Source organism: Prevotella sp. C0209C1, assembly GCF_056583855.1.
Genome location: NZ_JBWPJP010000009.1, coordinates 1 through 57,671, shown reverse-complemented (window position 1 = coordinate 57,671; position 57,671 = coordinate 1). Strand labels below are relative to the sequence as shown.

Below are 57,671 nucleotides of genomic sequence, written 5' to 3'. Positions count from 1 at the left end.
CCATCTTTTATACGGACATTATCAGCATGAAAATCGCCTTCTTCACGACTATACTCATAAACCCTTACCCCCTCTTGTACATTAGGCTTCATCTCAAGATCTTTATGAATTATAAGGGCACCACCTGCTTTTATTAATTCTGTATAATGACGAAAACTCTCTAAATAAGCCTCTTTTGTTCCATATATATCAAGATGATCAGGATCGGTAGAAGTTATTACTGTTATCCAAGGGCGTAACCAATGAAAGGAACGATCAAACTCATCAGCCTCTATTACAACATAATCGCTCTTATTAGACAAAATATAGTTAGTACCATAGTTCTTTGAAATACCTCCTAAAAAAGCTGTACAACCCACAGAACTCTGATGCATTATGTGAGCACACATACTAGATGTTGTAGTCTTACCATGTGTTCCAGCAAAACATAACCCTCTATGTGTTCTTGTTAACGTACCAAGAACCTGAGCACGCTTTTGAATTTCAAAACCATTCTCTTTAAAAAAAACAAGCTCTTTATGTGAAACAGGTATTGCAGGTGTGTAAATAATTAAAGTGTTTGCTTTATTGCGACAAGCATTAGGTATTAAGTCTATATTCTCTTCATAGTGAATATTCATACCTTCTTTCTGAAGTTGCTTTGTAAGATCTGAAGAAGTCTTATCGTAGCCAGCTACTACACACCCTATATGAAGAAAATAACGAGCTATAGCACTCATACCTATACCACCAGCACCAATAAAATAAACAGCTTTTATATCTTTCAATTCCATATTTTCTATCAATTAATCCAAAAAAAAAGATTATCATTTACATAGCTTTAACACCTCTTCTGCTATTATATCAGAAGCATTATGTAATCCCATCTTTTTAATATTTTTGCTAAGAGTTGCTAACTGGTCGCTATTATTTATAGTGTTAAGTGCTAACTGCAAAAGAGTAGCAGGAGCATCAGCATCACTTACAAACATAGCTGCTCCTTTATTTACTAAAGCCATAGCGTTCTTTGTCTGATGATCCTCTGCTACATTAGGACTTGGCACTAAGATTACAGGCTTTCCTATAAGCTGGAACTCGCTAATAGAACTTGCTCCTGCGCGGCTAATTACTAAATCAGCAGCTTTATATGCTGCTCCCATATCACTAATAAAATCCATCACATGAAGATTATCCAGCCCCTTTTTATCTAAAACACTATTAATATTATCAAAATAACGCTTACCTGTCTGCCAAACTATCTGCACATCGCTATTATGAATAAGATCAAGATGCTCTATAATAGAGCTATTTATAGTCTGGGCACCCAAGCTACCTCCAACTATAAGAATAGTTTTCTTTGATGGATTAAGACCAAAACTCATACGAGCTTCCTCTTTGGTTATAGTTGTTTCCAAGATGTTTTGACGCACAGGGTTACCCGTCATTATAATCTTATCAGCAGGGAAAAAACGTTCCATACCCTCATACGCTACACATATCTTACTCACTTTTTTAGCTAATAGCTTATTAGTAACACCTGCATATGAATTTTGTTCTTGTATCAAACATGGTATACCCATATTAGCAGCCTTATAAAGCGTAGCTCCACTTGCATAGCCACCCACACCAATAACTACATCAGGACGAAAATCTTTAATTATCTTCTTTGCTATACGAAGACTCTTCCATAGCTTTAAAAGAACCTTAATATTATTTAATTTATTAACTCTATCAAACCCTAATATAGGTAATCCTTTTATAGAATATCCTGCAGCAGGAACACGTTGCATCTCCATACGCCCCTCTGCACCTACAAAAAGAATCTTTGCTTTAGGATTTTTTGCTTTTAAAGCATTGGCTATTGACACTGCAGGAAATATATGACCACCAGTACCACCACCGCTAATTATAAATCGTAAATCGTCTTTCATTTATACGTCTATTTTACAATTACAAAGATAAGAAATATTTTTCTATTCTTATTAGTTACTATCAATTTTATACATCTGCAACATTTAATAAAGAAGAAGCATTATCCTCTTCTTTTTTTACATTTGATCTACGCTTCGCAGAACGACTTATACTAAGAATAGCACCAATATAGATACAATTAATAATAGACGAAGTACCTCCTTTACTAATAAGAGGTAAAGGCTGCCCTGTTACAGGTGCTAATCCCACAGCTACAGCCATATTAAACATTGCTTGTGAAACCAACAAGAAAGCTAAACCCATAGCCAAGAAAGTTGGAAAAGAATTTTCACATTTTCGAGCAATAATACCAACACGAATAAAAAGAATCACATAAAGAGCTAATACCACAAACGCTCCTAATATACCTGTCTCTTCTATTATGATAGCATATATAAAATCAGAAAAAGCTTGCGATAAAAAGTCACGCTCATTAGAATTGCCAGGCCCTTTCCCGACTATATTAGACGAAGCTATAGCTATATTAGCATGCGCAACCTGTGCATCTTTATCAAGATCAAAATCTTTTGGAGCAATATATTTATTACTAAAAAACTTATCTATACGAGCTTTCCATGTATCAGCACGATGAAACATTTTCTGAATAAAGCCTGTTTCTTTTTTTTGTTCCTGCGCTGTCGCTGTTTGCTCTGTAAAATTCTGCTTTTTATTTTCAACTTCCACATTCTTACTATTACCTGCAAACATAACAAAAGCTAAACCCAAAAACACTATAAAAAAGATTACCCCTATCAGTTTACCTATCTGCTTAAAAGGTACTCTGCCTATAAACATCATAAAGATAACGGTTAAGAAAAGCAATGCTGCAGTAGAGAGATTCTCTAAAAAGATAGGAAAGATAACAACAGTTGATACTATCAAAATATATCTTATTGCTTTACGATCTGCACCATGATCCGTTTGCATAGCACTAAGAAGCTGCGCTATCGTCATTATAAGTGCTCCTTTTCCCAATTCTGATGGCTGAAACTGTATTCCTCCTATGCTTATCCAACGACTTGCACCATTAGTAACACCGCCTATTAACATAACAATATATAGTAAGAATATAGAACCTATTAGAAATATTGGTGTAGCTAACTTAAAATATCTACACTCTATATTCAACACAAATATCATGGATACCCAACCTAAAACTAACATCATAGTATGATATATTATAGGTCCCCAGAAGTTTCCTCCCTTATATGATAAAGAACTAGAGGCTGAATACACCTCTATAATACTAATTATACAAAGAAAGAAAAATATCATCCATACTACTTTATCTCCCTTAAATATATTCTTCAACGACTTAACGTTCATTTTTTTATTGGTCTTTTTAAGTTCTATTTAAAAATAAGCTGATTTCATTTTTTTATCTGCATAAACGTAAAAGGTTATCCAAAAACACACTTTTATAGCTCTATACTAAAAGAAAACGTCCACTAATAGCTTTATTTTTAACCGCATACTAATTACTTTTTTATAACGAACGAACCAAAGTCTTAAACTGATTGCCACGATCTTCCATATTCTTAAACAAATCAAAGCTAGCGCAACAAGGACTCAATAACACCGTATCTCCAGACTTTGCTAACTCTCTACAAGCTGCTACGCAATCTTTCATAGAATGAGTATCACGCGTAATTATACCAAGATTATCAAAATTATCGTGTAATTTTTTATTATCAGCACCTAAATAAACTATAGCCCTACACTTCTGTTTAACAAGATCCTTTATAGCATCGTAGTTATTTCCTTTGTCTCTACCACCAAGAATAAGCACCGTAGGTGTAACCATACTTTCAAGAGCATACCAACAAGCATCTACATTGGTAGCTTTAGAATCATTAATATACTGTACTCCTGAAACTTTGCACACCTTTTCCAAACGATGTTCTACACCTTTGAAATCACTTAAACTTTTACGAATATTTTCTTTTTTTATACCACCTATATTAGCAGCTATACCTGCAGCAAGAGAATTGTATATATTATGCTTACCTGTAAGCGATAAATCTTCTTGCTCCATATTAAATGGAATAGGCTTCTCTATAGTGTACATTCCTTCTTCAATATATCCTATGCTGCCAGTTTCTTTTAATTCAGAAAAAGGATATTGCACAGCCTTTACATCAAACTTTTCTAACTCTTTCTTTATAACGGGATCATCTTTCCAATAAATAAAACTATCTTCTTTTGTTTGGTTCTGAATAATACGCATCTTAGCATTAGCATAATTCTCAAATTTATACTCATAACGATCAAGATGATCAGGAGTAATATTAAGAAGAATAGCTATATTTGCACGAAATTTATACATATTATCTAATTGAAAACTACTTAACTCGATAACATAATATGCATGTGGCGATTCAGCTACTTGAAGAGCAAGACTTTTACCTATATTACCTGCAAGTCCTACATCATAACCAGCATCTTTAAAAATATGAAAGATCAAACTTGTAGTGGTTGTTTTGCCATTACTACCAGTAATACATATCATCTTAGACGTTGTATATCTTCCAGCAAACTCTATCTCGCTGATAATAGGTATACCACGTTTTATAAGTTTCTGCACCATAGGTGCTTCCTTTGGAATACCCGGACTTTTTATAACTTCATCAGAATCAATAATCTTAGCTTCAGTATGCACACCTTCTTCCCAATCTATATTATGGTCATTAAGCATTTTTTTATACTTATCCTTAATAACCGACATATCCGAAACAAATACTTCAAAGCCTTGCTTTTTAGCAAGTATGGCAGCTCCAGTACCACTTTCACCTGCCCCTAATATTACCATCTTTTTCATATTATATATGCCCTTTCTTATCTTAACTTCAGCGTAATAATTGTAAATGCTGCTAAAATAATAGAAATTATTACAAAACGTATCACTATCTTACTCTCATGCACAGCGCTATGAGGCTTTGTAAAAACATACTTACAATCAGGATCAAGCTGTGAATCAAGAGTTCGAAAAGCATCATGAATAGGTGTACGCTTAAATATGCGTTGTTTTATACCCTTATGCTTACCTGTCCTATAATACCATACCTGTATAATTACGCTTAAACTTTCTACAAAAAATATTCCACAAAGAATAGGTAAGAGCAACTCTTTATGAATAATTATAGCACCAACAGCAATAATTCCACCTATTGTCAAACTACCTGTATCTCCCATAAACACCTGAGCAGGATAAGCATTATACCATAAAAAGCCTATTAAAGCACCTATAAAAGCAGAAAAGAATATCACCAACTCTTCTGAGCCTGGTATAAACATTATGTTCAGATAAGCAGCATATTGATAATGGCTACTTACATAAGCCAATATTCCTAAGACTACACCTATTACAGCAGAATTACCTGCACACATACCGTCCATACCATCATTAAGATTAGCACCATTAGAAACCGCAGTTACCACGATAATAGTCATAATAACAAATAAGATCCAACCTGCAGCAGTCTTATATTGTCCCATAAAACCCATTATTTCAGAATAATCGAGATTATGGTTCTTAACAAATGGTATTGTGGTCTTTAATGTCTTTATAGCTGTCTGATGATGATGAATAATAGTTTCTGTGTTATTTTTATTAGGGATTTCTTCATTTAGATTTGCCTTTACATCAGGAGAAGCCCAAAGAGTTAAACCTACTATAAGTCCGATACTTATCTGTCCTACTATCTTATATTTACCTTTTAAGCCTTCCTTACTATGGCGAAATATTTTAATAAAATCGTCCATTCCTCCTAAAAATCCAAGCCATATAGTAGTAATTATCATCAATAAAAGATATATATTACGAAGTCTACCGAACAGGATAACAGGAACTAACAGTGCTACTATGATTATAATACCACCCATAGATGGAACTCCTATCTTATTAATTCCAAACGGATCTATACTTGCATCACGCTGCGTTTCAGTTATCTGTCTACGCTTTAAATACTTAATAAACCGTTCTCCGAACCAAGCTGAGATGATTAAAGCAAGAATCATCGCAAGAATAGCACGAAAACTAATATAACTCCAAAGGTGAGTGCCACTAATGCCATATTCACCTAACCATCTAAAAATATAGTACAACATCTTGTTATATTGATATGTTTGGTTATGATTATTGCTTATTTAATATTAAAAATATCTCGAAGTACTTCATGATCATCGAAATGATGCTTAACTCCTTTTATTTCCTGATAATCTTCATGTCCTTTTCCTGCAACAAGAATTACATCTCCTTTTTTAGCTAACTTTGCTGCAGTGCGCATAGCTTCACGCCGATCGACAATAGTTAATACCTTATTAAGTTGAGTTTCATCAAGTCCTGCCACCATATCATTTATAATAGCTTGCGGATCTTCAAACCTCGGATTATCACTAGTTAATATAACTACATCACTATGTTTTACAGCTTCCTGTGCCATAAGCGGACGTTTACCTTTATCTCTATTTCCCCCAGCTCCACATACTGTGATAATCTGTCCCGTTTTACCTTCCATAACGTCATGAATAGCACTTAAAACATTAGATAACGCGTCTGGTGTGTGTGCATAATCGACTATGGCTGTAAAACCTTCTGGAGAACGAATAGGCTCAAGACGCCCATTAACACTCTTCAAAGTGCTAAGCACTAACAGTATGTCATCTTTAGATTTTCCTAACATTACTGCTGCACCATAAACAGCCAACAAATTACTTACATTAAATTTTCCGATAAATTGCACTCCTACTTCCTTTCCATCTATATCAAGATACATACCTTCAAAATGGCATTCTATTATCCTTGCTCGAAAATCTGCCATGCGCTGTATAGAATATGTCTTAATATTTGCCTTACAATTTTGTACCATTATCATACCATTCTTATCATCGGCATTAGTAATAGCAAAGGCTTTCTTTGGAAGACTATCAAAAAACATTTTCTTTGCATTACGATAATTTTCGAAAGTCTTATGATAATCAAGATGATCACGTGTAAGATTAGTAAAAATACCTCCAGTAAAATAAAGTCCACCGATACGATGCTGGTGAATAGCATGGCTGGAACATTCCATGAAAGCATATTCACACCCTGCTTCAACCATCTTACTAAGTAGCTGATTTAGCTCTATAGGATCAGGGGTAGTATGCTCTGTATGATGTGCTTCTGCATCAATATAGTTACAAACGGTTGATAAAAGCCCTACTTTATAACCAAAGGCTCTAAACATATTATATAATAATGTGGCTATAGTAGTTTTTCCATTAGTACCAGTAACACCTACTAACTTTAATTTTTTTGAAGGATTTCCATAAAACATTGTGGCTATTTTCCCCACTTCTTTCTCTGTAGATTCTACCTGAATGTATGTAATTCCGTCTTTTAATTCGCTTGGTACATCTTCTAATAGTATTGCTTTCGCACCAGATTCTATTGCTTTATTTATAAAACAATGACCATCTACTTGTGTACCCTTTATAGCTACAAAGATATGTCCTACATCTATCTTTCTGCTATCAATATTAACACCAGTTATATCAATATCAGTATCACCTGTGATACTTAAAGTTTTCACTTCACTTAATAAGTCAGTTAACTTCATAATCTATTAACTTTTAATATTTTTATTCATTATTTTTACCACGTTATATCCTAATTCAATGTTATAAAACAGGTTTCTCCTCGTTTTATCTTTTCGCCAGGTACTAAGCTTTGCTTAGTTACCTTACCACAGCCCATTATTCTTACCTTTAAGCCTCGTTGCTCTAAAAGATAAACAGCATCACGAGCACCCATGTTATACACATTGGGTACTACCTTCTTATTATTATAATTTTGTCTTTGAAAGGCTATTGAATAATGTGTACTATTTACAATTCCCCATATAGGATTGCCAAAAGGATAAGTACCTCCCCAGCCATTTTTTGGAGAATAACCTAATGTACTTAAAACATAATCAGCAGCAAGAATATTTCCTGTTTTAACTGGTGGGATAAGAATAGATGAAGGCTCTCGAGCATCTGTTACACTAAGTTTTAAGTCGCGTGCCATAATACCTTCTGCTATATGATGGAAAACTACTCCACTCATGCCTCCACCAGAAGCTGGTAAGCCCGTCTTTTGTATACACACTATACAGCTATACTTAGGCTTATCGGCTGGAAAAAAACCTGCAAAACTTAATAAATAGTTAGTCCCACCTGCTTTATACCCAAGAGCACCCTTTGAAATTTGGGCTGTTCCTGTCTTACCTGCTACGGCAAACTTATCTGAACCAGCTTTCTTTCCAAGACCTTCAGAGACTACTTCTGTTAATATTCTGCGTATCTTCGTGATAGTACTTTCTTTTGCTATTTGATTTTTTATTACTTCTGGAGGATATTCTGCTATTACTTGCCCATTCTTTATTATCTGTTTTACAAAACGCGGACGCATCATCTTCCCATTATTTGCTATAGCATTATAAAAAGTTAGTGTAGATATTGGAGGTATCTGGCTTTCATAACCTATACTCATCCATGGTAATGCGGTAGCACTCCAGTTGTAATATTGTCCACGTTTGTTTTTTCGTGGCATACGTATTTTTGCAGGTGAATAGCCTACAATGGGTAAATGTAAATCGGTTGCTAATCCAAGATCATATATACCTTGTACAAATTTCTCTGGATTCTTATGGTAATAAATGTCAATAATACGACTTACACCTATATTTGAGCTATATTTCAGTGTCCACGGTAGCATAAGATTACCATATCCTCCCTTTCGCCAATTGTGGTCTTTCATCTCTCTACCGTACATATTCCAAACACCCGTACCTGTTGCTATGGTGTAAGTGGTATCAACTAATCCATCGTCGAGTATGGTCATTATAGAAGCTGTCTTAAATACCGACCCTGGCTCTAACAAATCGCTCACTGCATGGTTTTTTATCTCACGATATTCACCATCTTCACATTTATCCATATTGACAATAGCTTTCACATCTCCTGTTGCTACCTCCATAACAATAGCTACACCTACATTACCATTTATCTCCTTTAGCTCATTTATCAAAGCACGCTCTGCTAAATCTTGCATACTAACATCTATTGTTGTGATAATATCTGCACCATCTACAGGTGCTGTATCAGTAATGTTAAGAAATTTATTCCTTACCTTTCTACGATGAATAATACCATTAGTACCACGTAAAATAGAATCAAAGGACAATTCTAAACCGCACCGAGCAGTATCTTTTGCACCAAACATATCGCCTATAGTACGCTGTGCTAATGAGCCAAACGGACGCCTACGTGCATTAAACTCTTCCCAATGAAAACCACTTTTAAACTTTGAAAGATGAAATATTGGCAAACTTTGCACATCTTTAAACGTATTATAAGCTATGCGCCCGTCCCATATTGCCCAATGACGACTTTTCTTATGATATCCCTCTAATAAATGTTGCTTAAAAGATTGAGCAGATTTCTCTGGAAATATCTCATTAAGACCTTTACTAATATAATCGACACTATCCACAAAAGCTGTATCATTACCTGCTTCGGATAAAGCCTTAAAATCCATATATACCTTAAATTCTGGCAAAGAGCTCGCCATCAGCTCTCCATCTCCACTCAATATATTACCTCTTATAGGTTTTATCTTAACACTATCTTTTTTTTGCAAAGCAGCCACTTGCATCCAATAATCCTTCTTTACGGTCATTGTATTAGCTGCCTTCATCATTATTAGAAAAGCAAATATAACTATACCTACCGTAGTAAAAAAATACCACTTTATGCTTTCTTTATTATTAAACCTATTCATGCTATTCTTTTATTCTGGAACATTTATTATATAGGGAGGCCTATCTGATATTTTAAGCACACTGTCTTTATTGTTTTTAAGCAACTCGAGTATATGGCTTTCACGCGTCTTCTCTGTTAGCTGACTACTACTTGAGAGAGCTCTATACTTAGCATCTTCCAGCTCTGTATTCAGCTTATCTATCTCTATCAAATACTTCTGAGCATTATATCTATTAGTAATATAAATAATAATAAATAACACTATTAACAGGATCAAACCTATATTATTGCGAAGCACTTGAGCTGAAAGAATATCTCCACCTATAATCTTGGTAAAAGTAAAACTAGACGACTGCGGCTTCTCGCCCTCTTGAGCTTGATCTTGCAAAGCTCTTTCTATCCTATCTATCCTTTCTTCTACCTCAGACTCTGCTTCCTTTTCTTCATCTTCTTTTACTTCTTCTTTTCCCTCAACAGATAATGTATGCACCTCTGCTAACTGTTCTTCTTTTATAGGTAAAACAGTATTATCTGCTATTTCCTCTTTTTTATCCTCTTTCTTCATGTTTCTTCTCTGCAATTCTTAATTTTGCACTACGACTTCGAGGATTTCTCTCTATTTCTTCATCTGTGGCAACAATCACTTTGTTATTTACCAACTTAAAAGGAGTTTTTATCCTACCAAAGAAATCTTGAGAAATCTTTCCTTCCGCATTACCAGATTTCATAAAATTCTTAACCAAACGATCTTCTAACGAATGGTAAGTTATCACAGACAAACGCCCACCAGGGGCTAAAAGCTCTATCGCCGATGTAAGCATCTTGGTTAAAGCCTGCATTTCCTGATTCACTTCTATACGCAGGGCTTGAAACAGCTTTGCCATATCTTTCTTTTCCCTAACACGCATAAAAAAAGGATTGACTATTTTTAAAAAGTCTGTTGTAGTCCTTATAGCCTTATTTGCCCTACCCTTTACTATCGCTGCAGCAATGCGCTTAGACTGTTTTAGCTCGCCATAGACATAAAATAGTCTCGCCAAATCTTCCTCCTTATAATCATTTAAAACATCAAAAGCCTGCTTACCAGACTCCTTATTCATACGCATATCTAAAGGAGCATCATCAAAACGAAAAGAAAAACCACGATTTTCATCATCAAAATGATGACTACTAACACCCAAATCGGCTATCAATCCATCTATTTTATCTACACCATAATAACGCATCCAGTTCTTTAGATACCTAAAGTTAGAACGCACAAAAGTAAATTTCTTACTAAGTTCTTTATCACTTTCAGTAAGATACTTTATGTTCTGCTCAGCATCTAAATCTTGATCAAAACTATAAAGATGAGCATCGCCTGATAAATGGGATAATATCTCTCTACTATGGCCACCACCACCAAAAGTAACATCTACATAGATGCCACCCTTACGAATGTTTAATCCATCAACACTCTCTTTGAGAAGAACGGGGACATGGTAGCTTTCAGCAGTTTTTATCATTATAGTTGCTATTATTATTGTTGTTTCTTAAAAATATCTTTTTATGGCATTTAAAATGCCTTCATTACTTTTCCATTAAGTCTTCTAAAGCTTTTCCTAACTCTTCATAGGGCATAAACTCCTCTAAAGTGTTACCCTTTGACCATATTTCTATGCTATCATCCATACCTATAAAACTTATCTCTTGCTCTATATTTGCAAGACAGAGATAACGCTTAGGTATAAGTATCCTACCGTTAGTATCTAAAGTAATCACCTCTACATCAGAAACATACTGACGATAAACCATCTGGTCACGCTTATTCCATCTACTTAACTTGGCTCTTAAAGTATCTAACCTATCATTCCACACCGACTGTGGATAAAGCACAAGGCACGGCTCAAAAAGATCTTTTCGCATAATAAGAGATTCTTCGCCAGACACACTTAGTATCTTACGAAACGTAGATGGGAAAAAAGCCCTACCCTTTACATCTACCCTTGCATCTACATTGCCAAGAAACCTCATAATAACAATTTTATTTTTATACAATACCTAAGTAGACCCCAAAGTTACATAAATTTCACCACATTCCTCCACATTCCCCCACAATATTTTATCCAACTAAGAGTTTTTCCTTTTTTTACTATACGGGTGATATCAAAAAAAGTGAGAAATAAAATTTAATTAATATAACAAATTACGCATATATTTCAATATTTATACTAATAACATGGTAATTTCCAAAAATATTTATTTATTTTTGCATATTGTTTTGGGAAATGAAGAATATGGGAGAAAGTATTCAGAAAACTATTGATATTGAGAACATTCTCAAGAGTAAAATGGGAAACAAAGCAAGGTTTGTACCTCGCTTTGCTATTAACTGGTTAAAGGGCATAATCCACGAAGAACAAGTAAACAAGTTTCTATGGGATTCAAGGTCCTTTTCAGGTACAGAATGGCTTGAGGAATGTATGAAATATCTCGGTATGACGCTCAAAATAAATGGTTTAGAAAATTTGCCTAAGAAAGATGACGGTAAGTTTTATACCTTTGTTTCAAATCATCCTTTAGGTGGTCAAGATGGTGTTGCGCTTGGTGCTATAATAGGGCGGCATTATGACGGTAAGTTTAAATATTTAGTTAACGACCTATTATTAAATCTGCCCAGTCTAAAGCCTATAAGCATCGGTATAAACAAAACAGGAAAACAACACAGAGACTTCCCTAAAATGATTGAAGCTGGCTTTCAAAGCAATAATCACATCATAATGTTCCCAGCCGGGCTTAATAGCAGAAAGATAAATGGGCATATACATGACCTTCCTTGGAAAAAAACCTTTATCACCAAAAGCGTGGAATATAAACGCGATATAGTACCTATTTTCTTTGGTGGACAAAACTCTGAACGCTTCTATCGCATTGCTCATTTCAGCGATAAATACTTAAAAAAGATAAACTTAGCAATGCTATTTCTTGTTGATGAAATGTATAAAAATATAGGAAAAACTTTTTACATAAACATAGGCAAGCCTATACCTTGGCAAACCTTTGATAAGAGTAAAACTCCTAAAGAGTGGGCAAAATATGTAGAAGATAAGGTTTATGAATTATAATAAAACCATTATCTTAACACAAACAAACACAAGACACTTTTAAGTAACCATATTTATGGAAGAAGAAATAATTAAGCCTGTGGATAAGGCTCTAATAAAGAGCGAGCTTACATTAGATAAATTACTGCGCAAGACAAATAAAAGCCACAACGAAGTATATGTTGTAACTGCACAAAACTCTCCTAACACTATGTTAGAGATAGGACGCTTACGCGAGGAAGCTTTCAGAACTGCAGGTGGAGGAACAGGTAAAGCTGTTGATATAGATGATTTCGATTCGATGGAGAATTGTTGTAAACAGCTTATAGTATGGAATCCTGAAGCAGAAGAAATAATAGGAGGATATAGATATATCTTTGGAGAAGATTGGAAAAAAGATGCTAACGGACAGCCTTTACTTGCTACAAGCCATATGTTCCACTTCTCTGAGAAATTTATGAAAGAGTATGCTCCTTACACCGTAGAGCTTGGCAGGTCTTTCGTATCTTTAGGATATCAAAACATAAGACGCAACTCTAAAAGTATTTTCGCTCTTGATAACCTTTGGGACGGCTTAGGAGCTCTTACCGTATTAAAGCCTAACTGTAAATACTTTTTTGGTAAGGTTACTATGTACCCTTCTTACATAAGACGAGGGAGAGATCTCATTCTTTATTTCCTAAAAAAATATTTCGATGATAAAGAAAACCTTATTATTCCTATCAAACCTCTAAAAATTGATACCCCTGAAGACGAACTTAAAAAGTTCTTCTCCGGCGACAACTTTAAAGAAGATTACAAGCTCTTAAATACCGAAATACGCAACTTAGGTTATAATATTCCTCCATTAGTAAATGCGTATATGAACCTATCACCTACTATGAAAACATTTGGCACTGCCATTAACTATGGTTTTGGAGAAGTGGAAGAAACAGGAATACTTATAGCTATTGACGAAATATTTGAAGAAAAACGCATTCGTCATATAGAAAGCTACGCTAATGAGCACCCAGAGTCAATAGCTTTTACAAGTGGGGCTAATAAGCTAATATACAAAATAGATAAAAAACAAATATAACAACATAAGAAAGTTGCTAATCACTTTATAAATAATATAAATATAAGGCTATATCTTAATAAATAAAAACACCTCTATATAAGGTTAAAATAACAATGCTATAAACAACAAAAAACAAGTACGGAAAAGAAAAATAACTTATTTTTGTAGCATTTTTAATCTATTTTTATATTAAAAATAAGTTATTTTTCCTACAAAAGGTACTTTCTTTTTTAGAAAAAGATTATATCTTACGCTTATAAAAGCCACCTCTTTACCACAAAAAGCTGGCTATATTATTTACTTATACCTGCTCTTTCTAATAAAAAAGCGAATATGTAGATTATTACATATTCGCTTAATAATTATATTACCATTACTCTTACTCTTTATTTTTATCATCTGCCTTTAGTATTAATCTAAGACTTTGCTTATAATTAATATATCCCCATAGCCAGTTCAGAAGAATGATTGTCTTATTTTTTACCCCAAGTATAGATCTAAGATGTACTACTAACCAAAGGAACCATGCAAAAAATCCGCTAAACTTGCTTTTCCCTATCTCTGCAACAGCACGGTTGCGTCCTATAGTAGCCATAGTGCCGAGATTCTTATATTTAAACATCTCTGGGCTTTTACCTTTTACTTCTGCTTCAAAATTCTTTGCAACACACTTAGCTTGTTGTATTGCTACTTGCGCAAGCTGTGGATGACCATTAGGATATTCCTCATCGCCTTCAACAAAACTTATATCACCTATAGCATATACATCTTCCACTCCTTTTACCTTACAGAAACGATCTGTTTTTATACGACCGGCTCTTCCATAACTATCTTTCGGCAATCCTTCTATATGTGTTGCACAAACACCACTTACCCAAATTACAGTTTCGGCAGGAATATCTAATCCTTTATCAGTTTTCAGCACACCATTTTCATAGCTTAAAGCCATATATGGCTGTCGCACATGCACATAAAGAGCCTTTAATCCTTCCAATGCTTTTTGAGAAGAGTATTCGTCCATAGTAGATAACAACCTGTCGGCAGCATTCACTAAATAGATATGCATACGATTATTAGCTGCTAAATGAGGATAATCGCGTGCTATAACGTTCTTCTTCATTTCAGCTACTGCCCCGGCTATCTCTACTCCTGCAGGACCTCCTCCTACTATAACAACATTCATTAGAGCCTGTTTCTTATCAGGATCTTTCTCTATTTCTGCCTTTTCCAAATTGCGTAAAATAGTATTACGAAGATGCATAGCTTCAGAAACGGTCTTCATAGGCAAACAGTTTTCTTGTATCTGCTTGTTACCAAAATAATTAGTTGTTGCACCTGCAGCAATTACCAAATAATCATATTCTATATCTCCTATAGAAGTTACTACCCTCTTTTGCTCTGTTTCTATCTTCTCTACTGTAGCCATACGAAAAAAGAAATTATCTTTTTCCTGAAATAACCTACGAAAAGGAAAAGATATACTGCTTGGTTCAAGTCCTGCTGATGCTACTTGATATATCAAAGGAGGGAAGTGGTTATAATTATTCTTATCTATCAAAGTAACCTGAAAGTCGGTTTTTACTAAGCGTGTAGCTAACTCTAATCCACCAAGTCCACCACCTATAATAACTATACTTTTCTTAATATTACCAGAAATATCAGCTTCCATATTCTTTTTTATTTTAAAGTCTAAAAATATCTTATCTTTTATATTAGTTTACTTATAATACCATAATGGTAAAACACTATATTTCCTCTTATTATCATTTCTTTGGACGACGGCGTGCCCAGCCTTCCTCGGCAAAGTTTGGTTCCTCTCCTTTAAGGTTTATATCATTATTACCTATAAGGTTTTTCCAATCTTCTTTACCGTATATCTTACGGCTAAAATCGTCTTCTTTACGATAACCGCTATGCTTACCCGTTCGCCCTTTACGACTTCTGCTCACATCTTCTGCATCTTTACAACGCACCTCCTTACCCTTATAGCTTGTTCCAGAAAGCGCGTCCTTTACTTTTCGTGCATCGCGCTCCGGTACTTCAATATAGCTTTGCTTCTTAAGCAAGTCTATATGACCTACTGTTTGCCTTCCATGTACATGTTTGTTTATAAACTGCATCACCTCGCCGGGATAAAAACCATCATCTTTTCCAAGATTTATAAACAAACGTTTAAAGCCACGTTCTGCCTTACTATAGCCACGATTACGATCGCCTCCCCTATTGCTCCTACCATTACCTCTATCATTACGACGCTCAGCCTTACGGCTTTGAGCTGTAGGCTTCTCTATATCCTCTGCGTCTTTGTAATAATTTAAAAAGCGACCAAATGTTACAGAAACAATCTTTTTAATAAGATCTTCTTTATCAATATATTCAAACTGATGCTTAATATCCTTTACATAAGGAGCTATCTGCTCTTCGTCGACATCTGTCTTTAGTATATCGGACATAGTTTTAAAAAGCTGTTTCTTACATATTTCTTCAGCAGAAGGAAGCGTACCATCTACAAACTCTTTACCTATAACTCGCTCTATATTACGCACTTTATACTTCTCGCGACAGTGAATAATAGCAATAGAAGTGCCTTTCTTTCCTGCACGACCTGTACGACCTGAACGATGTGTATAATTCTCTATATCATCTGGTAAACCATAATTTATAACATGGGTAAGCTCTGTAACGTCCAATCCACGAGCAGCCACATCGGTAGCTACAAGAATCTGTGTAAGGTGTGAACGAAATTTCTGCATTGTTAAGTCGCGTTGCTGTTGAGACAAATCACCATGTAAAGCCTCTGCATTATAGCCATCTTTGATAAGTTTGTCAGCAACCTCTTGTGTTTCTAACTTAGTTCTACAAAAAACTATTGCATATATCTTTGGATAAAAATCTACTAAACGCTTAAGAGCCAAATATTTATCCTTAGCATTTACCATATAATAAATATGGTTTACACTCTCAGCACCTTCATTACGGCTACCTACTACTATCTCCTTATAGTCGTGTAAATATCCTTTAGCTACACGCTCCACATCTTTACTCATTGTTGCAGAGAAAAGAAGAGTATTTCTATCCTCAGGAACACCACTTAAAATCTCGGTAATACTATCCTGAAAACCCATGTTTAACATCTCATCAGCTTCATCAAGCACAATGTTACATACATTTTCTAACTTAGCCTTACCACGATGCATCAAGTCTATAAGACGACCAGGCGTAGCTACTATAATCTGAACACCACGCTTTAACTCCTTAATCTGCGCCTCTATAGACGTACCACCATAAACGGCTGCTATATGTAAATGGGGAATATACTTACTAAAATCCTTTAAATCATCGGCTATCTGTAAACACAACTCACGTGTAGGACTAAGCACTATGGCTTGAGTTTCCTTTCTACTGGTATCTATACGCTGTAATAATGGCAATCCAAATGCTGCTGTTTTACCCGTTCCCGTCTGAGCTAACGCTATAACATCATTACGATTACCTAATAAATAAGGAATTACCTCTTCCTGTACTGGCATAGGATACTCAAATCCCTGCTCCTCAATGGCTTTGCGAATATCCTCGCTAACACCTAACTCTTCAAAAGTCTTCAAATTCGTTTGTTTTTATTATTATCCTAATATAGAAAAGAAAACTAACCACAATACGAACCCGCATAACAATAAAAAACTTATTAGCTCTTAACAACTAACATAGAAAGCCTGAATGCATTACACCTATTATATTACTCCTCGTAGAATAATTTAAATACTTTTTAGTGCCTACTTAGCCTTATCAAGTGGTACGTTTCTTTCCTAAATACAAAGGTACGCTTAAATTTTGACAAATAAGAATAAAACTATTTATAAATCAAATATTTATACATACTATAACATTAAACATATTTACACAACTATCACTAAAACTATTTATTTAAACAAAAAGAAAGCATAACATTAAAGAAAATACTTGCACCTTTATTTACCTACATTATATATACTTTACAACACTATAAAAAGCAAACAGGAGAAAGAACAATATAAAAAAAAGAGACAATATCAAATTGTCTCTTTGATGCGCTCCAGGATGGGCTTGAACCAACGACCCCCTGATTAACAGTCAGGTGCTCTAACCAACTGAGCTACTGAAGCAGAATACTTATATCCTTTAAGCGATTGCAAAGGTACAGAGTTTTCTACTTTCTACCAAACTTTTTAGCAAAAAAATATCCTTTTAATGTGTTTTTTTCTAAAATGGATAATCAAAAGGTAGGTATCACAATATATATATGTACTTTTGCAGTACATATACCTATCACAATACACAATAACACAAAAATATGGTTTTGGTAAAGAAAAATATTAAATTATGAGAAAATATATTATATCATTAACATTATGCTTGCTTACACTCGGATTAGCAACTGCACAAACAAAAACAGACAAAGAGCACAACTTTAAAGTGGCTAAAAACATTGAAACATTTTCATCTATCTACAAATACTTAGATATGATGTATGTAGATACGCTAAATGCAGATGAGGTGGTAGGAAATAGTATTAACTATATGTTACGCTCACTCGACCCATACACTGTATATTACCCCGCTGAAAATGTTAAAGATCTTAACCTTATGATAACAGGAAAATATGCTGGAATAGGGGCTATAATACGATATGACTTAGCACTTAAACGCGTAACTATAGAAGAACCATATGAAAATATGCCTGCAGCAGAAGTAGGATTAAAGAAAGGAGATGTTTTGCTATCTATTGATAATATTGATATAAGAAACAAAGATACCAAGTTTGTTAGTGAACATCTGCGCGGAGACGCTGGCACAAGTTTTATTCTAAAGATTATAAGACCTACAAATAACAAAATAATAAAACTAAAAATTACACGTAAAATGATACAAATGCCAGCTGTACCATACTATGGATTACAGGAAAATGGTATAGGATATCTAAGCCTAAAACAATTTACTACCGAATGCTCTAAAGAAGTTAGAAGAGCTTTCATCGATATGAAAAACAAAGGAATGAAAAAGTTTGTTCTCGATTTACGTAACAATGGTGGCGGATCTTTACAGGAAGCTATAAACATCGTAAACATGTTTGTACCTAAAGGAATTACACTGGTTAAAAACTTAGGCAAACTAAAAAGTGCAAACAGAGAATATAAAACTACTGTAGAGCCTATAGATACAGTTATGCCTATTGTTGTTTTAGTAAATGAAGAAACTGCCAGTTCAAGTGAAATTACAAGCGGCTGTCTACAAGATTTAGACCGAGCAGTCATTTTAGGCACACGAACATACGGAAAAGGTTTGGTGCAAACTACTATAGACCTGCCTTATAATGGAAACTTAAAACTAACTACTGCTAAATATTACATACCAAGTGGCAGATGCATACAAGCCATTAACTACAAACATAACAAAGGAGGATACATAGAACACGTACCCGACTCACTTACAAGAGAGTTTCATACCCAAAAAGGACGTATAGTAAGAGATGGCGGAGGAATTAAGCCTGATATAGAAATAAAACCTGACTCACTACCTAATATCGCTTTTTATCTTGCATCTACAGGGCAAGATTCTACAGAGACTATGCATAACTGGGAAATGAAATACATCAAAAATCACCCTTATATAAGTGATGCAAAAACTTTCAATATTACAGATGCTGACTACAACGACTTTAAAGAAAGTGTTATAAAAAGTGGGTTTAAATATGATCGCGAAAGCAAAAAATATTTAGAACAGTTAGAAAAACTAACCAAATTTGAAGGCTATTACGAAGATGCAAAGCCTGAATTTGAAGCACTAAAGAAAAAGCTAAAGCACAACATAGCAAAAGACCTCGACTTTAATAGCAACATTTTAAGACAAATTTTAAGTGCTAACCTCGTGCGTGTGTACTATTATCAGCGAGGAGGAATAGAAAATTCTCTTCAGTGGGATAAGCAATGGAAAAAAGCTAAAGACATCTTAAACAACATCAAAGAGTACAACAACATTCTTAAAATAGCCAATTAACTATCATAAAAGACTTACTTTCATAGCATACTATAAAGCACCTCAAATGTGTAAATATAACCACATTTGAGGTGCTTTATTTGTCATAACAATAAACAAAAAAAATATATATACAACACAAACGCTTACTCTTCACTGGCTTTTACAATAAAACATAATCCCTATACCACTTACATCATATAGGCTATTTGGTAAAATTACAAGCCTTAGTAAGGCAGATTTTTTACTATCATTAACAAGGGAACACCTTTTCCTTTAAGCACTATTATGGACTTCTCTTACAAATATCGTAAAAGTCTACACCACAGCAACGTAGTTAACAGCTATATACCCATGAAATAATACCATAAAAATAGAGGCTTGCACCTAAAAATGCAAGCCTCTATAATCTTATTCCAGTATGATGTTTTTACTTCTGCTTTACAAAAGAATACTGCCCTGTAATATCATTGAAGTAAACAGTATAAGTACCTTTCTTGTACATTATATTATCACTACTTCCTGCTCCATAAGGGAATGCTTTACCACCCCAGTTATGATCCCAGCTTCCTGCAGCAAACTTTAATCCACCTCCATCAGGAGCATCCTCTTTAAGCTCTATAGTAGCCTTCCAATCATGGTTGTAATCTTTAGAACCTAAAGCTGTCATAGGAGTTTGGCTTTCTGGCTTCCATTGCTCTGCGCCATAACTACCAGGAATAAACATCTTAGGATAAACAGATGTTGGAGCTGTACCCTTATACTCTTCTACTGTCAACTTCTCATTCTTAGTATCTAAAGTTACAGTATAATAGCCAGGTTTAGGTACCATTATATTACCACCATCTTTCTTCTTAAATTCACCAAAAGAACTACCCTGTCCAAACTGATCATCCCAATTGTTTAGATTCTTCTTTACTTTAAAACCTTTACCGTTCAAATATCCTGTCCAAGATATAACGCCTTTACCTGTCTTAGCATCATACTTATGATCGCCTAAAGGCAACAATGGGATATGATCACTCCAATTATGTTCACCAATACCATCACCTATCATATACCAAGTTTCAATAGGAGCTTTAGCAAGAGCTACATAATAAGGCTTAACCTTTATCATTATAGGCTTTGAAAATAAAGTATCACCTTCAAATACAGCAAAGGTACGAGCATAAAGGTCTAAGCTCCCAATAGGCTCCTTTTCAGAATAGCGCTTCAGTTCCTGAATAGCCTTAGCAAGCTCTTTCACTGCTACTGCATGATGTAATGAGTGAGTGTTTCCACCTACATTAGCATAATCGGCAATAACACTACCTTGATTATCTACCTTATCTGTAGCCAACTTCCATTTATTAGAAGCAGAAAACTGCATTCCATACTCTACTTCTGCCCTAAAACCATATTTTGGCTGCTCCCAAGTAAACTTTAAGCTGTCTTGAGTAGCTAAATCCACAACATAGTTAGCATATCCTGGAGTATTCAAAATAAACTCTTTAGGTGTTTGCAATGTAGGATTATCTTCCATATCCTTATCACAAGCAGAAAATAATGCAACACCTGCCAAAAGAGCTAAGGATGTTTTTAATATTGTCTTCATAATTAATTGTCTTTTAATGTTTAAAGTTATTTTATAAGCCATTATTAATAACCAGGATTCTGCTTAAGATTTTCAGCATTAGCATTTAGATCTGTAGTAGGTATTGCAAACAAATTTAAGTGTGCATCTATATTACGACCTTCCTTTACGCCGCCTTTCCATACCCAATTATAATTGTTGTTACCACCATAGTATCCAAAACGAATAAGTGTTGTACGGCGTAATCCTTCAAAATAGAATTCTCTACTCCATTCATCACATATTTCTCTCATCGTATAACTATCCTTTTTCTCAGCATGAGCACGCTTACGCAATTCGTTTAAATACTTAATACCCTCTGTTGTAGGTGTATCATTATTAGCACGTGCTGTAGCTTCAGCATATATTAAATAAGCCTCAGCAGAACGCATTAAGAAGAAATCTGCATCTGAGAAAGTAGAACTAGATCCAGGAGTACCATCAGTTTTAAAGTTGTTAAACTTACAAACAGCATAACCATTAGTAAAGATTGCTACGCCATCTTTATTGTCTCCATTATCTAATTTTCTACCTTTTGCGTCGAAGATAGCACGGTCGTCTTTTGCTTTTTTAGGCATCTCACAAGCTGAAACTTCAGGTGCATTATCTTTTGGGAAAAACTTTTCTACAAGATCCTTACGCATACGGTTACCACCCCAACCTTGTGTTGTACCATTACCTGGTACTGATTCGCTCTTTACATGAACATTTGCATCGTTACAACCTGCCATTAAGAAAATAGTAGTAGCCCATGAAGTTGTCTTTAAACCATCTTGTAACACTGGTAATATGGCTTCTACAGATGAACCATTCTCGCCATTATCACCCATAAACAGTTGCTGATATGCCGTCCAACCATTCTTAGCTTCTCCAGTATAAAGCTTGTGAGGAGAGTCAATTACTTTCTTAGCATATTCAGCTGCATTAGTCCATTCTGGTTTACCTGTATAAACTTCAGCATTTAGATATAAACGTGCTAACAATAACCATGCTGCTGTCTTATCTACTCTACCGTATTCAGGATCAGTAGATGTTTTTACTTTAGGCTCGCTTAGCTTTGGTTCTACCTCATTTTTGAGCTCTTCTAACAGCCATTTATAAAGCTCGGCACGCTCTACACGCTTTGGCTTTTCACTAGATATTTCTGTAGAAAATGGCACATTTCCCCAGCCATTTAGTAAATAAAAATATTCCAAAGCACGAATAAAACGTACTTCTGCTGTCATTGTAGCATCATGAGTTCCAAAATCTTTCAAATATTGATTACAGAAAGTAATACCTGTTGTCAATCGATAATAGAAACCACGGAGCATAGGGTGAGATGCATCATAGCTGTTAAAATTGAAGTTAGCAATACCTTCATCTCCCCATGCACATATAGCCTCATCAGTGGTAAGCTCTTCAGAATTGAATAGCTGACGTACAAATCCACAGGTACCACCATCAATACCATCTACATCGCAATCGCCAGTAGCACCACCATTACCAGCTAAGGCTAAGTTAGCATAACACTTATTGAAAGCTGCATCAGCACTAATCTTTTCTTTTGTTTTTAGGTTTGGATCTTTTGGTGTAACATTTAAATCACCTACACAACTAACCAATCCTACTGTCATCAACAAAAATGATGCAGAAAATATATGTTTAAAATTAATCTTCATAGTTATATTTATTTTTATTCTCTATTTTTTCTATAAGCTAATTAAAAATTCAAGTTAAGACCCATTATAATAGAGAATGGACGTGGATATAGATTGTTATCAATACCATTATAAACTTCAGGATCTATACCATCATATTGAGTTACAGTAAACACATTATTAGCTGTTAGATATACACGCCCTGATAGCTTATTACACTTTCTGCTTGGGAATAAGTTGCTAAAAGAATAGCCTAAAGTAATATTATCCAACTTTAAGAAAGATGCGTTTTGTACCCAACGATCTGACAAAATAGCTTTTGTATCATAAGACTGCCAGTTGAAAGGAACATTATAAGAAGGACGATTATAAAGAACTTTATCTTGGAAGAAGATGTTACTCTTAGCCATACTTTCTGCAGAAGAGAACATATCAGTATAAACATAATTACCAATACTTGCTCTAAGGGCAAACCCTAAGTCCCAGTTTTTATATTCTGCACGAGAAGCAAAACCCATAGTAACAGGAGCTGCAGGTGATTTATAATAATACTTATCATCATCAGTTATCTGACCATCTTTGTTACGATCGACAACCACACCTTCTATAGGCTTACCATTTTTATCATAAGCTTGTTGGAAAACATGGAAAGCATTGATAGTATTACCTACGTGTTGTCCTTGTATTTTGTTACCATTACCAGCTTTAATACCACCAGTAGGAACAAAATATTTAGGATCATTGCTACCATTAAGATTTAGTATTTTGTTATCGTTATATGTTATGTTGTAATCCATAGTCCAGTTAAAATCCTTCTGGCTTACAGCTAACCAATGTATAGTAGCCTCAATACCAGTATTACGCATAGACCCGATATTGCTCAACACAGTGTTTTTAAAGTTTTGTAAAGCAGCTACAGTAGTTACGTTTAGCAGATCGGTAGTTTTACGATAGTACCAATCAATAGTTCCTGTTAGGTGCTGTCCTAAGACACCCCAATCTAAACCAACATTATAAGAAGTAGTAGTTTCCCATTTCAAGTCTGGATTATAAGCTTCAGGACGAGCTAAAGATCCATCACCTGTTATTTTATAGAAAGAATCAGCACCTTTATTTAAACCATATACAGCAAAATAGCTATAATCTCCGATACCTTCTTGCTGACCTGTCTTACCCCAAGATAGACGTAGTTTTAAGTCGGATAACCATTTAGTATCCTTTAAGAAAGCCTCGTCTTTCATCTTCCAAGCAAAAGCGAAAGAAGGGAATAATGCCCAATGCTGTCTAAAGCGAGAAGATCCATCTTCACGAACAGTAGCAGTAAACATATAACGACCATCCATTAAAGAGTAGTTAGCACGTCCAAAGAAAGATACTAAGAAGTTTTCTGTTTCATATAATTTATTATTTTCATTTATCTTCTTCAATTCTGAGTCTTTAATATCTTTTGGATCTTTTCCACCATAAATTCTGTTTGTTCTTGGGTATATACCATAAAAAGAGCTTTTCTGATTATGCCAGAAATGTGCCCATTCATAACCACCCATAACATCAACATGTTGCTTTAGTTTATCATTGAAATCGTGGAAATACTGAGCATACATAGACAATTGAGAGTTAACTTTCTCTTGTTTTTCCCATCCATGTGAACCATAATAAACAGCCTGTGGAGAAGCAGGGTCAACATCTGTCCATTGCTTACCATACGCTTTATCTATACCTGCAGTAAGGTGTAAGCGCAAGTCTTCAAAGCCATGTACTTTATAGTCGATATCTGCACTACCTAAGAAGTCTCTACTAATAGCACGGTCGTTTTTAAGATCAAGAATAGACATTGGGTTTTTTGTACCCAAAAAATAACAAGTTTTAGCCCAAGTAGGATCATTTAAAGCATCACCATTATCTAACCATTGGAAATATCCTTTAAAGTTTTTATAATCATCAGCTTTTGACATTATAGCCTGTGTAGGATCAAACATACGTGCAGCGCCTATAGCATCACCATCAGCATAACGATTTCTTGTCCACATAACCTTTGCATTCAAGTTAACACGTAAATGGTCTTGAAAGAAAGAAGGGTTCAAATTAAGAGCCCCTGTAAAACGCTCAAAATTACTTGTCTTAATAACACCATCTTGATTAGTAAAACCTGTACTAACGCGGAAAGGTAAACGCGAAGCTATAGTGCCTGAAACAGCTACATTATGATCATGTCCTAATGCTGTGCGCTGTATTTCTCTCTGCCAGTCGGTATTAGCTTTACCTAAAACGCCATAAGCCTTGCTATCTTTACCAAAAAGCCCTTCAATGAACTTACGATATTCGTTGCCATCCATTACTTTAAGGTTATTATGTACCATACTAACCGTCATGCTACCATTATAAGATACCTTTAAGCCTTTACGTCCTTTCTTTGTTGTAATAATGATAACACCATTAGAACCACGCGAACCATAAATAGCTGTAGCAGATGCATCTTTTAACACATTGAACGACTCAATATCCTGTGGGTTAACCAAAGATAAAGGATTGCTAACACCCTTTATACCAGTTTGGTCCATTGCCACACCATCAATAACTATTAATGGATTGTTTGAAGCATTGAGCGAAGAGCCACCACGCACACGAATAGTAGCACCACTACCAGGTGCACCACCGTCACTAACGACATTCACACCAGCTACCTTACCTGCTAACATATCCTGTGGATTAACCACAAGACCTTTATTTTTAGCATCTGGTTTCAATGCAGCTACCGAACCTGTCAAATCACTCTTCTTAACAGCACCGTAACCGATAACCACAACTTCGTTCATCTGCTTAGCAACATCTTCTTTCATTACTAAATTAAGCCCATCAGAAGCATTTACATGCTGCTTTTTAAAGCCAATGTAAGAAATAGTAAGTGGCGTACCTGGAGCCACATTCAAAACAAAGTTACCATCGATATCGGTGGTTGTACCCTTAGAAGTACCATCAACAATAATTGATGCGCCTATGATAGGCTCACCAGAAGCATCTTTTACATGTCCCTTGATTGTTGATTGCGCAAAAGCGCTAGCAGAAATAACCAACCCCATTATTATGGAGGCTAATCTACTAGGAAAGTTAAACTTACCCTTTTTCATCTTGTTGTCTTTAAGTTATTGTTATTTTATTATTGTAGTAATCTTACTTAGACTGTAGTAGTAATAAGGATCATAAAAGATCTATATCTACTGCAAAGATATACAAGGGGGCAATATTAATATTCATTTTCATCTAACTATTTCTGTTTTTACATGTGCAATCGTTTGCATAGTTAAAATATAATAAAGCATTTGACATGCGTCAATGACTATAACTAATTTATGTATTTTTGTCATGGCTTTATGATAAAGCTCTAAATAACGCAGAACCGTATGACCAAACAGGCTAAAGTCACAATGAAAGATATTGCAAAGAACCTCGGAGTATCCGTGGCTACGGTATCGCGTGCTCTAAAAAACAATCCACGCATTTCAACAGAAAAGCGCGAAATGATAAAGCAATATGCTTACGAGCATAATTTCACTCCCAATATCTTAGCAGAAAACTTACGCAAAAACAGGCTTAAGACAATGCGTGTTATAGGTGTCATTCTGCCTCAATGTACGCATTATTATTTTTCTTCTATTCTTTCCGGCATAGAAGAAGTTTCCTTTCAACGTGGCTATTTGCTAATAGTAGCCCAAAGTAATGAAGACTTTGACAGGGAGGTTAGCATCTGCCAATCGTTTATAAAGATACAGGTATGTGGTGTTATCGTATCTCAATCGAAGCATACTACTAATGCTAATCATTTCAAACAATTATTAGCAAACGATATTCCTCTTGTGTTTTTCGACAGAATTAGTACCAGTATAAAGGCAAGTATGGTAGTAGTAGACGACTATATGGGGACGTTTACTGCTGTTACACACCTTATAAATACGGGTTGTAAACGCATAGCTTTTTATGGTACAACTGTAGATTTAGAAATAGGTAAGAATCGTTATAATGGTTATCACGATGCTTTGCGTAAGCATGGCTTGTCTATAGATAAGGCTTATATTAAGCGATGCGACAATCGTGAAGATGCCGAAGCTATAACCCCTTCCTTGCTAAATCTTCCTTCTCCCCCTGATGCTTTCTTTGCAGTCAATGACGATACAGCCATAGGCATTCTTTACGTTTGTAAGCATTTGGGGTATAAGATTCCTGAAGATATTTCCATTTGCGGTTTCACCAATGGTCAGCGCGCTATAGCTTGCGACCCTATGCTCACGACAGTGGAGCAACGTGGAGTAAAAGTAGGTGAAGAGGCTGCTAACATCTTAATAGATAAAGTAGAAGGTATCATACCAAAAGACAGAGTAGAAAAGCGCATTATTCGTACTCGCTTAATACTTCGAGGAACGACAAAGCGTCTTAACGACTCTATTACAAACAAATAAGAAAACAAATATAATATAAAGAAAACAAATAAAACTATCATGAATCAGAAACCTAATCTTAGTTTTTGGCAATTATGGAACCTTAGCTTTGGCTTCTTTGGAGTGCAGATAGCATACTCTTTGCAGAGTGCTAATATCTCACGTATTTTTGCCACTCTTGGTGCCGATCCTCACAATCTTAGTTATTTTTGGGTACTTCCTCCTCTTATGGGTATCTTAGTGCAGCCCATAGTAGGTACTCTATCCGACAAGACGTGGACACGCTTTGGGCGTCGCATACCTTATTTATTTATTGGTGCAGCAGCAGCAGTTCTTGTAATGTGTCTGCTTCCTAATGCAGGTTCTTTTGGTATGGCTATAAGCACTGCGATGGTGTTTGGGCTTGTTGCGCTTATGTTTCTTGACACAAGTATTAATATGGCCATGCAACCATTTAAGATGTTAGTGGGCGATATGGTAAATGAAGAGCAAAAAGGGTTGGCATATTCCATTCAGAGCTTCCTTTGCAATGCAGGCTCTATAGTGGGCTTTGTGTTCCCTTTCTTCTTTACTTTTATAGGCATTGCTAACACTGCCCCAAACGGTATAGTTCCCGATTCGGTAGTCTATTCCTTTTATATAGGTGCAGCTATTCTTATACTTTGTGTATTATATACCACTGCGAAGGTTAAAGAAATGCCCCCTAAGGAATATGCTAAATACCATAATATAAATACAGAAGAGAATGAAAATAAGACTAATTGGATTACTTTACTAAAAAATGCTCCTGCCACTTTTTGGAAAGTGGGATTAGTACAATTCTTTAGCTGGTTTGCTTTTATGTATATGTGGACTTATACTAACGGTACTGTAGCTGCCAACTGCTGGGGTGTAAACATGTTAGCAAAAAACGCAACCAGTACTATTGGATATCAGGAAGCAGGCAACTGGGTAGGCATTCTCTTTGCCATTCAGTCTATAGGTTCGGTAGCTTGGGCTATGGTACTACCACAGTTTAAAAACCGCAAAACAGCTTATGGGCTATCTTTACTTATTGGGGCTGTGGGCTTTGCTATGACTGCATTTGTAAATAATCAATATTTTATGTTCGTTCCTTTTATCCTTATAGGTTGCGCTTGGGCTGCAATTCTTGCAATGCCTTTTACTTTTGTTACAAATGCCTTAGAAGGTTACGGACACATGGGTGCTTACCTTGGTTTGTTTAATGGAACAATATGCATACCACAAATCATTGCTGCACTAATGGGAGGTATTCTCTTGTCGGCTGTAGGATCAAGACAAGACTATATGATGATAGTTGCAGGAGTAGCGTTAGCACTGGGAGCATTAAGCGTTAGCATAATAAAAGAACATAAAACAAAGAAATAAACTAAAACAACAGCTCATTTCTTATATGGCAAAAGATTATATTTTTTACATAAAGAAATATAGTTTACAACATAAAAAGATAAGCTCTTTAAAATAAAAATAGATTAAAAATAAAGGAAAAATAGATTAAAAATGAAAAGAAAATAAATTATTTTTCTTGTAGCATAAATATCTTTTATATATTTAAAGGGTATTAAGCTTTACCTTAAAGGTAATATTTTACCAACAGGTATATAATCTCTTTAGAAACAACATTCTACTAACAACATAACTTAACAGCACAAGTAAAAAGAATATGAAGATACAATTTAATATAGAGTATAGCACTTTTTACGGGCAGGATATTATTCTCAACCTTGTTACTAACAAGCATAAAGGAGAATTAGAAACAGCCCAATACAGAATGCACACCACAGATGGATATCATTGGAGCGTAGAGATAAATAAAGACCTAACTCCTGATACCACCTTAGAATATTTTTATAGCTTAGAGGAAGGTGATAGAGAAACACGTCGTGAATGGGCAGTATTACTGCATCGTGTGGAATTTTCTGCAGAACAAGCCAACACCTATCACGTTTACGATCATTGGAATGTTATACCAGAAAATGCTTTCCTTTATAGCTCTGCAGTTACCAATTGCGTGTTTAACAAAGAGCAGGAAAAGGTTAAGAAGCAAAAGTATAACAAAACTATTACATTAAAAGTGCGTGCCCCACAGCTTGGGACAGGAGATGTGCTAAACATATCTGGCTCTAATCCTTTACTTGGAGCATGGAATGTTAAGAAGGCTTTGCCTATGACACAACATAATATCAACGAATGGGTTATAGACATTAATGCCACTACTCTGCTACCTGGCAGCTTAGACTTTAAGTTCTTTGTAAGTAACAAAGATAAGAAAAACTATACTCTTTGGGAAAATCGCAACAACCGAACCATAGACGTGATGCCTATGGAAGATGGTCATACTGTTGTTATAGAACTGGAAGAGGCTGATTTTTCTATGCCTCCTGTTCGTGTTGCAGGCACGTTAGTACCCGTATTCTCACTACGTTCTAACAATAGCTTTGGTATAGGCGACTTTGGCGACCTAAAGAAAATGATAGATTGGGTAAGCCTTACAAAACAACGTGCCTTACAAATACTACCTATCAACGACACTACTATTACTCATACATGGACAGACTCTTACCCATACTCATGCATATCTATCTTTGCACTTCATCCACAATATGCTGACCTTACACAACTTCCAGCACTCAAAGACGCAAAGAAAAAGAAACAATACGAAACCGTGCGCAAAGAGCTTAACGCACTTTCACAAATAGACTATGAGCGTGTAAACAACACCAAAACTGCTTATCTACACGACATCTTTGAGCAAGAAGGCAAAAAGACTTTAGAAAGCAAAAAGTTTAAAGATTTCTTTAAAGAAGAACAAGAGTGGTTAGTACCTTATGCACAATACTGCTCGTTAAGAGAAAAGTTTGGCACTGCCGATTTTTCTAAATGGGAAACTAACAAACAATGGAACGAAGCAGATCGCAACGCACTTACCTCTCCAAAAGAAGAAGCTTTCAAAGAGGTATGTTTCTATTATTACGTACAGTTTGTATTAAGCACACAGCTAAAAGAAGTACATGAGTATGCACAAGCACATAACGTAATACTCAAAGGAGATATTCCTATTGGCGTAAACCGCTATGGTTGCGATGTATGGACAGAACCACGCTACTTTAATTTAAACGGACAAGCAGGTGCTCCACCTGACGATTTTTCTATAAACGGACAAAACTGGGGCTTCCCAACCTATAACTGGGACGAAATGATAAAAGATAATTGCAGATGGTGGGTAAGACGTTTTCAAAATATGTCAAAATACTTTGATGCTTATCGCATAGATCATGTACTTGGCTTTTTCCGTATTTGGGAAATACCTATACACTCCGTACACGGATTATTAGGACAATTCTCACCTGCATTAGGTATGAGCCGTGAGGAAGTGGAAGGATATGGACTAAAATGGCAAGAAGAATTCTTCACCGAGCCTTTTATAACCGACTGGATTTTAGATCGTATCTTTGGCGAACACGCTAACGAAGTGCGTAATAAATATATAGAGCCATTATGGGGCGACAGATATAAAATGCGCGAAGCATTTAACACACAACGTAAAGTGGAGGAAGCATTTAAAGGCAAAGAAACCCCTACAGATATATGGATTAGAGATGGGCTCTATGCCCTTATAAGCAACGTCCTTTTTGTACGTGACCACAAAAACTGGCATTTGTTCCACCCACGCATTACAGCACAGCTATCACTAATATATGAGAGCTTATACGACTGCGATAAAGATACCTTTAACCGATTATACAACGATTACTACTATCGCCGTAACAATCAGTTCTGGTATCAAGAAGCTATGAAGAAGCTACCAAAACTAATAAACGCTACACGTATGTTAGTATGTGCAGAAGATTTAGGAATGGTACCAGACTGTGTGGCATGGGTAATGAACGAATTAAAAATACTAAGTTTAGAAATTCAGAGCATGCCAAAAGACCCTAAGGTAAGATTTGGATATTTAGCACAAAACCCATACCGTAGCGTAAGCACTATTTCTACACACGATATGTCTACCTTAAGACAATGGTGGGACGAAGATTGGGATCGTGCACAGGCTTATTTTAATGGTATGTTACAACAAGGAGGACCTGCTCCACACCCACTACCAGGCTGGTTAGCACGAGATATAGTAAGCCGACACCTCAACTCACCTTCTATGCTTTGCATCTTAGGAATACAAGACTGGATGAGTATAGACGAACAGCTTAGGCTTAAAGATGCCAATGCCGAACGCATCAATGTCCCTGCTAATCCTAAACATTATTGGCGATACAGAATGCATATAAGTATAGAAGAACTAATGAATAGACACGATTTCACCAGTAACATAGTAGACTTAGTATGCTCGTCATATAGATAATAACAAAGAAGATTTCGGTACCTTTAAAGGTATCGAAATCTTTAGCAAATAAAAAACATGAAAATAAAACATTACTTTACTGCTGCATTAATTGCATTTTTACTATCAACAGAAGTAAAAGCGCAAACAGTTTTCAACGAGGTAAATTATACTAAAGAAGCTACTACCTTCTGTCTTAACGCACCTTCTAAACCTGTAATACGTCTTTACAAAGACGGGCTATCAGGTAAAGCATATAAAAAGATAAAGATGACAAAGGCAGGAAAAGACCGCTGGACAGCCACCGTAAAAGGCGATCTGAATGGTGTTTTCTACACTTTCAATATAGGCAAAGGAGAAACACCTGGAGTTTTCGCTAAAGCTGTGGGTGTTAATGGGGTACGTGGAGCTATAATTGACCTTAAGAACACTAATCCCATAGGCTGGGAACAAGATAAAAGAGTAACCACAAACAACTTTGCCGACTTAATAATCTACGAAATGCATCATAGAGATTTTTCTATAGATGCCTCATCAGGATTAGTTCATAAAGGAAAATATCTTGCCTTAACAGAAAAGAAAGCTATTAACTATCTAAAGGAATTAGGTATTAACGCCGTACACATATTACCATCGTTCGACTATGCTTCTGTAGACGAAACAAAGCCTAACATTCCACAATATAACTGGGGATACGACCCTCTAAACTACAATGTGCCAGAAGGAAGCTACTCATACGATGCCACACAGCCTGCAAGGCGTATCATAGAATTTAAACAAATGGTACAAGCTCTACATAAAGCTGGCATACGCGTAATCTTAGATGTTGTATATAACCACACCATGGACATTGATAATAGCAATTTTGAACGTACATATCCTAAAGCTTATTATCGCTATAATGAAAACGGAACTCCATGCAATGGCTCTGGCTGCGGTAACGAAACAGCGAGCGAAAAGCCACTCATGCACCAATTTATCTTAGAAAGCGTAAAATACTGGGCTAAAGAATATCACATCGATGGATTCAGATTCGACCTCATGGGAGTACATGATATCAACACTATGAACGAAGTACGCAAACAATTATCAGCTATAGATCCTCAAATATTTATTTATGGCGAAGGCTGGAGTGCTGGTAAATGTGGACTTCCTACAGAACAATTGGCTGTAAAGGCTAACATGACCAAACTTCCTAACATTGCTGCCTTCTCTGACGAATTAAGAGATGCCTTACGTGGACCATTCTCCGATGATCATCAAGCAGGATTTCTTGGAAGAATAAAAGGCTTGGAAGAAAGCATCAAAGCAGGTATAGCAGGCTTTATAAGTCACCCTCAAATAGACTACTCTAAGGTAAATTACACTAAACGTCCATGGGCTATTCAGCCTACACAAATGATATCTTATGTAAGTTGCCACGATGATATGTGCCTTGTAGATCGTATCAAATCATCAATACCTGAAGCACAATATGACCAAGAAGAACTAATAAGATTAGACAAATTGGCTCAAACAGCAGTCTTCACTTCGCAAGGAATACCTTTCATGTTATCCGGAGAAGAAATGTTAAGAGATAAGAAAGGTGTACACAATTCGTATAATTCACCCGACTCTATAAATCACCTTAATTGGAATAACCTGAAAACTTATCCTGATGTGTTCAATTATTATAAAGGACTAATAGCACTTAGAAAGGCTCATAAAGCTTTCCGTTTAGGTAATGCCGACTTAGTACGTAAGCACTTAGAGTTCTTACCTTCACAAGACTGCTTAGTGGCTTTCCACTTAAAAAATCATGCAGGTGGCGATAAATGGAAAGACATTTACGTTATACTAAATGGTAGTAACGATCTGAAATCGGTACAGATTCCTGATGGTACTTATACCATTGTGTGTGCAAATGGACAAATAAACGAAAAAGGATTAGGAGAGATGCAAGGAGGAGAAGTAATGATTGACAGACAATCAGCACTGATCTTACACAACTAAATAAATAAAAAAGTAACAATTTGTATAAAGTATACTAATAGTTAAAGTAAAAATAACATTATCATTACTTATATATGCGAAATAACAACTTTAACGGCTAACGAAAAAAAGAAATAACATTTAAAACAACACTTTATTATTATAATTATGAAAAAAAGACTATTCATAATCGCAATAACAAGTATGATATTGCTAACTAACAACTCTATGGCGCAGAAAAAAGCCTACATAGACAAGATAGAGCCTACTAACTGGTATGCTGGAATGAAAGATCCTTCATTACAACTTATGGTTTATGGCAGAGGAATAAAAACAGCAAATGTTAAAATAGATGGTTGCAACGCACAGCTCGACTCTATAGTTCGTTTAGACTCACCAAACTATCTCTTCCTATACCTAAACCTTTCACAGGCAAAGGCAGGAATGATAAAACTACACTTTAACAACAAAGGAAAGAAAATAACCATTCCTTACGAGCTGAAAACACGCCAAATGGCAGGTGCAGACCACAAGGGGTTTGATAATAGCGATGTGCTTTATATGCTTATGCCAGATAGGTTCGCTAACGGAAATCCTAAAAACGATATCGTAAAAGGTATGCGAGACCAGTTTTGCGACAGAAAAGCTCCAAGCCTAAGGCATGGAGGTGATCTCGCAGGTATTCGCCAACACCTCGATTACTTCAAGCAATTAGGCGTAACGGCACTATGGTTTACTCCTGTGCTGGAAAATGATATGCCTGCAGAAAACGGCACTAACAGTTCGTATCACGGATATGCTACAACAAACTACTATAAAGTAGATCCTCGCTTTGGAACAAACGAAGAATACCGTAGCCTCATAGAAGAAGCTCATAAAAAAGGCTTAAAGGTAGTTATGGACATGATATTTAACCATTGTGGAAGCTATCACCCTTGGAACGAAGATGCACCTTCAAAAGACTGGTTTAACAACCCACATTACGGACTTCAAACATCTTACAAACTCAATTCTATATTAGATCCTTACGCAAGCAAAGTGGATTTTGAAGAGACTACAAATGGCTGGTTTGTACAAAATATGCCAGATCTTAATCAAAAGAATCCATACGTCATGAAATATCTTACACAAAACTCGCAATGGTGGATAGAGTATGCTGGCATTGATGGCATAAGAATGGATACATATCCGTATGCAGATCGTGATGCAATGGCTCAGTGGATGAAATCTATTAACACTGAATATCCTAATTTCAACACCGTTGGAGAAACTTGGTGTATAGAACCTGCATACACTGCTTCATGGCAAAAAGACAGCAAATTAAATAATAAAAACAGCTATCTTAAAACTGTTATGGACTTCGCTTTCTTCGATCGCATAAACAAAATAAAGCACGAAGAAACCAACCAATGGGAAAGTGGATTTGCGGGAATATACAATACCTTAGGACTCGACTTTCTATACGCTAACCCAAGTAACGTACTTGCGTTCATAGAAAATCATGATACTGACCGTTTCTTAGGTAATGGAAAAGATTCTACAGCCTTAAAACAAGCATATGCCTTGCTACTAACCATGAAACGCATTCCACAGCTTTATTATGGCACCGAAATACTTATGAACGGTACAAAGAACATTACTGATGGATATGTTCGTTGCGATTTCCCCGGTGGTTTTGCAGGAGATGCTAAAAACAAATTTACCAAAGAAGGACGAACTGATGCAGAAAACGCTATGTTTGACTGGACTTCAAGATTACTTCACTGGAGAAAAGGCAACGAGATCATAAGCAAAGGTACACAAACCCAGTTTGTTCCTCTGAACGGAATATATGTTTTAGTACGTCAATATGGGGGAAAAACTGCTATGACCATCGAAAATGGTAATAGAAAAGAAGCCCAACTTCAGGTTAAACACTATGCTGAAATAATAAAGAAAGCTACTACTGCTACAGATATTCTTACAGGAAAAAAAGTGGATCTTACAAAAAATATCACACTTCCACAAAGAGGTGTTATGGTGTTAGCTTTCTAAACAAAGAGAAAAACTTTATCTCTTTAAAATAAAAAAGAAATATATAAAACTAATAAAATAAGATTTTCCTTTTATATTTCTATTAGTTAAAACTAAAATATCACACGAACATTGCTCGAAGCCCTTACAAAATAGGACTTCGAGCTTTATTTTTCAAACATAAAGATAAATATAACACACAATCTTTCACTATTATTCTTACTACACAAAAAAGGCTAAGCATACGTTAAGTATCAATGCTCAGCCTTTTGCTATATAATTATTTATGTAGTTTTTTTTATAATTCTAATTCCAATCCTATCATAAGCTCTTCAGGTGCAAAACGTAACCCAAAACCGCTTTCACCTATATTAGGCTCTTCGCCACTATGATAGTTATCACGAAAGCCTGCAAATCCCATTCTTAAACAAAGGCATAAGCCTTCTGTTAGATCTATACAAGCACCCGGACGCAACCCTATTTCAAAGCCTTTGCGTTTAGTTTTATCCCAATCTAATGCGACACCACCATCTAAAAACAAGTTAAACGGACCTTTATGGACATAATACCAACGTGCAAAGGGAGATAGCTTAAAAGATGTAGATGTGATATTAGTATTATATTCTTTTTCATGTTGATAACCCAAGAGTAATCCTATACCCCATGTCTCATTAAATTGATAACCCATTTCAGGACATAAATCAAGCTTAACCGTCTTATCATTAGCCCAAAAAGTTATAGCACCACCTAAAAACATTTTAGCAGGATTCTCTTTTTCATGCTTTTCTAATGTATTAGGAAAATACTCTTGAGCATAAGAACTCATTGTAAGACACGATAGTATTGCAAAAAAAACTATTCTTTTCATTTTAATTTTGTTTTTATTTTCTTCTTATATTGTAAAATTCTGTGCAAAGTTATCTCTATATAATAAGTGCTGCAATACTGAAAAATAGGTATTTTTAAGTATTGATAAATAGTACTTTTATAAAAAAAAAGAACTGAAAGTATATCGTTTTTATCTGCCGATATAACTTCCAGCTCCTCTTTCTTTTCCTTATTTCGTTATTTCCTTGTCTTTATTGCCTCTTTTATTAATCTTTCTAACTCCTCTGATAACTCCGGATTATCTTTTAACATATTCTTTACACCATCTCTTCCTTGAGCTAATTTTGTATCACCATAGCTAAACCAAGAACCACTCTTTTTAATAATATCATATTCTACACCTAAATCGATAATCTCACCTAATTTAGAAATACCTTCACCAAAAATAATATCAAATTCACATTTACGGAAAGGAGGAGCTACCTTGTTCTTTACTATCTTCACCTTTGTAAGGTTTCCTAAAACATTATCTCCATCTTTTATTTGTGTACTCTTACGCACATCTACACGTACAGATGCATAAAACTTTAAGGCGTTACCTCCTGTAGTAGTTTCAGGATTACCAAATGTCATACCTATCTTTTCGCGTAACTGATTAATGAAAATACAACAGGTGTTTGTCTTTGAAATAGTAGATGTAAGCTTTCGTAAAGCCTGACTCATTAATCGTGCATGAAGCCCTACAACAGAATCGCCCATTTCACCTTCTATTTCTTTTTTAGGGGTAAGCGCTGCTACAGAATCGACTACTAATAAGTCGACTGCAGACGAACTTATAAGCTGATCTGCTATCTGTAATGCCTGCTCACCATTATCGGGTTGAGAGATCCAAAGATTATCAATATCTACACCTAAGGCTGCTGCATATGTTGGGTCGAATGCGTGTTCTGCATCTATAAAAGCTGCAACCCCTCCTTGTTTTTGTGCTTCTGCAATAGCATGAAGAGCAAGTGTTGTTTTACCAGAGCTCTCTGGACCAAAGATTTCTACTATGCGCCCTCGCGGGAAACCACCCACTCCAAGAGCAACATCTAAGCCTAAACTACCAGTAGGGATTACATCTATTTTTTCTGTAATTCTATCCCCCATTTTCATGATAGCACCTTTACCAAAATCTTTCTCTATTTTAGCCATAGCAGCTTGTAAAGCTTTTAGTTTGCCTTCAGCTGCAGAGTTCTCTTTTTCATTATTTTCTTTTGCCATTTCTTTTTTTTTTTAGAAGCTAAAAGATATAGAAGACTTGTATTATTCGATTTACTCATCTATTATTTAACCTATTACTTCTTATCTAAAAGCTATATGTTATGATTTTCTATTATATTCTTTTATATAGTTTTCATAAGACATTTACAACAAAGAGCTTAGAGGTTAATTTTAGTTTTCATTTTATTTTGCATATCATAATTATAAAATAAAACAGATGTACACCTAAAATTAGTTTTTCTAAGAATATGCTTATAAGTATTATTTTACATAATTATTGAGCATTATACCTCTAAATCTTTTCCAAACTCTTCACACCAAGGCAACCCTTGCTTATTTAACTGTTCCATAAAAGGATCTGGATCGAAGTCTTCAAGATTCCATACACCAGGCTTACTCCATATTCCTTTCACAAACATCATAGCTCCTATCATGGCAGGAACACCTGTGGTATAACTAACCCCTTGCATACCTGTTTCGTTATAAGCATCTTGATGCTTACAATTATTATAGATATAATATGTTTGCTCTTTGCCATTTTTAACACCTCTAATACGACAACCTATAGATGTTTCTCCATCATAATTCTCTCCAAGGTCTTGTGGATTAGGAAGTACAGCCTTTAAAAATTGTAAAGGAACTATCTTAACTCTTTCTGTTTTTCCTGTCCCATCAGCTAAAGGAGCCTCAAACACTACCTCATCAATACGACTCATTCCTATATTCTGAATAACGTCTAAGTAATTAAGGTATTGCTTTCCAAAAGTCATCCAGAAACGAGCGCGTTTTATAGAAGGGAAATTCTTTACTAACGACTCTAATTCTTCATGATGCATTAAATATGAATCGCGTGGTCCTATATTAGGATATGTAATATCTTGATGTATTGATAAAGGAGCGGTTTCTATCCACTTTCCATTTTCATAATATAGACCTTTTTGTGTAATTTCTCGAATATTTATTTCTGGATTAAAATTAGTTGCAAATGCTTTGTGATGATTTCCTGCATTACAATCTACTATATCTAAATAATGAATTTCATCAAAATAATGTTTAGCAGCATACGCTGTAAACACTTGTGATACTCCCGGATCAAATCCACAACCTAAGATAGCTGTTAAACCAGCCTTCTCAAATTTATCTTTATATGCCCACTGCCAACTATATTCGAAATGTGCTTCATCTTTTGGCTCATAATTAGCAGTATCAAGATAATTGCATTTACAAGCTAAACAAGCCTCCATAATAGTAAGATCTTGATATGGTAAAGCAAGATTTATTACAAGATGAGGCTTAAAATCAGAAAAAAGTGCTTTTAATTGTTCTATATCATCAGCGTCTACCTGCGCCGTTTTTATATCTATATTATAGCCTTTTGCATGTATAGCATCAACGAGCTTATCGCATTTTTCCTTACGTCTACTGGCTATCATAAGTTTTCCGAATATATCTATATTCTTAACTATCTTAAATGCTGCTACTGTAGCAACACCACCAGCACCAATCATTAAAATTCGTGGATTAGCTATTGGAATATTATTCATTTTTATTTTCCTTTTATTTATTCTTTTTTAAATTCTTCTGCCCTAATCCCCATAGCATTCATTAATGAATAGCCAAGGATCTCTTGCCTAAAATGTCCTCCTATTATTGGTTGCATCGTAAAAACTGTAATCTGTTTTTCGTCTTCATCTACCTTTTTGAGGATATTTTTAATTTCACTATATGTCGTTTCGTCTTCTGTATTTGATATTATCATAATACGTTTCACTTCTTCATGTACTATAAACGTTTGCAATAAATCATAAAGAACTACCTCTTTCGAATTGTTTTCATCACCAGTAGGAATGGAGTTTATAACAAATTCTCCTAACAGATTATCTTTAAAAGCCTTATTATTAAGATCCTTTTCATACGACGAAGGCTTAAAGTTTTCAAGAATAGCTTTATTTTTATCGTGTAACAATATTACTAAGACTTCATTCTTGCTTGGCTTTACTTTCCCATCTAATGCTACGTTTACAGCCCACTGACTAAAGTCAGCAGGTGGTATCTTACGGTTTAGCATTCTTTCAAAATTCACAATAAGATCGAATGCTACACTATCTATATAATCACCATCGGCAATAATAATATTTTCACTCCATTTTATTTTATCTGCTTGTAGTGCTTTCATAGGTACAAAGATACTCGAAAATAGACAATAGACAAAATAAATTATTATTTTTTGCTAACTCATTATATATCTAATAATTCCTTATCCTTTTAAAACTTTTACATTATAGCTAATTTTTATTCTTTTCATGATTTACTAAGAATTGTTGCCATTGCACTTTTACTTCTTCCTCAGTTATGCCCAATAGTTGCATTTCATGAAAAAGATTAGGAAGCATTTTTGACATAAATTCGCGTTTACGCACTTTCATTATTTGTTTACGAGCACCTGTAGAAACAAAATATCCTAATCCTCTTTTGTTGTATATCACTTCTTCTCTTGATAGCAATTCATAGGCCTTTACGGCTGTATTTGTATTCACTTGTAGTGTAATAGCATATTCTCTAACTGAAGGTATACGATAGTTTTCTTTATATTTTCCTGCTATTATTTCGTCACAAAGCCTATCTGCTATTTGCTCGTAAATTGCTTTTGTTTCGTCAAATATCATAGTTTCATTCCTTTCTGGCATTAATAAAAAGCCAATAAGATATAAGATTTTTTATATCTTTATTATTTATAAGTTTACCCATCGATTGTTTATTACTTGCATCTTGTTATAAATCTTATATGCTAACCAATATAAAACAAAACTTACAACAACTAATATAACATCAACAATAGCCTTCAATTGCTCTTTAGAAAAAGGAGAATAAATTTCATAATTGGTCTTTGTATATATATAAGTAATAAATAAAAATATAACAAACAAAGCAATCGTCATAATTATTCCTACAGCTATCCACGTTTTTAGCCAAGCTGCTTTACGAAAAATTACTCCTCCTAATATAGCAACAGAATTAATAAAAGGATATATAAAAAGAAGTGTCCAGATATCATTATTTCTACTAAATTCGTCATAATATATTCCTATTATAGATACTCTCACACCTCTATGTACAATCATAGTGATACTTTGTTGTAAAAAATCAGCACAACCTAAAGCAAGTACTACTATAATCATGAATACTACTGAGCAATAGATAATACGCGCAATATATTTTTCTAACCTTGATCCTGGCAACATCAATTCACTTATACGTGCTTGTTTTTTCTCTAAATCATGAGTTATATAACAACCAAAGTTTAACGTTAATATAAGAAGAATTGATGCAATAGGACTAAGTGGTGGTAAATAATGAGAAAACAATTCTGTCTTTGTATAAGAAGAGAAATCCCAAACATGAGCTGATACCAGTAATATAAATAGCATAATACCACTCATAGTAAGAAACCACTTTGTCATTTCGCGTCTGCGCACTAACAAAAGACGCGTAAATACTTTCCAAAATCTGTTTATTTTAAATGTATTCATTTTCTATTCCTCCTTTTTATTTATTGTCTCTAAGATTGTTAACCTTGTTTTGGATACTACTATTTCCTGACATGAAAGTCTTTATACCTTGCTTTACTTTACCATTTAAAATAGCAGAAGCATTGTCTGATGTTGATATTATAGAAGTTTCAGCATCAATATATTTAATATCAATATCAGCATTACTTGTTACTTTTATATCAGAATTAATAACATTAAAGCGTTCGAAATAAGCATCTGCATTATCCGTAACACTTACTTTTACTTCCTTAGCATAAAGCTGTTTTATATTACATGCCGCATTATCTAATACTTTAATTTCTAATTTTTTAGCCTTAAAATGATTATTAATATAAAAATCAGCATTGTCATATATATCAATATTTGCTAATGAAGGCACTATAACAAAAACTTTTATTAATGTAATAGGGTTTGTATTACGATTAAAAATTATAGGATTTTTGTTAGGTAAATCGTTTACTTTTACAAACAACTTCCCTTTTGTCGCACTTACATTTACTAAATTTTGCACTTTTTTCGGAGCTTTTACTACTACTTTATATTCTTTCCCTTGAAATAAAGTAACTGAAGCGTTGCCAGATACTTCCATACTATCAAAAGCATTTACATTCATAATATGAGTAACAACTTTTCCATAAGTAATTCTTTTTCTCAGACAAGAACTATTACTTATAGTTATAACTAATAGAAATATACTTAATCTTATAACATGTGAGATATATTGTTTCATATATTTAAACTTTATAGATTGTTAGCATTTATATTTTCCTGACTTCTTATATTAACTTTATCATATTGATCGTTTATATAAGATGTTAACAGAACATTATCTTTTAAACAAGTAGCAAGAAGACTATTATTATCTTTATCTATCATAGTAATATTCATAAAACTGTTGTTTCCTATATGAATAAAAACATTTCCGGCGTCAGCAAACTTTAATTTGTTGAAAGAATTTGTTTCTATTATATAAGTTTTTTTTATCATTAGTTTTATTATTTTTCACACATTATACCATAGTTAAAGTAATAAGAGCTAATCCTACAAATAAGATTATATTCCAAAAGCAAAAATTTTTCATGAGAATAACTTATTTTATTTTATCTTTCCTTGTGTTACTGCATTAAATAACAATTCCAGATTAATCTGTGTTTCTGCCTTTCCTTGCTCACGAATAGATATGTAGGCATTACCTTGAAGTGATGGTTCTGCATATACTACATTACTATTCATATCGCTTGGTTGACAATAACCAAAACTATATTTCTGTGTAATTTCATCTATCGCAGCATTTAAACTCACTTCAGAGTGATTTATTATAATAACATGATCAAGTAATTGTTCTATATCATGTACTTGATGAGTGGATATTATAAGTGAAGAATCGTCAGAAAGATTACCTGCTATTACCTTTCTAAATGAAGCCTTTGAAGGAATATCAAGCCCATTAGTAGGCTCATCCATAAGAAGTAGGCTACAACATGATGCCAAAGCAAAGCTCATATAAACCTTTTTCTTTTGTCCCATAGATAATTGCTTAAAATTAATCTCACCAGTAATATCAAAGTCTTTTAGGCAATTATTAAGAACTTCTTTATCAAACTTAGGATAAAAGTCTTGATGAATCCTTATATAAGATTCTAAAGACATATTAGGTAAGTCGTACTCCTCTGGCACAATATAGATATCTTGTAAAAACTCAGGATCACGATTTTTTGTTATATATCCATTTACTTTCACACTACCATTCTTAGGTTTTAGCAACCCTGCTATGAGGTAAAGCAAAGTGCTCTTACCTGTTCCGTTCTTACCCAATAGACCGTAAATACGGTTATTAGCCAATTGCAAACTAAAGTCAGAAAACACCTTGTGTTTACTTCCTGAGTAGTTAAATGTTAAATTAGATACTTCTATCATAAGCTTCTTATGTTTTAGAAATTTAAAAATATTAGTGTACCAGATAAATAGTACACTGCAAATGTAAGATAAATAATAGTATCCTCCAAACTTTTCTACAATAATTTTCAAAAAAAAGAAAATAGTTTAGAACATTATAGCTCCATTTTATATGTAAAAAGGAAAATTATTGTGCTTTATGTAGTTTGTTTATTTCTATTATTAAAGTTATGTAGAGAAAAATTAAATTCCCGCTATTAGGGCTTACTCGGGACTTCCACCCGTTAGAAAATGCTCATGCCGAGCGTACAATAAAAAGAGCTACACCTATCTTTATATATAGATAGATATAGCTCTTTAATATACAATTATTATTATTAATCTACTTACTTAAATGCTTTTATAACTTTTCTGTTATAATCTTTTCATTTTTTATTCAGATAGAGGATTCTGTTTTATTAGTTCTTTATTTGCCTTTATTTCTTGATATGGTATAGCAAATTGCCAATAAACACTTTCTTTAGTCTTAGGAATATTAAGAGCATTAGCTCCTCTATTACGATTTAGTGCAGCTTCTCTATTACTTTCTTTCAAATAACTAAAGTTTTTTGCTTTAGAACGGTCGAAAACAATACCGAGCCTCTTGATATCAAAGAAGCGTTGTCCTTCCATCCATAAGTCTATTCGCTTATTCCTCATAATCTCTTCTATAAGTTCTTCACCAGATGCTTTTGTATTATAATCAGGATCACGAGTCTTCATTATAGTGTTAAGTGTCTCACGTGCAGCGTCATCTTCATGCAAACGAGCTTCTGCTTCTGCCTTTATATAATATAATTCTGCCAAGCGCATAATCAGAGCATCTCCCATACCATTATTTGCAGACTTAGCTTTAAACTTAATAGATTGCCCTGTTATCTCCCATTTACCATTCTTAGGGAAATATTGAGGATTAGCATCCTTAGGAATAGAGTTGCCTTGATCTAAAGCTACCCACCAACCTCTACGAGCATCATTCTTTCCCATCTTATCGTAAATATCTCTATTTACAGCATAACGTAAGATTTGGTTATAACCTATAAAGTTATATGAATAGTTAGCATAGAAGCTAAAATAGCCATTATCTTGATCTGATGCTTGCCTATATCCCCATATCCACTCAGAAGCATTTAAGTTGTTAAACCCATCTAAAAGAGCTTTTCCACTTTGCAAGGTAGCAGAGGTATGCTTTATAGCTTCATCTGCATGCTCCTTAGCCTTCTCCCAGTCGGACTTACTTAGGTCTATACGAGCAGCTATACCTAAAGCTGCAGAATATGAAATTACATTTTTAACACCACGATCAGGAACATTCTTTAGATAACTTAGCGACTTTGTTATATCCTTATCTATCTGAGCATAAACCTCTGCAACTGTGTTACGAGCCATTGGAGTAATGCTGTCGGTAGAAAGACGTAATGGTACACCCAAATAATCATTAGCCCCTCCTGCTACATAGCGATGTCCAAAGAGCTGAACTAATATATGATAGCTCATAGCTCTAAATGCATATCCTTCACCAAGAAGAACATTTTTATCTTTCTCTGATATGTTTTTATTCGACTCAGTACCATATATCAAAAGATTAGCATGATGGATCAAAGTATAATACATATCCCATACCTTAGCATTAATATCACCATTAGGATTAATATGATCTTGATAACGATAAATAGACATCCAACCTGCCGGATTAGTATTAATCATATCATCTCCCATCATATCAAGCTGTGCACATAGACTACGATGCCCTACACCGCAAAAATGTGTATCATCTCTCCAATCATACATATACATCATATTATGTAATCCATTGAGAAGACCATGCAGGCTTCTGGCATCTTTTATCACTGACTCTTTGTTCACAGATGTACTCGATGCTGTATTAAGAAAATCATCAGAACATGATATAGAGCTAACTGTTAACAGCAAAGTTCCTAATACTGTATATAATATTTTTTTCATAACCATTCTTTTATAATGTTATAGTTAGAGTTGCTGTAAATGTACGTGCATAAGCATATCCTGCTGCACCTACTATTCCAGAGAACTGTCCCATAGGATTAAGTCCTTTTCGAGCAGATAATAAGAATAAATTTTCTGCAGCTATACTAATATTTCCTCCTTTAAGATTAACTGCACTTAGCCAACTCTTTGGTAAATTATAACCTAAGCTAATATTCTTCAGCATAAGAGCAGAGCTTGATACTAAGAAACGATCGCTTTGTGTAGCATCATATCGTCCTCCATTCCCTGCATCTAAGCGAGGTACATCTGTTATATCTCCTTTTTGTTTCCATGCTTTAAGCATATCTACATGCATAGCAGAGCCTGCTTGTAGCTTGCGTCCCATCAAACTAGCATAACCAGAGTCGTATGTTTTGCCACCAAGCTGATAAGAGAAGTTAACCCCCAGCTCGAAATTCTTCCAAGTAAGAGTAGTACCAAATCCACCATACAAGTCTGGAATAGATGTACCACAGAAATGCTTTTTAGCTAAATCTCCGTTCTTAGTTAAAGTAGCCTTCTCTCCCTCTGCTGCTAATGGTTTAGCATTAGGATAAAGCTCTTTGTTTAAACGATACATAGCCATACCGTCATCAGGATCTACACCAACATATTCATTTAGATAATAGTCGTATATACTACCACCTTCCATATATTTTTGATAATCTAACTCTATACCGTTTTCGCGGTTTTCTTTAGGAAGTCTTAATATAGTATTAGTAAAGTGTGTTCCATTAATATTAATCTTCCATGACAAATCATTAGTCTTGACAAGTATAGCATTGATATCAAACTCAAAACCACTGTTACGTATCTTACCTATATTCTTATTTATTTCAGTAACTCCAGTCGAATTGGCTAAAGGATAAGGGAATATCAAGTCAGAAGACTCTTTGTTAAAGTATTCAAAAGTACCATATACTCTACTAAATAAGCTATATTCTACAGCCACATCAAAACTTGTTTGAGCCTCCCAGCGAAGTGTTGGGTCGGCATAAGAATAAAGCCTTAAGCCACCTTCATCAAGGTTATTTGATCCAAAGCTATACAAAGTCTGATAAGCATAGTAATTTTTCTCTAAGTTATCATTACCTGTCTGACCAATAGATGCTCTAAGCTTTAAGTCGTCTAACCATTTAGAAGTACTTTTCATGAAAGCCTCTCTTCCGATATGCCAGCCTGCACCAACAGCCCAGAAGTCGCCCCAACGACAATCAGGAGCAAAGCGTGAAGAGCCGTCTCTACGATAAGAAGCTGAGAAATTATATTTCTGTTTATAATCCCAGTTTAATCTACCGAAATAACCTTCCTTCCTATAATTATCAGTATATGAATCTAATCCAACTATATTAGTAAGGTTAGAGAACTCATCAAGACCCAATACCATCATGTTCTTTTTAGCTCCATTAAGATCGGTAGCAGTATACTTATAAGACTCATGTCCTAACAGAACTGTAATATCATGTTCGCCAAAGGTTTTTGAGTATTCTAAAAGCTGATTAAAAGTAAGCGTGCTGGTAGCAAAATCTTCTATTGAAAGTAATCCTGAAGGCTGGTCGCCCATAATATTATTATATCTAACCTTCTTTTTTATCATACTAAGATCGTATGCAGCATTAACCGTAAGTTTTAGTTCTGGCATTATTTTAAAAGTAGCGTGCCCACGAGTGTTTAACATATCTCGCGTAGTAGTAGAATGGTCTAACTCTCCTTCATAAACGGGATTAAAACGAGCGCTATACGGACGCCCATTATTATAGTCAAACACCTTCTTACCTGTTTGTGGATCTAATACATATTCGCCTGTTATAGGATCGTGCTTATGTATAGGATAGAAAGGAGCTATACCTTGTAAGAAATGAAAAGAGTTAGCATTAAAATAACCAGATGACTGCTTTGGTGCTACGCTTGCTGCATGTACAAACGACACATTACCACCTAAATCAAACCATTTGGTTACATTATAGTCTAAATTAAGACGACCTGACGTGCGTTCATATTCAGTATTTCTGCGGTAACCTTGCTCTTTAATATGCCCCAAAGACATAAACGTAGACACCTTATCATTACTATACGAACCACTTAGGTTATACTCTCCTCTGTAACCTGTTCTGAAAAGAGCTTTCTCCCAATCTAAATCATCACCCCATCTAAGACCTGTTATTTCTTTATTAAGAGTTCCGTCTGGCATTACTATTTGAGGTACTCCGTCTACCCATTTTGTTTTATCTTGCGTAGTACCAAAAGTGTTTGTTCTTTCATCATAACTAATTCCTGTCTTAATGCCTGCAAAAGGATTAAAAACATCACCACGGAAATCAAAAAACATATCATAGTTAGCCAATAATGCAGCTTGTTCTTTAGACATGCCTTCCTCGAATTGATGCTGATTATACCACTGCTGCCAAAGTACAGGAAAATACTGATTGACACTAAGCGTTTTGTAACGCTCTTGACCACGCTGAGTAATACCTTGACTCGTAGTAAAAGTCAACGTAGGAGCACTACCCTTACGCTTACCTTGCTTAGTGGTTATAAGCACTACACCGTTACCTGCTGACGAACCGTAAAGAGCTGTTGCTGAAGCATCTTTAAGAATAGATACGCTTGCTATGTCTTGTGGATTAATATCAGCCAAAGAGCCATTATAAACAGAACCATCTACTATATATAATGGATCACTTGAAGCATTGATAGAACCAAAACCACGAATCATAACACCTGAAGATGATCCAGGCTGACCTAAAGCTGTTGTTACTTGCACACCAGGAGCAGCACCTGCAAGAGCTGTAGACACATTAGTAATAGGACGATTCTCTAACTGCTTAGCAGAGATATTCGACTGAGCACCTACTAAAGATTGTTTCTTAGCCGTACCATACGCCACAACTACTACCTCGTCAATCTCTTTATCATAACTCTGTAAAACTACTCTTATGTTAGATCCTGCTTTTACCTTTGTAGGATGCATACCTACATAAGTAACCTCTAACTGTGCATTAGCAGGAGCAGACACAGCAAACTTACCATCTAAGTCAGTTACAGAACCTGTTTGAGTACCAGATACTCGCACAGAGGCACCTATGACAGGATTACCCTTATCATCTACAACTGTACCTGTAACCTGCGATTGTGCAAAGGCTATACCCGTACTTAGGGCAATACCTGCAAAAATCATATAAAGTCTTTTGGCCATAAGATTTTTGATAAAAATTAAACATTAAACATTTACTGCTCGCAAAAATATATAGTTATCTTTAAATTGCAAAATTTTATTACCTATTTTTTCACTTTTATATGCAAAAAAGTACATTTAATGAAAATTTCATGTCTTATATCATCTTTTATAAAGCCATTTTTAACTTTTTACCCTTCATTAAAGAGCTTACATATCGTTACATTTTCATACAAATATATTCAATAAAAAATAATAAAGAGAAAACTATAATATATAAAAAACGTCTAAATATAATCTTTCTTTCATGAAAATATCATTTTTAACAAAAAGTATCTCTACATGCTTTTTCACATTTTTGATAAAAAAAACATGTACAATAACAAAAAAAACAAATATATAACCACGCTCAAAAACACTTTATATTAAAGCAAAACAACATTATTTCTTAAGACAAAACACATGTTTTTATGACTAAAACATACTCTTTTTACCATTAACAAGAGGTTATAGTATGGTAAAAATAAGCTATTTTTCTTATAAAAATAGATTAAAAATGAATCAAAAATAAGTTATTTTTATTCCTGAAATATTACCTTTTCATCTTTAATAGATGACGTTTTATGTTCTGAAAATTTAACTTTTACAGTTTTTTTAACCAACTATTCTTTCTTATCTCTCACCTTAACACTACAAATAGTTATTATTAAAACTGTTAGTTTTTTACTTACTAAAGATAATTTATTAGTAATTTTGCAACTAATATTTTTACACAAGGTAAGAAAACATGGCAAATTTAAGATTTAACGTAGTAGAACGTGCTTTTAAGAAGCGTCCCCTCCCTGTAGAAGTACCAGAAATGCGTCCAGCAGAGTATTATGGTAAGCTTGTTTTCAATCGCGAAAAGATGTACAAGTATCTATCTTTGGAGGTTTATGAGAAGTTAGTAGATGTCATCGATAATGGTACACGGCTCGACCGCTCCATAGCCGATGCAGTGGCACAAGGTATGAAGCAATGGGCTTTAGATAATGGTGCTACTCATTATACTCACTGGTTTCAACCCTTAACTGAAGGTACTGCCGAAAAGCACGATGCTTTTGTAGTCCATGATGGCAAAGGAGGTATGATGGAAGATTTCTCTGGCAAGCTCCTTGTACAGCAAGAACCTGATGCCAGCTCGTTCCCAAATGGCGGTATACGTAATACTTTTGAAGCAAGAGGATATTCTGCATGGGATCCTACAAGTCCGGTTTTTATCATTGATGACACTCTTTGTATACCAACAATTTTTATTTCTTATACTGGTGAGGCTTTAGATTATAAAGCACCATTACTAAAATCACTTCGAGCAATAAATAAAGCTGCTACAGAAGTATGTCAATATTTCGATCCAAATGTAAAACAAGTACATGCCAATCTTGGCTGGGAACAGGAATATTTCCTTGTAGATGAAGATCTTTTCTTTGCTCGTCCAGACTTAGTACTTACTGGTAGAACCTTAATGGGGCATGATTCGGCTAAAAACCAACAGATGGACGACCACTATTTCGGTACAATACCTGAACGTGTACAGGCATATATGAAAGACCTTGAGATAGAAGCCTTACAACTTGGCATTCCCGTTAAGACACGTCATAACGAAGTAGCACCGGGACAATTTGAATTAGCACCTATCTTCGAGGAATGTAATTTAGCTGTAGATCACAACATGCTGCTTATGTCGCTAATGAAAAAGATAGCACATAAGCATAGCTTTCGTGTGCTTTTACATGAAAAACCCTTTAATGGTATAAATGGTAGTGGTAAGCATAACAACTGGAGCTTAACCACAGATACGGGAGTTTTATTACATCGTAACGGTAAAACTCCAGAAGACAATTTGCGCTTTGTAGTATTTATTGTAGAAACATTGATGGCTGTTTATAAGCATAATGGGTTATTAAAAGCATCGGTTATGAGTGCTACTAACGACCATCGTTTAGGTGCTAACGAAGCTCCTCCTGCTATCATCTCTTCCTTTTTAGGTACTCAGCTTACAGAGTTGCTTGATCATATAGAGCTGGCTGATAAAGAAGAATTATTCACTTTTGAAGGTAAACAAGGAATGAAACTGGACATTCCTGAAATACCTGAACTTCTAATAGATAACACAGATCGTAACCGTACCTCACCATTTGCCTTCACAGGTAACCGCTTTGAGTTTAGAGCTGTTGGTTCTGAAGCTAACTGCGCATCAGCTATGATAGTACTAAACACTGCAGTAGCTGAAGCCTTAATACACTTTAAAAAACGCGTAGATACACTCATAGCAAAAGGAGAGAATAAAACTTCTGCCATCATTGATATTATTCGTGAAGACATTAAGACATGTAAACCAATACGATTTGACGGCAATGGATATAGCGAAGAGTGGAAGCAAGAAGCATATAAACGAGGATTAGACTGCGAACCAAGCTGCCCTATATGTTTCGATCGTTATCTTGATAAAGAAAGTGTTAAAATGTTTGAGCTTACAAACGTAATGACGAAAAACGAATTATTAGCACGTAACGAGGTGAAATGGGAAACTTACACAAAGCGCATTCAGATAGAAGCACGTGTTATAGGAGATATTGCCATGAACCATATAATACCTGTAGCCACTGAATATCAAACGCTATTAGCTAAGAACGTTAAAAGCATGATGGATATATTTGGAGGAGAAGAAGGGAAAAAACTTACTGAGAGCAATATTAGTATAATAAAAGATATTGCTAATCGTATTAAAACTATCGAAATAGATGTAGAAGAACTTGTCAATACACGCAAGATTGCTAACAAAATAGAAAGTCAACGCAAAAAAGCCATTGCATATCATGACACTATAGCACCTAAGATGGAAGAAATACGCTATCAAATAGATAAGTTAGAACTTATAGTAAGCAATGAGCTTTGGACACTTCCCAAATATCGAGAACTACTTTTTATAAGATAATAATTTTATATATAATAAAACTTCTATCAACTTCTATAAATCAGGACTGATACTTCTCTCGAAGTATCAGTCCTTTTTGTTATTCCCATTTGGGAAAATATTACAACAAATAAAGATAATTTGTCGGGATAACCAGACTCGAACTGGCGACCCCTACGTCCCGAACGTAGTGCGCTACCAACTGCGCCACATCCCGAATTGATAAGGCAAAGGTAGTAAGATTAGTTGGAAAAGAAAAGATAAGATGCAAGAAATAAGCTAAAAACATACATACGGTTCAAGCCGTAAGATAGCATCTTGCGGAAAATCTTTAAGCAAACGCAACTGAGAAAGCGATGTTAGTCTTCCCTTTAGACGACGATAATCGCATATAGCACGAGCCTGATAAAAGTTAATATAAGGGTGTTTGCGTAGCTGAGACAAAGTTAACTTATTTAGATTTAACCTTTCTGTATGCACTCCTTTTACCTCAAAGAAAGGTAATGCCTCTTCTGGAAAGTTATCAATCTCCTTCAATTGACCCACAGCAACATATCCTCCTAAACGTTTTCCGTATGAAACGATAGCCTTAGCCCAACCAGATCCTATACACGGAACTTTCTTTAATAAGGTTGTATCTGCATTAGCAAGATTAATTTTCTGCCCCAACTTAATCTTAATGGGGTAACGTATCGTATCGCGATCATACTCTTTATAGGCATGATACTTATCATTAGCTTTAAAAGCTCTAAGAGCTTCCATTGCCTGATGTTGCCGTTCGGCCTTACGCTCTTGATAAGCACGCACAGAAGCTAATGTTGATGCAGGAAGAAAGTCGTCGCTTATACGTATAAAAGGAGCAAGCTCTTGATATTGTTTTCTGGTCATACCATAAATTTTAGCAAACTCTTCTGGTGCATGATATACTCCACCCTTAGCTCTATAACGGTATATATTACGTATTTGAAAGGGAGATAGGCCTAATTTTCGTAACGTTACGCTGTCTGCTGTATTAGGGTCAAACGTAAAATATTTAGTATTTGCTAATCGGTCTAACTGATAATTATTAGAATGTATATCTGTACCTGAAGCAGATATACCTACAATAGAATCGCTCTTTCTATCATCGGAAGTATAAGAATATCTATTACCAATAAAATAAATAATAACACCTGATAGCAAAAATAATGCTACCAAGAAAATTACAGCTCTACGATCAGAGCGATGAAGGTAAAAAAAAGATTTTATTTTCAAATGCTTCTTAAAGAAAAAAATAAAAAAAACTTATTTGCAAACAGCTTTTCTTGCTTTATTGATACTCTTCTTCTAAACTATCTTTCCATAACTTAAAAGGATTTCTACGCATGTGCGAATTATAAAAACGATGATCTCCTGTAACCTCTAAGCCTATAAAAGATGGTTTATCAAAATATTCTTTCTCGTTACTTAGTTCTACTTCTGCCATTACTAATCCTTCATTATCTCCATGAAACTCATCTACTTCAAATGTATGTCCTGCATAATTTATTAGATAACGATGCTTATCTATTATACCTACATCACAAAGATACAATAAGTTTTTAGCCTCTTCCATGGATATTTCTTTCTCAAACTCATAACGAGATAAGCCTCCATTACGTGATGGTCCCTTAATAGTAAGAAAAGCTTTATTATCACATACTCGCACACGCACTGTGTTTACAGAAGCAAAATAACCTTGCTTAATATGCATACAGCTATGTGCTAAAGCCTTCCAATCATAATTCTTATGCACTAAAAACTTGCGTTCTATCTCTATCCCACTCATAAATCAACACTAAAATGTTTATCTAAAAGAGATTAATAAGATAATAATACATAATAACAACAATACTATAGCAATACCTAATATTACCGTTTTACCTTGCTTTTCCTGTTGTTTAGCACGCTGTTTTTTTCTTAAATTCTTGGAATTATTCATAGTTACATGGTTTAAAAGATTGTTATACTATATGTTTTGCTCTTCTGTTGGAAACTCCATCAGATATGCTTTTATAAAATCGTCTATCTTTCCGTTCATCACTCCTTCAACATCAGAAGTTTGATAATTAGTACGATGATCTTTCACACGCCTATCATCAAAGACATAACTACGTATTTGGCTACCCCATTCTATCTTCTTCTTTGCTGCCTCTACTTTAGCTTGTGCCTCCATACGCTTCTTCATCTCACGATTATATAGCTGCGATTTAAGAAGTTGCATTGCCTTTGCACGATTCTTTGGCTGATCGCGTGTTTCTGTGTTTTCTATTAATATCTCTTCCTTTTCTCCTGTATCTGGATCTTCATATTGATAGCGCAACCTTACTCCGGACTCCACTTTATTAACATTTTGTCCTCCTGCACCACTTGAACGGAAAGTATCCCAACTCACACGAGCAGGATCAACATATACTTCTATGGTATCATCGACTAATGGTGTAACGAAAACAGATGCAAAACTGGTCATTCTCTTACCTTGAGCGTTAAACGGACTTACTCTAACCAATCTATGTACTCCATTCTCACTCTTCAAATAACCATACGCATACTCACCCGATTCAAATTTCATTGTAACGCTCTTAATACCTGCCTCATCTCCTGAAAGAATATCAGATATTGTTACTTTATAACCATGAGCTTCTCCCCATCGCATATACATACGCATAAGCATCTCTGCCCAGTCTTGACTTTCTGTACCTCCAGCACCAGAATTAATCTTCATAACACACTCCATAGGATCCTCTTCCTGACGAAGCATATTCTTTAACTCTAAATCTTCAATGGTTGAAACTACTTTATTATACATAGTATCAACCTCGTCTTCAGTAACAAGTTTGTCTTTATAGAAATCGAAAGCTAATTGCAACTCCTCTGCTTGTGCTTTAGCTTTATCATAACCTTTCACCCATCGCTCTATATCCTTTACCTTTTTCATCTGCTGACGAGCATAATCTGGATTCTCCCAGAAATCAGGAGCTTGTGTGCGAAGCTGTTCTTCTTCAAACTCTATACGTTTCTTATCAATACCTAAATAACGTTTTAAAGACTCGACACGCGAAAGTATATCTTTTAATTGATCGGATGTTATCATATAACTTTTATATTAACTCCGTTATATTTATACTAATGAAGAGGGAGTGTTGGTAATATCTGTTTCTTCATACATAGCATTAATAATATTGGAGAAATTCTTTATCACTACAGAACGCTTTAATTTTAATGTATTTGTAAGCTCACCACTCTCCATAGAAAAATGATGTGCTAACAAAGTAAAACGCTTTATTTGTTCATACTGTGCCAGATGTTGCTGAAGAGTTTCTATACGATCGCGCATCATATCGTTAACACGTTTGTCTGCACAAAGCTCCTCTCTGCTAGAAAAACTAATATTATGCTCCTTTGCCCACTGCTCCAACAAGCGGAAATCTGGTACAATAAGTGCAGAAACAAACTTACGCTGATCGGCTATTATTGCTACTTGCTCTACAAACTTATCTACAAGCAACATTCCCTCTACCATTTGTGGAGCTATATATTTACCATTTGAGGTCTTGAATAAGTCCTTTATACGTTCTGTTAAAAACAATTCGCCGTCTTTTAAATAACCTGCATCTCCTGTATGAAAAAATCCATCTTTATCGTAAGCTGCTGCTGTTATAGCATCGCGATGGTAATAACCCGGAGTTATTGTAGGACCTTTCAATAACACTTCGCTATCCTTACCTATACGTATCTCAATACTATGAATAGGACGCCCAACAGAACCTATAGTATAAGGTTTACCTTTATGGTCGCAACTCACAGTAGCTAAGCTCTCTGTTAAGCCATAGCCCACGATCATATCTATACCAATACTATGCACAAACTCTTCTATCTCTGGAGATACATACGCGCCTGCTGTTGGAAAAATATTTGGATTAAGAAGTCCTAATTGCTTTCGAACTAAACTTAATACAGTGGAATTATAAAACCTATATTTAAGCTCCAAGCCTAAAGGAACTCGCTTTCCCTTAGACTTATAAAAAACATTACGACTACGACCTATATGCAAAGCCTTATAAAACAACCTACGTTGTAAGATGTTAGAACTATCCATACGATCCTTTACTGCAATATATACCTTCTCCCAAAAACGTGGCACTGCTGCCATACATGTAGGGTTTGTTTGCCTCATTGATGTGAGAATATCCTTAGGATCGGTATTCACTATTAGCTCCGTACCAAAAGTTAGAGCAAGATAAGCCCAACCGCGCTCAAAGACATGAGTAAAAGGTAAAAAATTAATAACCTTATCATGCTCTGTAAGAGGCACACAACGGCCATTAGCTTCCATAGCTGCATCAAACATCTTATACGTTAGAATAACACCCTTACTATCACCTGTTGTGCCACTTGTATATAAAATACAACAAATATCATCTAAAGAAGCCTCTCGCCATAAGTTCTCTACCTCTGACTGTCTTGGCAAATTAGCACCTATTTTTAGGAAGTCTTCAAAATAAAGCGCATTAGGATCGTGTGTACTAATACGCACATTTTTATCAAAAACAATAATACGCTCAAGTGTTGGGCATAGTGGAAAAATACGGTGTGCCTTATCATATTGCTCCTGTTCACCTACAAAAAGATATTTTATAGATGCATCTTGTATCATATATTGTATCTGCTGCTCAGAGCTGGTAGCATAAAACGGAATACTTATTGCACGTATACCATACGCCCCAAACTCTGTATATAGATACTCTACACAGTTCTGCGCAAACACACCTATAGTTTCTTGTGGCTTAACATTCAGATTAAGTAGTGCATTAGACACCTCTTTCACACGGGTAGAAAACTGATTCCAATCTACCGTTTTCCAGTCAGTCCCACCAAATTCTTTAAATTTAAGAACTGGTTTCTCACCAAATTTCTTTGCCTGCTCGTGAATAAGAACAGATAGGTGACATCTTGCTTGCATTGTTTTATAACGTTTATGTGATACTTATTTTTAATCAAGACCTTTTATGCAATAGATAAAAAAATATAATATTTATAACCTATAGCTTTTGCAAAAATAAGAAATATTAGTCAAAATAAGAAATAAATTAGCTTTAAAGTTATAAGAGAATATCATTATCTAATTAGTCGTCCCTTAAAAACTATATTTCAGCATAAAGTTTGTACTGACAAGCTTTATGCTGATTCTTTTTATAAGGTACAAAAGAGCTCTCATAGCTCTTTTGAAGTTATATGCTGCCGCAGCTAATAATACATTGATAGCATCTCCTTTCACACCTTTATAAAAGTTGCGAGATAATCGGTGGTCTGCTTTAAGATGTCCTATTGTTGGTTCTATACCTGCTCGTTTACAAAATAGTTTGTGTTTCTTTCTCTTTTGGTAGTAGCTGTCTTTAGCTTTAGGAACGTCTGGAATGAGTATCTTTGTCTGCCCAATCTGCTTTATACCTCTATACCCTCTATCTCCTGCTAACTTATCAACCTGCTTTCCTGTCATCCTTTGGGTTTGTTCTAACGCCTTTTCGATAGTATGCCCATCATATTCATTCCTAAAAGAACATGCACCAAGAATAAGTCCTGACCATGAGCGAAGAATAGATACTTTATTGCCAAACTCATATTGCTTATGTTCCTTACCTTTGCTGACGCAAACCACATCTGGTTCGTGCAGGGAATATACTTTGTTCTTTGACTTTCGATTCTGAGAAAGAACTCTATAATATAGCTCAAACATCTTCTCATATCCTTTCTTTCCCTCAAGATTACGCTCTAATTCTCTTACTAATCTTCCTGCTATGGTCCTTAGTTGCCTATCTGCCTTAAGAGCTTTCTTACGATTCTTGGGATGATTACGAAAACGTTGGGAACGGTAAATCCCTTTCAACGTACGCGTGTAACTCTGTCGTAGAGGAAGACACTTGTCATGAACTATCTTCAGAACGTTTTTGATTATCTTTTTATGCAACTTCGCATCTGTTGGATAGGTTATATTCTTCTCCTGCACGGTAGAATCAATGAA

Annotated in this window: 41 protein-coding genes and 2 tRNA genes (1 of these 43 running past the window's edge); 9 read left to right on the top strand and 34 right to left on the bottom strand. The window is 35.0% G+C overall.

The genetic code is table 11. From position 1 onward, the window contains the following. The 10 genes from murC to AC1DCD_RS03815 all read right to left on the bottom strand — a co-directional run. Positions 1-773, bottom strand: partial view of a UDP-N-acetylmuramate--L-alanine ligase gene (gene murC / locus AC1DCD_RS03860; RefSeq protein ID WP_464639538.1) — the 5' portion only. The gene continues 607 nt to the left of window position 1, outside the view; 773 of the gene's 1,380 nt are visible here — the first part of the coding sequence; the start codon lies at positions 771-773; the stop codon falls past the left edge of the window. 33 nt (positions 774-806) lie between these two features. Then, complete coding sequence (murG, locus tag AC1DCD_RS03855) at positions 807-1,910, bottom strand: undecaprenyldiphospho-muramoylpentapeptide beta-N-acetylglucosaminyltransferase (protein ID WP_008447063.1); 1,104 nt, start codon at positions 1,908-1,910, stop codon at positions 807-809. A gap of 67 nt (positions 1,911-1,977) precedes the next feature. Then, positions 1,978-3,276 (bottom strand): FtsW/RodA/SpoVE family cell cycle protein, encoded by a 1,299-nt coding sequence (locus AC1DCD_RS03850; RefSeq protein ID WP_464639536.1) that lies wholly within the window; start codon positions 3,274-3,276, stop codon positions 1,978-1,980. Between the two features lie 160 nt (positions 3,277-3,436). Then, on the bottom strand, positions 3,437-4,768 hold the full coding sequence (murD, locus tag AC1DCD_RS03845; protein WP_008447094.1) for a UDP-N-acetylmuramoyl-L-alanine--D-glutamate ligase: 1,332 nt from the start codon (positions 4,766-4,768) through the stop codon (positions 3,437-3,439). A gap of 17 nt (positions 4,769-4,785) precedes the next feature. Continuing rightward, positions 4,786-6,057 carry a phospho-N-acetylmuramoyl-pentapeptide-transferase gene (locus AC1DCD_RS03840; protein ID WP_464639534.1) on the bottom strand — a complete coding sequence of 424 codons (1,272 nt, stop codon included), beginning with the start codon at positions 6,055-6,057 and terminating at the stop codon, positions 4,786-4,788. Positions 6,058-6,092: 35 nt separating this feature from the next. Continuing rightward, on the bottom strand, positions 6,093-7,550 hold the full coding sequence (locus AC1DCD_RS03835) for a UDP-N-acetylmuramoyl-L-alanyl-D-glutamate--2,6-diaminopimelate ligase (protein ID WP_060933052.1): 1,458 nt from the start codon (positions 7,548-7,550) through the stop codon (positions 6,093-6,095). Positions 7,551-7,600: 50 nt separating this feature from the next. Then, the gene (locus tag AC1DCD_RS03830) at positions 7,601-9,754 is read right to left on the bottom strand and encodes a penicillin-binding protein (RefSeq protein WP_464639532.1); all 2,154 of its coding nucleotides are present in this window, start codon (positions 9,752-9,754) and stop codon (positions 7,601-7,603) included. Between the two features lie 9 nt (positions 9,755-9,763). Then, a complete protein-coding gene (locus AC1DCD_RS03825; RefSeq protein WP_019036351.1) occupies positions 9,764-10,300 on the bottom strand; it encodes an FtsL-like putative cell division protein in 537 nt (178 codons plus the stop codon). Continuing rightward, the gene (gene rsmH, locus AC1DCD_RS03820; protein WP_060933050.1) at positions 10,284-11,240 is read right to left on the bottom strand and encodes a 16S rRNA (cytosine(1402)-N(4))-methyltransferase RsmH; all 957 of its coding nucleotides are present in this window, start codon (positions 11,238-11,240) and stop codon (positions 10,284-10,286) included. The genes AC1DCD_RS03825 and rsmH overlap by 17 nt, the downstream gene beginning before the upstream one ends. A 64-nt stretch (positions 11,241-11,304) precedes the next feature. Continuing rightward, positions 11,305-11,748, bottom strand: coding sequence for a division/cell wall cluster transcriptional repressor MraZ (locus AC1DCD_RS03815; protein ID WP_008447059.1), 444 nt, complete (start codon positions 11,746-11,748; stop codon positions 11,305-11,307). 263 nt (positions 11,749-12,011) lie between these two features. Between AC1DCD_RS03815 and glsA the strand changes: the two genes are divergently transcribed. Then, entirely contained in the window at positions 12,012-12,839 is an 828-nt protein-coding gene (glsA, locus tag AC1DCD_RS03810; protein ID WP_039863970.1) for a lyso-glycine lipid O-acyltransferase GlsA, read from the top strand. Positions 12,840-12,894: 55 nt separating this feature from the next. Beyond that, a complete protein-coding gene (gene glsB / locus AC1DCD_RS03805; protein WP_008447097.1) occupies positions 12,895-13,896 on the top strand; it encodes a glycine N(alpha)-acyltransferase GlsB in 1,002 nt (333 codons plus the stop codon). A gap of 361 nt (positions 13,897-14,257) precedes the next feature. On the opposite strand, the gene AC1DCD_RS03800 is transcribed toward glsB, so the two are convergent. The 3 genes from AC1DCD_RS03800 to AC1DCD_RS03790 form a co-directional block, all read right to left on the bottom strand. Continuing rightward, positions 14,258-15,547, bottom strand: a complete 1,290-nt coding sequence (locus tag AC1DCD_RS03800; protein ID WP_008446905.1) for an NAD(P)/FAD-dependent oxidoreductase — start codon at positions 15,545-15,547, stop codon at positions 14,258-14,260. 94 nt (positions 15,548-15,641) lie between these two features. Continuing rightward, on the bottom strand, positions 15,642-17,483 hold the full coding sequence (locus AC1DCD_RS03795; protein WP_464639528.1) for a DEAD/DEAH box helicase: 1,842 nt from the start codon (positions 17,481-17,483) through the stop codon (positions 15,642-15,644). 463 nt (positions 17,484-17,946) lie between these two features. Continuing rightward, a tRNA-Asn gene (locus AC1DCD_RS03790) sits at positions 17,947-18,020 on the bottom strand. A gap of 217 nt (positions 18,021-18,237) precedes the next feature. Between AC1DCD_RS03790 and AC1DCD_RS03785 the strand changes: the two genes are divergently transcribed. Continuing rightward, positions 18,238-19,911 carry a S41 family peptidase gene (locus AC1DCD_RS03785; protein ID WP_464639526.1) on the top strand — a complete coding sequence of 558 codons (1,674 nt, stop codon included), beginning with the start codon at positions 18,238-18,240 and terminating at the stop codon, positions 19,909-19,911. 409 nt (positions 19,912-20,320) lie between these two features. On the opposite strand, the gene AC1DCD_RS03780 is transcribed toward AC1DCD_RS03785, so the two are convergent. The 3 genes from AC1DCD_RS03780 to AC1DCD_RS03770 are packed head-to-tail and all read right to left on the bottom strand — an operon-like array spanning position 20,321 to position 26,270. Next, positions 20,321-21,484, bottom strand: a complete 1,164-nt coding sequence (locus AC1DCD_RS03780; RefSeq protein ID WP_464639524.1) for a SusE domain-containing protein — start codon at positions 21,482-21,484, stop codon at positions 20,321-20,323. 44 nt (positions 21,485-21,528) lie between these two features. Further along, on the bottom strand, positions 21,529-23,163 hold the full coding sequence (locus AC1DCD_RS03775) for a RagB/SusD family nutrient uptake outer membrane protein (protein WP_464639522.1): 1,635 nt from the start codon (positions 23,161-23,163) through the stop codon (positions 21,529-21,531). Between the two features lie 41 nt (positions 23,164-23,204). Then, positions 23,205-26,270 (bottom strand): SusC/RagA family TonB-linked outer membrane protein, encoded by a 3,066-nt coding sequence (locus tag AC1DCD_RS03770; protein ID WP_464639520.1) that lies wholly within the window; start codon positions 26,268-26,270, stop codon positions 23,205-23,207. Positions 26,271-26,543: 273 nt separating this feature from the next. Here AC1DCD_RS03770 and AC1DCD_RS03765 point away from each other — a divergent pair, with 273 nt between their 5' ends. The 5 genes from AC1DCD_RS03765 (at position 26,544) to AC1DCD_RS03745 (ending at position 35,937) form a co-directional block, all read left to right on the top strand. Further along, entirely contained in the window at positions 26,544-27,596 is a 1,053-nt protein-coding gene (locus AC1DCD_RS03765) for a LacI family DNA-binding transcriptional regulator (protein ID WP_008450829.1), read from the top strand. A gap of 39 nt (positions 27,597-27,635) precedes the next feature. Then, complete coding sequence (locus AC1DCD_RS03760; protein WP_464639518.1) at positions 27,636-28,964, top strand: SLC45 family MFS transporter; 1,329 nt, start codon at positions 27,636-27,638, stop codon at positions 28,962-28,964. A 295-nt stretch (positions 28,965-29,259) separates the two neighbouring features. Further along, positions 29,260-31,953, top strand: a complete 2,694-nt coding sequence (locus AC1DCD_RS03755; RefSeq protein ID WP_036853695.1) for a 4-alpha-glucanotransferase — start codon at positions 29,260-29,262, stop codon at positions 31,951-31,953. Positions 31,954-32,010: 57 nt separating this feature from the next. Continuing rightward, positions 32,011-33,924 (top strand): type I pullulanase, encoded by a 1,914-nt coding sequence (gene pulA / locus AC1DCD_RS03750; protein WP_464639516.1) that lies wholly within the window; start codon positions 32,011-32,013, stop codon positions 33,922-33,924. Positions 33,925-34,071: 147 nt separating this feature from the next. Continuing rightward, on the top strand, positions 34,072-35,937 hold the full coding sequence (locus tag AC1DCD_RS03745) for a glycoside hydrolase family 13 protein (RefSeq protein ID WP_464652980.1): 1,866 nt from the start codon (positions 34,072-34,074) through the stop codon (positions 35,935-35,937). Positions 35,938-36,214: 277 nt separating this feature from the next. Here the strand turns inward: AC1DCD_RS03745 and AC1DCD_RS03740 are convergent, their stop codons facing one another. The 11 genes from AC1DCD_RS03740 to AC1DCD_RS03690 all read right to left on the bottom strand — a co-directional run bounded on the left by AC1DCD_RS03740 (position 36,215) and on the right by AC1DCD_RS03690 (position 48,696). After that, positions 36,215-36,784, bottom strand: a complete 570-nt coding sequence (locus AC1DCD_RS03740; protein ID WP_464639512.1) for a hypothetical protein — start codon at positions 36,782-36,784, stop codon at positions 36,215-36,217. A gap of 197 nt (positions 36,785-36,981) precedes the next feature. Then, positions 36,982-38,007 (bottom strand): recombinase RecA, encoded by a 1,026-nt coding sequence (recA, locus tag AC1DCD_RS03735; RefSeq protein WP_008450821.1) that lies wholly within the window; start codon positions 38,005-38,007, stop codon positions 36,982-36,984. Between the two features lie 284 nt (positions 38,008-38,291). Continuing rightward, the gene (locus tag AC1DCD_RS03730; RefSeq protein WP_036853880.1) at positions 38,292-39,515 is read right to left on the bottom strand and encodes a saccharopine dehydrogenase family protein; all 1,224 of its coding nucleotides are present in this window, start codon (positions 39,513-39,515) and stop codon (positions 38,292-38,294) included. Positions 39,516-39,568: 53 nt separating this feature from the next. Then, a complete protein-coding gene (locus tag AC1DCD_RS03725) occupies positions 39,569-40,183 on the bottom strand; it encodes a DUF6621 family protein (RefSeq protein ID WP_464639510.1) in 615 nt (204 codons plus the stop codon). Between the two features lie 109 nt (positions 40,184-40,292). Continuing rightward, complete coding sequence (locus AC1DCD_RS03720; RefSeq protein WP_024992744.1) at positions 40,293-40,673, bottom strand: GntR family transcriptional regulator; 381 nt, start codon at positions 40,671-40,673, stop codon at positions 40,293-40,295. A gap of 66 nt (positions 40,674-40,739) precedes the next feature. Then, positions 40,740-41,537, bottom strand: coding sequence for a hypothetical protein (locus AC1DCD_RS03715; protein WP_008450853.1), 798 nt, complete (start codon positions 41,535-41,537; stop codon positions 40,740-40,742). 16 nt (positions 41,538-41,553) lie between these two features. Further along, complete coding sequence (locus AC1DCD_RS03710; RefSeq protein ID WP_464652982.1) at positions 41,554-42,171, bottom strand: GIN domain-containing protein; 618 nt, start codon at positions 42,169-42,171, stop codon at positions 41,554-41,556. A 128-nt stretch (positions 42,172-42,299) separates the two neighbouring features. Further along, positions 42,300-42,545 (bottom strand): hypothetical protein, encoded by a 246-nt coding sequence (locus AC1DCD_RS03705; RefSeq protein ID WP_464639505.1) that lies wholly within the window; start codon positions 42,543-42,545, stop codon positions 42,300-42,302. A 108-nt stretch (positions 42,546-42,653) separates the two neighbouring features. Beyond that, entirely contained in the window at positions 42,654-43,475 is an 822-nt protein-coding gene (locus AC1DCD_RS03700; protein WP_008450847.1) for an ABC transporter ATP-binding protein, read from the bottom strand. A 411-nt stretch (positions 43,476-43,886) separates the two neighbouring features. Then, on the bottom strand, positions 43,887-45,458 hold the full coding sequence (locus AC1DCD_RS03695; RefSeq protein WP_464639502.1) for a RagB/SusD family nutrient uptake outer membrane protein: 1,572 nt from the start codon (positions 45,456-45,458) through the stop codon (positions 43,887-43,889). Positions 45,459-45,468: 10 nt separating this feature from the next. Continuing rightward, positions 45,469-48,696 carry a SusC/RagA family TonB-linked outer membrane protein gene (locus AC1DCD_RS03690; RefSeq protein WP_464639500.1) on the bottom strand — a complete coding sequence of 1,076 codons (3,228 nt, stop codon included), beginning with the start codon at positions 48,694-48,696 and terminating at the stop codon, positions 45,469-45,471. 766 nt (positions 48,697-49,462) lie between these two features. On the opposite strand from AC1DCD_RS03690, the gene AC1DCD_RS03685 reads away from it, so the two are divergent. After that, positions 49,463-51,652 carry a glutamine synthetase III family protein gene (locus tag AC1DCD_RS03685; RefSeq protein WP_008450838.1) on the top strand — a complete coding sequence of 730 codons (2,190 nt, stop codon included), beginning with the start codon at positions 49,463-49,465 and terminating at the stop codon, positions 51,650-51,652. Between the two features lie 123 nt (positions 51,653-51,775). Here AC1DCD_RS03685 and AC1DCD_RS03680 read toward each other — a convergent pair. The 7 genes from AC1DCD_RS03680 to AC1DCD_RS03650 form a co-directional block, all read right to left on the bottom strand. Further along, positions 51,776-51,848: transfer RNA gene (locus AC1DCD_RS03680), tRNA-Pro, on the bottom strand. A gap of 62 nt (positions 51,849-51,910) precedes the next feature. Continuing rightward, positions 51,911-52,885 (bottom strand): ComEA family DNA-binding protein, encoded by a 975-nt coding sequence (locus AC1DCD_RS03675; RefSeq protein ID WP_464639498.1) that lies wholly within the window; start codon positions 52,883-52,885, stop codon positions 51,911-51,913. 55 nt (positions 52,886-52,940) lie between these two features. Beyond that, the gene (locus AC1DCD_RS03670) at positions 52,941-53,438 is read right to left on the bottom strand and encodes a CYTH domain-containing protein (protein ID WP_008450812.1); all 498 of its coding nucleotides are present in this window, start codon (positions 53,436-53,438) and stop codon (positions 52,941-52,943) included. A gap of 18 nt (positions 53,439-53,456) precedes the next feature. Continuing rightward, on the bottom strand, positions 53,457-53,591 hold the full coding sequence (locus AC1DCD_RS03665) for a hypothetical protein (protein WP_008450830.1): 135 nt from the start codon (positions 53,589-53,591) through the stop codon (positions 53,457-53,459). A 27-nt stretch (positions 53,592-53,618) separates the two neighbouring features. After that, entirely contained in the window at positions 53,619-54,743 is a 1,125-nt protein-coding gene (prfB, locus tag AC1DCD_RS03660) for a peptide chain release factor 2 (RefSeq protein WP_464639496.1), read from the bottom strand. Between the two features lie 27 nt (positions 54,744-54,770). Next, the gene (locus AC1DCD_RS03655; protein WP_464639494.1) at positions 54,771-56,612 is read right to left on the bottom strand and encodes an AMP-dependent synthetase/ligase; all 1,842 of its coding nucleotides are present in this window, start codon (positions 56,610-56,612) and stop codon (positions 54,771-54,773) included. A 174-nt stretch (positions 56,613-56,786) separates the two neighbouring features. Beyond that, positions 56,787-57,671 (bottom strand): IS5 family transposase (locus AC1DCD_RS03650; RefSeq protein WP_480348969.1); only part of this gene is annotated, 885 nt, incomplete at its 5' end.

Excerpts from the sequence above, each read along its gene's own strand:
- glsA (WP_039863970.1), top strand. The coding sequence starts at position 12,012 with ATGGGAGAAAGTATTCAGAAAACTATTGATATTGAGAACATTCTCAAG.
- AC1DCD_RS03720 (WP_024992744.1), bottom strand. The coding sequence starts at position 40,673 with ATGATATTTGACGAAACAAAAGCAATTTACGAGCAAATAGCAGATAGG.
- AC1DCD_RS03700 (WP_008450847.1), bottom strand. The coding sequence starts at position 43,475 with ATGATAGAAGTATCTAATTTAACATTTAACTACTCAGGAAGTAAACAC.
- AC1DCD_RS03710 (WP_464652982.1), bottom strand. The coding sequence starts at position 42,171 with ATGAATGTAAATGCTTTTGATAGTATGGAAGTATCTGGCAACGCTTCA.
- AC1DCD_RS03785 (WP_464639526.1), top strand. The coding sequence starts at position 18,238 with ATGAGAAAATATATTATATCATTAACATTATGCTTGCTTACACTCGGA.
- prfB (WP_464639496.1), bottom strand. The coding sequence starts at position 54,743 with ATGATAACATCCGATCAATTAAAAGATATACTTTCGCGTGTCGAGTCT.
- AC1DCD_RS03655 (WP_464639494.1), bottom strand. The coding sequence starts at position 56,612 with ATGCAAGCAAGATGTCACCTATCTGTTCTTATTCACGAGCAGGCAAAG.
- AC1DCD_RS03780 (WP_464639524.1), bottom strand. The coding sequence starts at position 21,484 with ATGAAGACAATATTAAAAACATCCTTAGCTCTTTTGGCAGGTGTTGCA.
- AC1DCD_RS03755 (WP_036853695.1), top strand. The coding sequence starts at position 29,260 with ATGAAGATACAATTTAATATAGAGTATAGCACTTTTTACGGGCAGGAT.
- AC1DCD_RS03665 (WP_008450830.1), bottom strand. The coding sequence starts at position 53,591 with ATGAATAATTCCAAGAATTTAAGAAAAAAACAGCGTGCTAAACAACAG.
- AC1DCD_RS03715 (WP_008450853.1), bottom strand. The coding sequence starts at position 41,537 with ATGAATACATTTAAAATAAACAGATTTTGGAAAGTATTTACGCGTCTT.
- AC1DCD_RS03740 (WP_464639512.1), bottom strand. The coding sequence starts at position 36,784 with ATGAAAAGAATAGTTTTTTTTGCAATACTATCGTGTCTTACAATGAGT.
- AC1DCD_RS03705 (WP_464639505.1), bottom strand. The coding sequence starts at position 42,545 with ATGATAAAAAAAACTTATATAATAGAAACAAATTCTTTCAACAAATTA.
- AC1DCD_RS03690 (WP_464639500.1), bottom strand. The coding sequence starts at position 48,696 with ATGGCCAAAAGACTTTATATGATTTTTGCAGGTATTGCCCTAAGTACG.
- murG (WP_008447063.1), bottom strand. The coding sequence starts at position 1,910 with ATGAAAGACGATTTACGATTTATAATTAGCGGTGGTGGTACTGGTGGT.
- AC1DCD_RS03745 (WP_464652980.1), top strand. The coding sequence starts at position 34,072 with ATGAAAAAAAGACTATTCATAATCGCAATAACAAGTATGATATTGCTA.
- AC1DCD_RS03815 (WP_008447059.1), bottom strand. The coding sequence starts at position 11,748 with ATGAGGTTTCTTGGCAATGTAGATGCAAGGGTAGATGTAAAGGGTAGG.
- AC1DCD_RS03830 (WP_464639532.1), bottom strand. The coding sequence starts at position 9,754 with ATGAATAGGTTTAATAATAAAGAAAGCATAAAGTGGTATTTTTTTACT.
- recA (WP_008450821.1), bottom strand. The coding sequence starts at position 38,007 with ATGGCAAAAGAAAATAATGAAAAAGAGAACTCTGCAGCTGAAGGCAAA.
- AC1DCD_RS03685 (WP_008450838.1), top strand. The coding sequence starts at position 49,463 with ATGGCAAATTTAAGATTTAACGTAGTAGAACGTGCTTTTAAGAAGCGT.
- AC1DCD_RS03775 (WP_464639522.1), bottom strand. The coding sequence starts at position 23,163 with ATGAAGATTAATTTTAAACATATATTTTCTGCATCATTTTTGTTGATG.
- AC1DCD_RS03730 (WP_036853880.1), bottom strand. The coding sequence starts at position 39,515 with ATGATTGGTGCTGGTGGTGTTGCTACAGTAGCAGCATTTAAGATAGTT.
- AC1DCD_RS03850 (WP_464639536.1), bottom strand. The coding sequence starts at position 3,276 with ATGAACGTTAAGTCGTTGAAGAATATATTTAAGGGAGATAAAGTAGTA.
- AC1DCD_RS03760 (WP_464639518.1), top strand. The coding sequence starts at position 27,636 with ATGAATCAGAAACCTAATCTTAGTTTTTGGCAATTATGGAACCTTAGC.
- AC1DCD_RS03800 (WP_008446905.1), bottom strand. The coding sequence starts at position 15,547 with ATGGAAGCTGATATTTCTGGTAATATTAAGAAAAGTATAGTTATTATA.
- AC1DCD_RS03670 (WP_008450812.1), bottom strand. The coding sequence starts at position 53,438 with ATGAGTGGGATAGAGATAGAACGCAAGTTTTTAGTGCATAAGAATTAT.
- AC1DCD_RS03725 (WP_464639510.1), bottom strand. The coding sequence starts at position 40,183 with ATGAAAGCACTACAAGCAGATAAAATAAAATGGAGTGAAAATATTATT.
- AC1DCD_RS03765 (WP_008450829.1), top strand. The coding sequence starts at position 26,544 with ATGACCAAACAGGCTAAAGTCACAATGAAAGATATTGCAAAGAACCTC.
- rsmH (WP_060933050.1), bottom strand. The coding sequence starts at position 11,240 with ATGATAAAAACTGCTGAAAGCTACCATGTCCCCGTTCTTCTCAAAGAG.
- AC1DCD_RS03840 (WP_464639534.1), bottom strand. The coding sequence starts at position 6,057 with ATGTTGTACTATATTTTTAGATGGTTAGGTGAATATGGCATTAGTGGC.
- AC1DCD_RS03835 (WP_060933052.1), bottom strand. The coding sequence starts at position 7,550 with ATGAAGTTAACTGACTTATTAAGTGAAGTGAAAACTTTAAGTATCACA.
- murD (WP_008447094.1), bottom strand. The coding sequence starts at position 4,768 with ATGAAAAAGATGGTAATATTAGGGGCAGGTGAAAGTGGTACTGGAGCT.
- AC1DCD_RS03770 (WP_464639520.1), bottom strand. The coding sequence starts at position 26,270 with ATGAAAAAGGGTAAGTTTAACTTTCCTAGTAGATTAGCCTCCATAATA.
- AC1DCD_RS03825 (WP_019036351.1), bottom strand. The coding sequence starts at position 10,300 with ATGAAGAAAGAGGATAAAAAAGAGGAAATAGCAGATAATACTGTTTTA.
- pulA (WP_464639516.1), top strand. The coding sequence starts at position 32,011 with ATGAAAATAAAACATTACTTTACTGCTGCATTAATTGCATTTTTACTA.
- glsB (WP_008447097.1), top strand. The coding sequence starts at position 12,895 with ATGGAAGAAGAAATAATTAAGCCTGTGGATAAGGCTCTAATAAAGAGC.
- AC1DCD_RS03695 (WP_464639502.1), bottom strand. The coding sequence starts at position 45,458 with ATGAAAAAAATATTATATACAGTATTAGGAACTTTGCTGTTAACAGTT.